The 57671-nt window shown below is 37.0% G+C and carries 42 protein-coding genes and 1 pseudogene (1 of these 43 running past the window's edge); 25 read left to right on the top strand and 18 right to left on the bottom strand.

Annotated elements, in window-relative coordinates; all coding sequences use genetic code 11:
* The 7 genes from ACRDEC_RS12535 to ACRDEC_RS12505 all read right to left on the bottom strand — a co-directional run.
* Nucleotides 1-140, bottom strand: partial view of an amino acid adenylation domain-containing protein gene (locus ACRDEC_RS12535; protein WP_431498698.1) — the beginning only. 6406 nt of this gene lie to the left of the window's left edge; the window shows 140 of its 6546 coding nt (coding positions 1-140); the start codon lies at nt 138-140; the stop codon falls past the left edge of the window.
* Between the two features lie 50 nt (nt 141-190).
* Nucleotides 191-1180 (bottom strand): TauD/TfdA family dioxygenase, encoded by a 990-nt coding sequence (locus tag ACRDEC_RS12530; RefSeq protein WP_431498697.1) that lies wholly within the window; start codon nt 1178-1180, stop codon nt 191-193.
* On the bottom strand, nt 1177-5844 hold the full coding sequence (locus ACRDEC_RS12525) for an amino acid adenylation domain-containing protein (protein ID WP_431498696.1): 4668 nt from the start codon (nt 5842-5844) through the stop codon (nt 1177-1179). Before ACRDEC_RS12525 ends, ACRDEC_RS12530 begins: the two co-directional genes overlap by 4 nt.
* Nucleotides 5845-5925: 81 nt before the next feature.
* Nucleotides 5926-14625, bottom strand: a complete 8700-nt coding sequence (locus tag ACRDEC_RS12520) for an amino acid adenylation domain-containing protein (RefSeq protein ID WP_431498695.1) — start codon at nt 14623-14625, stop codon at nt 5926-5928.
* A 15-nt stretch (nt 14626-14640) separates the two neighbouring features.
* The gene (locus ACRDEC_RS12515) at nt 14641-15162 is read right to left on the bottom strand and encodes a UpxY family transcription antiterminator (protein ID WP_431498694.1); all 522 of its coding nucleotides are present in this window, start codon (nt 15160-15162) and stop codon (nt 14641-14643) included.
* Between the two features lie 651 nt (nt 15163-15813).
* Nucleotides 15814-16617, bottom strand: a complete 804-nt coding sequence (locus ACRDEC_RS12510) for an alpha/beta hydrolase (RefSeq protein ID WP_431498693.1) — start codon at nt 16615-16617, stop codon at nt 15814-15816.
* Between the two features lie 33 nt (nt 16618-16650).
* Entirely contained in the window at nt 16651-17067 is a 417-nt protein-coding gene (locus ACRDEC_RS12505; RefSeq protein WP_431498692.1) for an OsmC family protein, read from the bottom strand.
* 139 nt (nt 17068-17206) lie between these two features.
* On the opposite strand from ACRDEC_RS12505, the gene ACRDEC_RS12500 reads away from it, so the two are divergent.
* The 4 genes from ACRDEC_RS12500 to ACRDEC_RS12485 all read left to right on the top strand — a co-directional run bounded on the left by ACRDEC_RS12500 (nt 17207) and on the right by ACRDEC_RS12485 (nt 20086).
* A complete protein-coding gene (locus ACRDEC_RS12500; RefSeq protein ID WP_431498691.1) occupies nt 17207-18175 on the top strand; it encodes a hydrogen peroxide-inducible genes activator in 969 nt (322 codons plus the stop codon).
* Nucleotides 18176-18430: 255 nt separating this feature from the next.
* Nucleotides 18431-18922: a nuclear transport factor 2 family protein gene (locus tag ACRDEC_RS12495; RefSeq protein WP_431498690.1), complete on the top strand. Its 492-nt coding sequence runs from the start codon at nt 18431-18433 to the stop codon at nt 18920-18922.
* 120 nt (nt 18923-19042) lie between these two features.
* Nucleotides 19043-19480, top strand: coding sequence for a hypothetical protein (locus tag ACRDEC_RS12490; protein WP_431498689.1), 438 nt, complete (start codon nt 19043-19045; stop codon nt 19478-19480).
* 21 nt (nt 19481-19501) lie between these two features.
* Complete coding sequence (locus ACRDEC_RS12485) at nt 19502-20086, top strand: hypothetical protein (protein WP_431498688.1); 585 nt, start codon at nt 19502-19504, stop codon at nt 20084-20086.
* A 123-nt stretch (nt 20087-20209) separates the two neighbouring features.
* Here the strand turns inward: ACRDEC_RS12485 and ACRDEC_RS12480 are convergent, their stop codons facing one another.
* From ACRDEC_RS12480 to ACRDEC_RS12465, 4 genes are all read right to left on the bottom strand, one after another.
* Complete coding sequence (locus ACRDEC_RS12480) at nt 20210-20674, bottom strand: hypothetical protein (protein WP_431498687.1); 465 nt, start codon at nt 20672-20674, stop codon at nt 20210-20212.
* A 732-nt stretch (nt 20675-21406) separates the two neighbouring features.
* Nucleotides 21407-23284, bottom strand: coding sequence for an OmpA family protein (locus ACRDEC_RS12475; protein ID WP_431498686.1), 1878 nt, complete (start codon nt 23282-23284; stop codon nt 21407-21409).
* Between the two features lie 16 nt (nt 23285-23300).
* Nucleotides 23301-24221 (bottom strand): PorP/SprF family type IX secretion system membrane protein, encoded by a 921-nt coding sequence (locus ACRDEC_RS12470; RefSeq protein ID WP_431498685.1) that lies wholly within the window; start codon nt 24219-24221, stop codon nt 23301-23303.
* Between the two features lie 68 nt (nt 24222-24289).
* Nucleotides 24290-30337 (bottom strand): fibronectin type III domain-containing protein, encoded by a 6048-nt coding sequence (locus ACRDEC_RS12465; protein WP_431498684.1) that lies wholly within the window; start codon nt 30335-30337, stop codon nt 24290-24292.
* A 173-nt stretch (nt 30338-30510) separates the two neighbouring features.
* Between ACRDEC_RS12465 and hflX the strand changes: the two genes are divergently transcribed.
* The 3 genes from hflX (at nt 30511) to ACRDEC_RS12450 (ending at nt 33154) form a co-directional block, all read left to right on the top strand.
* Nucleotides 30511-31740 (top strand): GTPase HflX, encoded by a 1230-nt coding sequence (gene hflX, locus ACRDEC_RS12460; protein ID WP_431498683.1) that lies wholly within the window; start codon nt 30511-30513, stop codon nt 31738-31740.
* A gap of 98 nt (nt 31741-31838) precedes the next feature.
* Nucleotides 31839-32528, top strand: a complete 690-nt coding sequence (locus ACRDEC_RS12455) for an HAD family hydrolase (protein WP_431498682.1) — start codon at nt 31839-31841, stop codon at nt 32526-32528.
* On the top strand, nt 32525-33154 hold the full coding sequence (locus ACRDEC_RS12450) for a CatA-like O-acetyltransferase (protein WP_431498681.1): 630 nt from the start codon (nt 32525-32527) through the stop codon (nt 33152-33154). The genes ACRDEC_RS12455 and ACRDEC_RS12450 overlap by 4 nt, the downstream gene beginning before the upstream one ends.
* Before the next feature lie 120 nt (nt 33155-33274).
* Here ACRDEC_RS12450 and ACRDEC_RS12445 read toward each other — a convergent pair.
* Nucleotides 33275-33427: pseudogene (locus ACRDEC_RS12445) on the bottom strand (hypothetical protein); the annotation flags it as partial.
* A 208-nt stretch (nt 33428-33635) separates the two neighbouring features.
* Here ACRDEC_RS12445 and ACRDEC_RS12440 point away from each other — a divergent pair.
* The 4 genes from ACRDEC_RS12440 (at nt 33636) to ACRDEC_RS12425 (ending at nt 36553) form a co-directional block, all read left to right on the top strand.
* Nucleotides 33636-34046, top strand: a complete 411-nt coding sequence (locus tag ACRDEC_RS12440) for a BrxA/BrxB family bacilliredoxin (protein ID WP_431498680.1) — start codon at nt 33636-33638, stop codon at nt 34044-34046.
* A gap of 84 nt (nt 34047-34130) precedes the next feature.
* Nucleotides 34131-34865, top strand: a complete 735-nt coding sequence (locus ACRDEC_RS12435; protein WP_431498679.1) for a lysophospholipid acyltransferase family protein — start codon at nt 34131-34133, stop codon at nt 34863-34865.
* A 4-nt stretch (nt 34866-34869) separates the two neighbouring features.
* The gene (locus ACRDEC_RS12430; RefSeq protein WP_431498678.1) at nt 34870-35859 is read left to right on the top strand and encodes an acyl-ACP desaturase; all 990 of its coding nucleotides are present in this window, start codon (nt 34870-34872) and stop codon (nt 35857-35859) included.
* A 49-nt stretch (nt 35860-35908) separates the two neighbouring features.
* Nucleotides 35909-36553 carry an HD domain-containing protein gene (locus ACRDEC_RS12425; RefSeq protein ID WP_431498677.1) on the top strand — a complete coding sequence of 215 codons (645 nt, stop codon included), beginning with the start codon at nt 35909-35911 and terminating at the stop codon, nt 36551-36553.
* Between the two features lie 34 nt (nt 36554-36587).
* Here the strand turns inward: ACRDEC_RS12425 and ACRDEC_RS12420 are convergent, their stop codons facing one another.
* From ACRDEC_RS12420 to ACRDEC_RS12400, 5 genes are read right to left on the bottom strand one after another with little or no spacing between them, the layout of a single operon-like run.
* A complete protein-coding gene (locus ACRDEC_RS12420; protein WP_431498676.1) occupies nt 36588-37370 on the bottom strand; it encodes an enoyl-CoA hydratase/isomerase family protein in 783 nt (260 codons plus the stop codon).
* A gap of 11 nt (nt 37371-37381) precedes the next feature.
* Entirely contained in the window at nt 37382-38857 is a 1476-nt protein-coding gene (locus ACRDEC_RS12415; RefSeq protein WP_431498675.1) for a sensor histidine kinase, read from the bottom strand.
* Complete coding sequence (locus ACRDEC_RS12410) at nt 38854-39411, bottom strand: CopD family protein (RefSeq protein ID WP_431498674.1); 558 nt, start codon at nt 39409-39411, stop codon at nt 38854-38856. The genes ACRDEC_RS12415 and ACRDEC_RS12410 overlap by 4 nt, the downstream gene beginning before the upstream one ends.
* Nucleotides 39412-39413: 2 nt before the next feature.
* Nucleotides 39414-40430 (bottom strand): ferrochelatase, encoded by a 1017-nt coding sequence (gene hemH, locus ACRDEC_RS12405; protein WP_431498673.1) that lies wholly within the window; start codon nt 40428-40430, stop codon nt 39414-39416.
* A 47-nt stretch (nt 40431-40477) separates the two neighbouring features.
* Complete coding sequence (locus ACRDEC_RS12400; RefSeq protein ID WP_431498672.1) at nt 40478-41350, bottom strand: helix-turn-helix domain-containing protein; 873 nt, start codon at nt 41348-41350, stop codon at nt 40478-40480.
* A 228-nt stretch (nt 41351-41578) separates the two neighbouring features.
* Here ACRDEC_RS12400 and hemA point away from each other — a divergent pair, with 228 nt between their 5' ends.
* The 11 genes from hemA (at nt 41579) to ACRDEC_RS12345 (ending at nt 50002) form a co-directional block, all read left to right on the top strand.
* Nucleotides 41579-42832 carry a glutamyl-tRNA reductase gene (gene hemA / locus ACRDEC_RS12395; RefSeq protein ID WP_431498671.1) on the top strand — a complete coding sequence of 418 codons (1254 nt, stop codon included), beginning with the start codon at nt 41579-41581 and terminating at the stop codon, nt 42830-42832.
* The gene (gene hemC, locus ACRDEC_RS12390) at nt 42832-43755 is read left to right on the top strand and encodes a hydroxymethylbilane synthase (RefSeq protein WP_431498670.1); all 924 of its coding nucleotides are present in this window, start codon (nt 42832-42834) and stop codon (nt 43753-43755) included. The genes hemA and hemC overlap by 1 nt, the downstream gene beginning before the upstream one ends.
* Nucleotides 43755-44423: a uroporphyrinogen-III synthase gene (locus tag ACRDEC_RS12385; RefSeq protein ID WP_431498669.1), complete on the top strand. Its 669-nt coding sequence runs from the start codon at nt 43755-43757 to the stop codon at nt 44421-44423. The genes hemC and ACRDEC_RS12385 overlap by 1 nt, the downstream gene beginning before the upstream one ends.
* Before the next feature lie 47 nt (nt 44424-44470).
* The gene (hemE, locus tag ACRDEC_RS12380) at nt 44471-45496 is read left to right on the top strand and encodes a uroporphyrinogen decarboxylase (RefSeq protein WP_431498668.1); all 1026 of its coding nucleotides are present in this window, start codon (nt 44471-44473) and stop codon (nt 45494-45496) included.
* Nucleotides 45497-45502: 6 nt separating this feature from the next.
* Nucleotides 45503-45847 (top strand): 5-carboxymethyl-2-hydroxymuconate Delta-isomerase, encoded by a 345-nt coding sequence (locus ACRDEC_RS12375; protein WP_431498667.1) that lies wholly within the window; start codon nt 45503-45505, stop codon nt 45845-45847.
* Nucleotides 45848-45871: 24 nt separating this feature from the next.
* A complete protein-coding gene (locus ACRDEC_RS12370; RefSeq protein ID WP_431498666.1) occupies nt 45872-46402 on the top strand; it encodes a GNAT family N-acetyltransferase in 531 nt (176 codons plus the stop codon).
* Nucleotides 46392-47294 carry an oxygen-dependent coproporphyrinogen oxidase gene (gene hemF, locus ACRDEC_RS12365; protein WP_431498665.1) on the top strand — a complete coding sequence of 301 codons (903 nt, stop codon included), beginning with the start codon at nt 46392-46394 and terminating at the stop codon, nt 47292-47294. The genes ACRDEC_RS12370 and hemF overlap by 11 nt, the downstream gene beginning before the upstream one ends.
* 20 nt (nt 47295-47314) lie before the next feature.
* Entirely contained in the window at nt 47315-48307 is a 993-nt protein-coding gene (hemB, locus tag ACRDEC_RS12360; RefSeq protein WP_431498664.1) for a porphobilinogen synthase, read from the top strand.
* Nucleotide 48308: 1 nt separating this feature from the next.
* Complete coding sequence (locus ACRDEC_RS12355) at nt 48309-48689, top strand: c-type cytochrome (protein ID WP_431498663.1); 381 nt, start codon at nt 48309-48311, stop codon at nt 48687-48689.
* A gap of 53 nt (nt 48690-48742) precedes the next feature.
* Complete coding sequence (locus tag ACRDEC_RS12350; protein ID WP_431498662.1) at nt 48743-49213, top strand: methylated-DNA--[protein]-cysteine S-methyltransferase; 471 nt, start codon at nt 48743-48745, stop codon at nt 49211-49213.
* Between the two features lie 75 nt (nt 49214-49288).
* Nucleotides 49289-50002, top strand: coding sequence for a 3'-5' exonuclease (locus ACRDEC_RS12345; protein WP_431498661.1), 714 nt, complete (start codon nt 49289-49291; stop codon nt 50000-50002).
* A gap of 53 nt (nt 50003-50055) precedes the next feature.
* On the opposite strand, the gene ACRDEC_RS12340 is transcribed toward ACRDEC_RS12345, so the two are convergent.
* Nucleotides 50056-53004, bottom strand: a complete 2949-nt coding sequence (locus ACRDEC_RS12340; RefSeq protein ID WP_431498660.1) for a S8 family serine peptidase — start codon at nt 53002-53004, stop codon at nt 50056-50058.
* Between the two features lie 299 nt (nt 53005-53303).
* On the opposite strand from ACRDEC_RS12340, the gene ACRDEC_RS12335 reads away from it, so the two are divergent.
* The 3 genes from ACRDEC_RS12335 to ACRDEC_RS12325 all read left to right on the top strand — a co-directional run bounded on the left by ACRDEC_RS12335 (nt 53304) and on the right by ACRDEC_RS12325 (nt 57518).
* Nucleotides 53304-54743: a nucleoside recognition domain-containing protein gene (locus ACRDEC_RS12335; RefSeq protein ID WP_431498659.1), complete on the top strand. Its 1440-nt coding sequence runs from the start codon at nt 53304-53306 to the stop codon at nt 54741-54743.
* A gap of 148 nt (nt 54744-54891) precedes the next feature.
* Entirely contained in the window at nt 54892-55824 is a 933-nt protein-coding gene (locus ACRDEC_RS12330) for a leucine-rich repeat domain-containing protein (RefSeq protein ID WP_431498658.1), read from the top strand.
* Nucleotides 55825-55916: 92 nt separating this feature from the next.
* Entirely contained in the window at nt 55917-57518 is a 1602-nt protein-coding gene (locus tag ACRDEC_RS12325; protein WP_431498657.1) for a fumarate hydratase, read from the top strand.
* Nucleotides 57519-57671: the final 153 nt, after the last annotated feature.

Genomic DNA, 57671 nt, shown 5'->3' with positions numbered 1-57671 from the left:
TGAAGCAGATTATCAACAGACAAATCCATTTTTACTTCCAATATCATTTGATTGTAATAGTGTTCGGCATTATTCTTACAGACACTCCACAAGTTCTTTTGATTTTCAGATAATTCGTAACCTTCGGTAGGGCTAATCATAACTACTGCTGTTTTATTTATTATTGTTTATTTTCCTGAAAAAGAATGGATCAGGAAATGGATACGATGATTTTTCTAGCTCCTTTATATGGATTTCTGCCGTGTGAAATCAGGTAATTATCTAAAAACAATACGTCTCCGCTTATCCACTCGAATTCGATTGTTGCTTTTTTATACGCCATTTTTAATTCTTCGATTTCTTCTTTTGCTATTTCCGAACCATCTCCAAAAAAGGTATTGTTAGGCAATTCATCTTCTGAGTTAATTGATTTTAGAAACGCTTCATCCAACATGTATTTATTAAAAAACACGCAATGGTTAAACCAAGTGAATTCTTTTGTCACGGGATGCGTCCAGATGGCATCTTTACGCCATGTTAAAACCAGTTCTTCTTCATTGACCCATTCGAAATCAATCCCATTCGAAAGGCATTCCTCTTCCACCTGATTCTTATCCGAAGTCTGGAAAACTTCCTGCCAGGCCAAACCTAAGATTCCGTTAAGATTCCTTCTGTACAGGACTCCTTTTTCTTCAAACTTTTTTCTTAAAGGCTCGCTTATGTGATTCAGCACCTGCCTGTTATCTGCGATTGGAGTTTCTCCGCGATATTCTGCAGCAGTGACACAGCAAAAAACAATACGGTGCGGCGGATTGGCAGCATACGAATTTTCACTATGCATATTAATCGTTTCATCCTCAGGATATGTAGTTGATACATACACGTTTTCACCCAATTCAAATCTTGGTGAAGACCTGAATTTATATTCTAAAAGTTCTTTTGGGAATATCGTCATCAGGTCCTGAAATTTTTCTACCGAATTGATATTAAAACCTCTAAAAAGCAAGGCACCGTATTTTGAAAGATCTGTTTCAAATTTCTCATTGTTTTCAACAAACCAATTTTTTAAACTGTATCCCGAATGGATAGGAGTTATAACTAAAGGGAAGTTTTTACCGTCAAAAAAAGAAGTTTTTACATCTTCTTCCAGATTGATCTTTTTAACAGATTGATTCTTTAACGTACTTATTCTATTCATCATGATGGCATTTTTAAAAAGTCAGACATTCTGTTTATATTTCTTTTTTTAATTTCGTTTCCTGATGCTATAAATTCTTTCAGGAGAATAGTAGGGTTTGCAAAGGCAGTATGCAGTATTTTTTCAAAATCTTTAAAAATCCTTTCTATTTCAAATGCTTCAAAAAGATCTGTGTTATATTCTATGGTTAATCCCAATCGTTCGTTTTCATTAAAAACAAAATTCAAATCAAACTGAGCTGCTTCCTTTCGGATTTCAAACCTTTCCATTTCAAATGGATGAAATCGACTGTAGTCAATAATTTTATTTTCTGTATTTAAACTCATCATGACATCAAACAAAGGAGATCGGCTTGCATCTCTTTCCGGATTCAACTGGTCAATCAAATCGATTAGAGGATAGTTCTGATGTTTGAAAGAATTCAGTAAATTATTTTTTTGATTTTCAAGTAAATTATTAAACGTACCGTTCGCCTCTATTTTTGTTCTTACCGGTATAATATTTAAGAATAAACCAATCAGGTTTTCCGTATCCGGATGATTCCTGCCTGACAATGGCGTCCCGATAATAATATCCTCCTGACGGGAGTAGGTATACAATAAAGTGTTGATCCCGGATATCAAAACCATAAACAAAGTAGCATCGTGGTTTTTAGCAAAAGCATTTGCTTCATTTGAAAATTCGAGTGAAAACTGATGTGTTTTTTTACTTCCGTTAAAGGATTTAGTTAACGGGCGGCTTTTAAGACTTGGAATACTTAATACAGGTAATTCTCCTTTAAACTGCTCCAGCCAGTATTGCTCTGATTTTATATAATCTTCTTTTTGACTGTTTCTCCAGAAAACAAAATCCTTGAATTGAATTTTTAACGCTTCATGATGTACTTCTTCATTTCGAACCAGCTTATTATAAAAATGCATTACATCGTTAATAATAATTTCTAATGACCAGCCATCACCTATAATATGATGCGTTGAAAAGAAAACCACATGCTCATTATGACCTGTTTTTATCAGACAAACTTTTATCAGGGGAGCATTTTGCAGATCGAATGGTTCTCCATTTTTAGCGTGGATATAATCTAAAATTTCTGACTCCTGGTTCTCACCCGGCAAAAAATAGACACTTTCCACACTGTAATGAATGTCTTCTCCATCGTGTATAAATTGTTCAATGTTTCCCTTATCATTCAATTTAAAATAGGTGCGTAATATTTCATGCCTTTGAATGAGCAGATGGAACGATTCTTTCAGTTTATCTGTATCTAAAACACCTTTGATTTTTATGGCAATGGAAATATTATAGGCTTCCGTCCCTCCTTCAAACTGGCTCAATATCCACAATTGTTTTTGGGTCGAAGAGATCATGTATGAAACAGATTCAGGTGCTTTTTCGATGCTCAGGTAATGGATGTCGGTTAATTTTTCGCTTATTCCTTCTATCGTTGGATTGGAAAAAAAATCTTTAAACGTGATGCTTTTGTTCAATTGCTTCTGAATCCTGTTGAAAATTTGTACGGCAATTAAACTGTGTCCGCCCAGTTCAAAGAAATTGTCGTTCACTCCCACCTCATCTAACGATAAGACTTCTTTCCAGATGGCCGTTAACTGCTCCTCTGTAGCGTTTCTTGGGGCCACATACTCTTTTCGTATTAAGTCTTCTTCAGATAACGCTGGCAATGCTTTACGGTCAATTTTTCCATTAGAAGTTAAGGGGATGCTTTCTAGCGCAACATAAAACCCGGGAACCATGTATTCGGGTAATTTCTCCTGTAAGTAAACACGGATGGAGGACTTCTCTATTTCTGTATCCGATACATAATAGCCCACTAAAACTTTTTCACCTTTCAGTTCTTTTACCTGTACTATTGCTTGTTTTATATGAGCAGAATAACTCAATAACGCTGTTTCTATTTCACCCAGCTCAATTCTGAAACCACGTATCTTAACCTGATCGTCTTTCCTTCCTAAAAATTCGATATTTCCGTCCGTCAGCCATCTTCCTAAATCACCTGTACGATACATTAATAAATCAGGGTTAAAAGGATTCTGAACAAATTTTTCCTTGGTTAATTCCGTCTGATTCAGGTAACCCGCAGACAATCCTTTTCCTGATATGCAAAGCTCCCCCTTAATTCCAACAGGAGCTAATTGGATTGAGTCCGGCTCCATAATGTATACTTGCCTGTTTGGAATAGGTTTTCCGATAGAAACGAAAGATTCTATCTTATTTATCTGATGGTACGTAGCACACACTGTGCTTTCCGTAGGTCCGTACGTGTTATAGACTGCAACCTTGTCCCATAAATTATCAACGTGATTCGGTTGTAAAATATCACCACCGCTAATCAGAACTCTCAAAGCAAGATGGTAGCCGTCGTACGCCTGATTTAAATAATGCAATGCGTACGGATTGGTACTTAAAATGGTTATCTTATACTCTTGACACAAACGGAATAAAGCTTCAAAATCGCTTTTTTCTTCATGAAATACCAGTGTACCTCCACTAATCAGAATAGGGAAAATTTCTTCAATAGAAGTATCAAAAGAAATACTGGCCTGTTGTACGACGCTGTCTTTTTGTGTTAAACCGAAGTAATTTTTAAAGGTGATAACATAGTCCGCAAAAGAAGCATGCGTAATCTGAACGCCTTTTGGATTTCCTGTAGATCCTGAAGTATATATTACATAAGCCAAATCTTCAGAGGTTATTTCTGATGTATATTCTTCAGCATAATGATGGGAAGTGCTTTTAAACTCTTCCAGTATTCCACTGGTAATAATCAGCTTGCATCCGCTATCTTGCTGGATATAGTTTTTTCTTGTTTCAGGATAAGAAGGGTCTATCGGCACATACACTGCTGCTGCTTTTAAAACAGCTAAAATGACGATGATAGTCCACGAATTTCTTTCCAATTCGATTCCAACAAAATCTCCTTTTTTGATATCACATCCGGATGCAAGATAATTAGCCAGTGCATCGCTTTGCTTATCCAAAAAAACATAACTTATTTTTTCTCCATGACTGATAAGGGCCGTCTCATCCGGATGCTCTTTGGCCATCAATTGGATACGATTTACGACATTTAAAGACGAATCGTAAGCCACTGAAGCCTGATTGAACTCATAAAGAATTTCATTTTTTTCAGCTGGTGTTATGATCCGGATAGCATCAAGGGAAAGATTAGGCTGTTGCAGACCTGCTTTTACCAATATCTCAAAATGATCCAAAAGACGAACAATAAAGTGTTCTTCATAAATATCCGTGTTGTATTCAACACTTAAAGACAATCCCTCTTCTTTCTCCACAAAGACAAAACTAATGTCCAGTTGACTTACGCCTCTTTCTATATCAGTATACTCGGCAGCTGTAATTCCTTCAATGCCTTTCTGATCATTAATTTCCAGTCCCTGATGATTTTGTAGCAGGACCATGATATCAAACAAGGCTGATCTGCTTTGGTTTTTTGGGAGTGTTAATTGATTTACAAGCGCAGTAAACGGATACTCTTTGTTTTCATACGCTTTTATAAGTGTCTGCTTTTGTTTTTGCATCAGCAGAAGAAAGCTGTCTTCTTTTTCAAATTGTGTCCGTACTGGCAATGCATTCGAGTATAAACCTATTTGGTTTTCAAGCGCAGCATGCTCTCTTCCCGCAACCGTAGTGCCAAGTGTAATATCGGTTTGGCCTGCATATCTTGAAAACAATCCGTTAAGACCTCCAAGCAGCACCATGAATAAGGTCATCTGCTGTTCTTTGGCGAATGCCTGCAAATCTTCCAGAAACGATTTTGAAAATTCACGATAGTACAAACACCCATTATACGTTTTTATATCAGGTCGCTTTCCGGGAGCTAAATCCAATGCTGGAGACAAGGTTTTAAATTGGTCTTTCCAATAGTCCAGTTTACCTGTATATTCCGGTTTTTCAAGCGTATCGTTTAGCCATTCACTATAATCTTTATATTGTAGTGGAAGCTCCGGTAGTTTGACCTCATCATCACTGGCTAAACTGTTGTACACCACCATGACTTCTCTGGTAAGTAATTGTAATGACCAGCCATCCCCTATAATATGGTGCAAAACAAATACCAGAATATGATCTTCCTCGCTGCTCTTGAATACTGCTGCGCTTAATAAAAGGCCTTTTTCCAAATCAAAAACCTTTAGGTATTCCTGTTTGATTTGTTCATGAAGTTGTTCCTGAGAATAGTCTTGCAGATCCAAATATTGAAGTTGAAACCTCTTTTCTGTTTCACTTAAGATGTACTGCTGTATTTCTTCTTTTTGGTTTTTTTTGAAAATAGTCCTGAGCGATTCATGACGTCCGATAACCCTCTGAAACGCTTTCTCCAGAAGCAAAAGATTCAGTTTCCCTTGCAGTTTTAATGTTGAAGTAATGTTATACGCTCTGTTTCCTCCAAGATATTCATGGCTAAACCACATAAAATATTGTGTTGGCGTCAGTGCATAACTTTCTTTTACCTCAGCTGTGGGAATGGATGTGTTCGAAGATAACAGTTGCATCAAATACGCTTTATGAGCTGAAATTTCTTCCAATAACTCTTTGGTCAAAACGCCTTTTGGAGCATTGACTTTAAGGTTACCGTCTATTATTTTCAGATGAACCCCTAATGAAAGGAGTCGGTGTATGATTTCGTTTTTCACAAAAAGAGTTTGTATCCGGTTATGCCGGAAGTGTATTTTTATTATTTCTTGAGGGATTAAAGTTTTCTTTTGAAAAGAGCTTTAAATGATGAATTCGTCCTGATCCAGTTCCTGATCTGCCAGTTCCAATTCCTGACTTTGAAGTAAAGAGAAATTCAATAATCCGGACAAATCTTTTATATTCAAGGTTTCGTATAAGTTGGCTATAGAAAATGCAGTATGGAATGTTTTATTTACCTTGTTCATCAACACAACACCTTGCAGACTGTTTCCGCCTAATTCAAAGAAATTGTCTTCCGTTCCCACAATCTCAAGATCAAGCTTCAGAACTTCGGCCCAAATAACGGCCAATTTGCTTTCTATCTCATTCTTAGGAGCAACATAAGGGACAGTTTTCAAGTCAGATGTTGTAGGATCAGGCAATGACTTTCGTTCTATTTTTCCGGTTCGGGTCAACGGAAATGCGGTAAGTCTGATATAAATTGCCGGAATCATGTACTTCGGTAATATCTTCCCTAACAGCATTTTTATGCTGGCGGTTTCTGTCGGTTCGGTTGTTCTTATGTAAGCGGTGATATAACTGTTGCCCTGCATTTCTTTAACCAGAACTACTGCTTCTTCAATCGCTTCAATCTGTTCCAGTTGGTATTCTATTTCCGAAAGCTCAATACGCAATCCGTTCAGTTTTACCTGTGAATCTTTTCGCTGAAGAAATTCAATTTCTCCTGAAGGCAGCATTACTCCGATATCACCGGATTTATATACCCTTCCTTTCCCTGTTATCGGATCAGTCAGAAAGACCTGTTCTGTCAATTCGGGCCTGTTGAGATAACCCAAAGAAAGATAATCACTTCTAAAAACGATTTCCCCTTCCTGATAAATCCCTTTTTGCCGGTTATTTTCATCCAATAATAAGATGTCTGTCTCCTGTACCGCTTTACCCAAAGGCATATTGTTTCTCGTTAATTGAGAGGCATGATTTAAGAACTTTTGAGCTACAATAGTAGATTCTGTAGGTCCGTAATCGTTTACCAAAAAAGCACCTTCCGAAAAGTGTTTTTTAAATAAATCCAAATCCGGTTTATGACATGACTCTCCTCCCAAATCGACTAATCTTACATGAGATAACACTTCACCTTCTTCCAATCCTTTTAAGAAATTCCTGTAAATGGTTGGTACCATGTGTATAATTGTGATGTTTTGGGTAAGCAGCCATTCGGAAAGTTTGTCAAGCCCGTTTTCTGTTATATCATAAATACTGACCGTAGCACCGTTTAGGATGGCACCGTAAATGTCTTTTACAGAGGCATCAAAGGTATACGTAGAAAAAACACTTAAATTATCCTGGATTGCAATATGGACATTGTTCGTATAAACTCTTATAAAATGAAGTACGTTTCTTTGATTTTGCAGTACTCCTTTCGGCATGCCCGTAGATCCTGAAGTGTATAAAACATAGGCTTCATCTGAAGGATTTTGGTTGTTTTCAGGATTTGGAATTTCAGGAAGAACATAATGTTCAGACAATTTGATAACAGACAATTGCGGCAATTCATTTTGCACCTGCAAAGCTTTCTCCATAGTAGCGTTACTGCAGATTAACTGATTGCATCCTGAATCTTCAATAATATACTGAATCCTGTTCAAAGGGCTATTAGCATCTATTGGCACGTAGGCATATCCGGCTTTAAGCACTCCAAGCATTCCTATAACAGCTGTTTCATTGTGATTGAGAAGTAAAGCTATCCGTTTTGTATCCTGATTGGCTTTTTCCTTGATTTGCAGCGCCACATGATTGGCACAATTATTCAGCATATGATAGGTAAGTTCCGTCTGATTTGCATATACTGCCGTATGGTTTGGGAACCGTTGTGCTTGTTTTTCAAATCGGTTGGAGATACTTTGCTCAATTTCATCTGCTTCAAAAAAGTCAAAATCATTAGTAGGTTTTGCGTCTTCTTCCTGATCAATATACTTTTCAAATATTTTTATCTCCTGCACTGGTATTCCATCGTTTTCAGTTACCTGATCAAGAACAGATAAATAGGCATTAATCCAATACGTTATGGTTTCTTTTTTAAAGAGTCCGTGGTCGTACACACAGTTGATGCTGTATCCGTTGGCAAAACTTTTTATATAACATTCCATGTCAAATTTTGCAACAGCTTCGATCGTTTCATGCTTCGGATTGAAATCAGCAATTACTTCCAGCGCTTTGGCATCAAAATCCACCATATTTAAAAATACCGGACTTAAAGGAAATCGGTTGTCTTTTTGAGGAACCTGAAGTAATTCCAATAACTGTTCAAAAGGATAATCCTGGTGGATTAAGGCGTTTACCAACGTTTCGTTAACCTGCAGCAACCAAGCATTAAAAGGAACGGTCCCGCTAATTTTATCACGCAGTATGATCGTATTTAGGAAGCAGCCTACTAAATCTTTTAATTGGTAATGATTTCTGTTGGCCGCTGGAATTCCAATAAGGATATCTTCTTCCGAAGTAAGTCTGAACAACACTATTTTAAGCGTTGCAACAAATACTGTAAAAGCACTAAAACCACTTTTCCTGTATAATTTTTCTATTTTTTGCTTCTTTTCCTCTGTAATGAAAACGGTATAAGAAGAGGAAAAACTGTCATTCGTTTTTAATTTAGCCGTATAATCGGACGGCAACGACAGATACGGTAATAACCCTGTTAATTTTTCTTTCCAATAGTTTTGCTGAGCGCTCGTTTCAGAGGCTTGCAATAGTTTATTTTGCCAGTGTGCATACTCTTTATATTGAATGGACAACTCCGGAAGTTCAGCCGTTTTACCTGCAACCTCAGCCATATAAAGAGCCATCAGATCTCTGGATATAATCCCCATAGACCAGCCATCACTTATACTGTGGTGGATGTTAAAAAACAATCTGTAATTTGGGCCTTCATTTAAAACAGCAACTTTAAACAGCGGAAATACTTCAAGGTCAAACTCCTGTTCAAATACTGCTTTTTTACTTTCTGATTCTGAAGTAAAGCACGGAATGGACAATGGTAAATGAGGTATTATTTTTTGCTTAGGAATTCCAGCCTCCTCTGCGAATACGCTTCTTAAAATCTCATGGCGTTCCAAAAGGGCGTTAAATGCCGTTTCGAATGCTGCAACATTTAAATTATTCGGTAATTCAAACGTACTGTAGATATTGAACTCTCTCGATTTCCCCTGAATTTTATACAACAGCCAATAACGCATCTGGGAAGAAGACACATCATAGTACTCCTGAGGAATTATTTTTTCAATTTCCCAGCCTTCTTCTGCCGGATTAGTTAAAAAAACAGCATGGCTTTTCAAACTGGTATTGGCATAAAGCATTTTAAGGTCAACCGAAATCTTAAATGTCTTTTGGTATTCGCTTAATAATTTCGTCAACAATAAGCTATGTCCTCCTAACTCAAAGAAATCGTCGGTAATTCCTATCGTCTGATGTCCTAAAAGTTCCTGCCAGATTACGGCAATTTTAGTCTCTGTTTCGGTCGTTGGAGCCACATATTCTTTTTTCAGAACATCGGCTTCGGAAATGGCCGGTAACTTTAGAATATCAACTTTACCGTTAGCATTCAAAGGTAATTTTTCGAGTGCAACATAATAGCTGGGCACCATATAATCCGCCAGCTGGGCTTTTAGATAATCCCTTAGCGCTTTTTTATCAATTACTGCAGCTGTAGTATAATAGGCTACAATTGCTTGTTCCCGGTTTACCTCTTTTGCAAGAACCAATACGTTGGATATTGAAGCATCATATTCTCGGAGGACCTGTTCAATTTCTGTCAATTCAACTCTATTCCCCCTAATTTTCACCTGATTGTCTTTTCTTCCTATGAATTCAAGATTTCCATCGGGCAGCCATCGGACTAAATCACCTGTTTTATATAGTTTTTCTCCTGCCGAAAAGGGGTTGGAAATAAATTTTTCTGCCGTAAGTTCCGGCTGGTGCAAATACCCTTTTGAAAGTCCGATTCCGGAAACACACAATTCTCCAATAACACCTATCGGCTGTAATTTCAGGTTTTCTGACAGAATATAAACGCGGGTATTGGCAATCGGTTTTCCAATAGACACTTTCTCTTTTAAAGATCCTTTACAATCAAAATAAGTTGTTACCACTGTATTTTCTGTCGGGCCGTAATTATTATAAATCTGTAAAGAAGTACCTGTCGCATAATTCAGGCTTTCCCCTCCTGTAAGGAATAGGGTCGGTAACGCTAAACTTTCTTCAGCCATGATAGCCTGACATATCTTGGAAGGCAGGTAAGCATGTGTTATTTCATTTTTTTTCAAAAAGGACGCTAACACCGGTATCTGAAGACGTATTTCTTCTTTTTGTATTGGATAAAGCGTGGCTCCGGATATCAGGTACGGGTAGATTTCCCATACTGAAGCATCGAAGGCCACACCGGAAAATAAAGTTCCCCGGCTGTTTTCAGTAACACCATATGTTTCTTTGTGCCAAAAACACAAATTAACCAGACTCTGATGTGTAATCATTACCCCTTTTGGTTTTCCTGTAGATCCGGAAGTGTAGATTACATAAGCAAGATCCGTACTTTCGATTTTTATCACCGGACGTACTGAAGCGTATTCTTCCTGACAGTAAAAATCATCCAAAAAAGCATCGTCTATAACTGTTTTTCCTGCAACATCTTCCAGGATATCTTTAATTCTGTTTTCAGGATAATTAGTATCTATAGGTACATAAGCGGCTCCCGTTTTTAGAATTCCCAGTAATGAAATTAATAAACGCTCTCCTCTTTCCAACTGAACAGCTACCAAATCATGACGGCCAATATGATAGTTTTGGATAAGATAATTGGCTAATCGGTTGGATAGTTCGTCCAGTCCTGCATAACTTAAAGTCTCGTCTTCTGCGGTGATTGCTATATTTTGCGGTGTCTTTTCAGCCTGCTCCAAAAACAAATCCAATATCGTTTTTTCTCTGTCAAAAGCAACATCGGTAGCATTGAATGTCTCAAGCAATGTTTCTTTTTCGGTTTCAGAAACCAGTTCTATGGATTCCAGCTGTATTTCAGGCGTTTTTACTACCTGATGAAATAACTGTTCCAAATGTATTGCTATCCCCTGAATAAATTCGGAAGTATACAAATCTGTATTGTAAAGAATTTCCAATTGAAGCGATGCTGATTCCGTAAAAGTAAATACGATATCAAACGGAGATACATTTCGATCAATTTCAAATTCTTCTAAAACAATATCCGAAGAAAATTTATTTTTAAAATTAGATACCTGATGCTGATTCTGCAAAACTACCATAACATCAAACAATGGTGATCTGGAAGTATCTCTTGAAATCTTTAACTGCTCTACCAAAGCATCAAACGGAAAACTTTGGTGCTCATAAGCTTCCAGGAGTTGCTTTCCTTCTCTTTGCAACAGGGTTGAAAATGCTTCTTTCTGATTTAGGGAAGTCCGTATGGCCAACGTATTAATATACAAACCGATCTGATATTCCAAATCTGGATGTTCTCTTCCGGCGATAGGAGTTCCGATGACAATGTCGTTTTGACTGCTGTATCTTGACAACAGTGTTTTTACTCCTGCCATTACAACCGTAAACAGCGTTACCCGGCCTTCTTTAGAAAGATTTTTTAACTCCGTAAGCAATGTCGCTGGAAAGCTGTGACGGTATTGGTTTCCATGATAGGTTTTTACTGTAGGGCGATTGGAATAGCCTGGCAATTGAAGTACAGGTGCTGCTTCTTCAAATTGGGTCATCCAAAATTCTTTAGCCGTTTGATACCGCTCTTTTTGCTGCTCTTCCTGCAACCAAACAGCATAATCTTTAAATTGGACAGCGTGTTTCGGTAAGACACCGGTATTTCCTGTCTGTAAGGCATCATAGCATTCTAAAACCTGAGCCGTTAATACTTCCAGCGACCATCCGTCACTTATCAAATGGTGAATGGACAGGTAAAATACATAACAATCAGTAGCTGTCTTTAGTAAAGAAGCTCTAAATAAAGGGGCTTCATCCAGGCAATAGCTCTGTTTATCTTTTTCTCCGATATAATTCTTAACCTGATTATACGGTAATTCTTCATTGGAAAAATCCCTGATTTCTACTGAAAAATGAAATTCATCATCAGGAATGCTGTATTGTTTTACAACTCCTTCTTCGTCCTTTTTAAAAATAGTTCTCAGTACTTCGTGGCGGGAAACAACCTGATGGAAAGCACTGGTAAAATTAACCGCGTCGACAGTCCCTTTTACAATTACTGCTCCCGAAATCTGATACGCTTCATTCCCTCCTTCCAACTGGCTTAACAGCCACAGTCGGTTTTGAGAATGTGTCAATGGGTACGATTTAGCCAAAGGAGCTGCAGGAATAGGTAAATATTCCTGAGTTTTTAATGCTTTTCTTAAATCGTTGATTGTAGGGTTAGTGTAAAATATCTTATACGGAACACTCTTATTTAAATTTTTATAAATCGCATTAATCATTTGTGAAATCATCAAACTATGGCCACCCAATTCGAAGAAATGATCGTTCATTCCTATTGGAGAAACTCCCAGTATTTGTTCCCAAATGGCAACCAATGCTTTTTCTACGACATCAGTAGGGGCTACATAGACTGTTTTATCAATTGTAATATCTGCTATTTCAGGAAGCGCTTCTTTATTTACCTTCCCATTTGGTGTCAGCGGAATTGTTTCCATTTTAACAAAATAGGCAGGAACCATGTAAGCAGGAAGCTGTTTTTCCAGATAAGCACGCAAAAACGTTTTGTCTATAGGTGTATTTTCAATATAATAAGCAACTAAAATAGCTTCTTTATTCTTTTTTACTGCAACAACCGCCTGTAGTATGTTTTCGGAAAAAGAAAGAATTGCATTTTCAATTTCCCCAAGTTCAATGCGATAGCCTCTGAGTTTTACCTGATGGTCTTTTCTTCCTAAAAAGGCAATGTTCCCATCCGGCAGCCATTTTGCCAAATCGCCCGTATCATACATTTTTACTTTTCTGTCGAAAGGATTCTCAACAAATTTTACCGATGTCAGTTCCGGTTGATTCAGATACCCTTTAGCAACTCCATCTCCCGAAAGATATAATTTCCCGATACTGCCTGCAGGCACTAATTGCAGCTCATTGTCCAGAATATAGGCTTCTGTATTTAGAAGTGGTTTACCAATCGGAATCGACTGATAAATTTTCTCCTGAGACAATTTGTAACAGGTACTATAAGTAGTGTCTTCGGACGGACCGTATAAATTCCTGATTTCTGCATTGGTCTGCAGCAGTTTTTTAGCAATATCCACAGGGAATGGTTCTCCTGCAAGATTAATCATGCTCACCTTTTCCAGAGGAAACCCTTCCTCTAAAATATTCCGAATACTGGAAGGAACCGTATTCAGTAAGATTTTATGCTCTTTAGCGGATACTAATGCTGCTCCAATCTCTAAAGCATTAGGTAGTATTCTTATTTTTTTTCCAACGGATAATGGATAGAACATTTCATAAACCGAAAGATCAAAGCAATGTGATGTCGTGGCATAGACAATGTCAAAATTTTCCGAATTGAATTCTTGATGCGCCCAGTGAATTAAGGCAACGGCATTTTGATGTGTTATCATTACACCCTTCGGATTGCCCGTTGTGCCGGAAGTATAAATGATATAAGCCAGATTGTCAGATTTTACGTTGGCTGTGGTGTTTTCTTTGGAATAGTTACCCTGAGTTTTCTGGAAATCAGCATACGCTTCAGCATCAATAACAAATTGACAATTGCTGTCTTTTTCAATGTAGGCAATTCTTTCTTCCGGATAATTAACATCTATAGGAACATACGTAGCTCCTGCTTTCAAAACAGCCAGTATAGATAGCAGCAATTTTTCGCTTCTTTCCATTTTAACCCCAACGAAACTTCCTTCTGTGATAGCCTGTTCCTGTATAAGATAATGGGAAAGCTGATTGGCCTGTTCATTTAACGATGCATAAGTAAGCGCTGTTTCCTGATAAACAACCGCAATGTTTTGAGGGGTTTCTTTTGCTTGCTTTTCAACAATTCCGCTTAGTGTAATCGTACTGTCATAGCTGCTTTTTTCAGGGTTAAAAGCATGCAATACCACTTCTTCTTCTTTAGAAACTAATGGAATCTTAGCAATTACAACAGCATTATTTTCTTCTAATGCAATTAGCCAATTTTTAAAATTCAATACAAAATGCAACGCCATTAGGCTTTCAACAAACTTTCCGGCATAATTAACTGAGATCCTCAAATCTTTATTTTCCAGTTTTTCAATATGAAGTGACAACCCACAACACAACACATGGGGTTCTTTATCAATTCCATAATTGAACTGGAAAGGAATATGATTTATGCCGGATATTTGTTCTTTAAAAGCTTCTTCGCAATAAGCAGCATATTTGTAAACTTCCTGTACTTCTTGTTTGGTTTCCTGTATAAATTCCTTTACTGTTTTTTGGGCAATAGCCTGAAAATCATAAAAAAGCAGTGTTTCTGCGGACGACAGCAATGACTTCGATGACAAAATAGTGCTGTCATCAAAATACCGCTGCAGCAGCATATTATAAAGTCCAATCAGTACTGTAAATTCGGCTACAGTGTTTTCTGAAGTCAGTTTATAAAAATAAGTAAGGTCGCCAGCATCAACTATGATAGAATGCATCATAGTATCTTCCTGGAAACTTCCCTTAGAATGAACAATCTTATTGGCTTTTTTTAACCAATAGTCTTTGGCGATTTTTTCGTTGATGTGGTGCATTTATAGTTGTAATACTTATGCTGTTAGTTTGTTGAAAAGATAGCTGGACGGAACAGTCGCTGTAATATTTTGCTGCAGAGACTCTATCTGTACAATGATTTTATGCTCATTGTTTACTTTGATAATCTTACAATTTAAGCCACTGAGCGGTCCGTAAGTAATCTCCATCAAATCGCCTATTTTAGGCAGCATGGTGCTCACCTCAATATTGGTGATGTATTTTTTACCCATTAAAAGATCGATCTTACTGATTTCCTGTTCAGAGATTTTGGCATACTCCATTCCAAAACGAATATACATACAGGCACCATTTACAGCCAGCGCTTTATAAAAGTCCAGTGAAGAGTTGATATTGACAAAAACATAAGATGGAAAAAGGGGTTTCTCAACCATCTTTTTCCTGTCACTCCATTTTCGCTCTTCCTTAACCATTGGCAAAAAAGACTCTATAGATAAACTTTGAAGTGCATCGTAAACTTTTCTCTCATACCGAGATTTTACATATAGCACATACCAACCGTTATGAGTTGCTTTCATAAATAATAAAAAACATAAATTTTAAGTAAAGCTTCGCTTCCCTTGGTTACAAGAGAGAGCTCTTTTTGAAAGAGAAATTATAAAGTTTAATCTTAAAAAGATTAATAAAATTGTAGGTATGAAGAAACTGAGTTTCTAATTTTATTAATCCTTTTCGCACTACAATAATAAAAATTAATTCTTACAAAAAAATGCTTTGGGGTTGAAAATTTTTGTAAGAATAAAAACATAACGTTCCACTAACATCGCTTTAACATAAATCCGGTTATACCTGTAAAATAAAGTTACATTACAACAACTCCACTTCATTATTTCTAACTGAAAATGAAGCAGATAAAACGAAAAGCAGCATAGTTTTACAACAAAATTTTTGATTATTATCATGGAAAATATGGCTTCGGAACACAGCTACGCTTTCCTTAGTCACATAAGGTTTTCTTTCCATTAAAGACAGAAATTTGAGGTGTAAAAATGATTTTTTTAGTCGGAAAAATATTACGGTTTTTCCTTGTTTATTGTTAAAAATTTAAAAGCCTCTTTTGTCCATTCCTAACCTGCTAAAAGGAATGATTAATCTCTTTAACAGCCCTCAATAAAAAACCCAGCTGTTTGGCTGGGTTTTTACTGTTGAAAATAGAATGAGCATGCGCATTAATTCTTTTTAGTATTGTTTTTTGAAGCTGTTTCAATCACTTTAAAAACTGCTTCGGGTTGTGACATGAATACTACATGGCTGCCTTTTACCTCAGTTGCTTTTGTTTTAGAGCGTTTGTACATGGCACGTTGTATCTCAGGATTGATACTTTTATCCTCAGTAGCGATGACTGCATAAGTTGGTTTGTCTCTCCAGGCTGCTTTTGTAATTGGACTTACAAAACATTTACCATTGAATGCCCCTTGTGAAGCATACATAAATTCAGCTTCTTCCTTAGAAATATCACCAGCAAATCCTGCATGAAATTTAGCCTTATCATAATATACAATTCCTTTATCGTTAGGAGGCAACACACCGTTTTCCGCCGCAGGAGGTGCGGTCTGAAACCATTGCAATGCAGTTTCTCCGTTATCCGGCTGGAATGCCGCTACATACACTAATCCGACAACCTTGGGATGATTTCCGGCTTCAGTTATCACTACACCTCCCCATGAATGACCAACAAGGATTGTTGGCCCATCCTGATTGTCAAGAACTAGATTTGTTGCCGCTACATCATCTTCTAATGAAGATAATGGGTTTTGTACAATCGTTACATGATAGCCTTTTTTGGTCAAAATCTCATACAAAGCCTTCCAACCCGAACCATCTGCAAAAGCACCGTGAACCAATACTACATTTTTTACCGTCGCAGCGGAAGTCTGCGCATAGGAAACTGATCCTGAAAATAATACGCTGAAAATAAATACAAGGGATGCGAAATAACGGTTCCATTGTTGTTTTAAAGTTGTTGTTTTCATTTTTTCTATTTTAATTGTTATTGAATATTATTATTAGATTAACTCGACAGACAAAGTAATGGTTGTATTCAGCAGTTTTGAAATTGGACAAATTTCTTTGGCTTTGTGTGCTGCCTTTTCAAATTCATCTGCTGAAATACCCGGAACGCTACCTTTCAGAATCAGTTGGATAAGAGTGATGGACCCATCTTCAAAGGTAACTTTGGCTTCTGTATTTAAATCTTCAGGTGTAAATCCTGCCTCGCTCAAAAGAAAACTCAACTGCATCGTAAAACAGCCAGAATGCGCTGCGGCAATTAACTCCTCAGGGTTTGTCCCTACTCCTTCATCAAAACGGGTTTTGAATGATAATTGGGCGTTGTCTAATGTTGTGCTTTGTGTACTGATGGTTCCTTTTCCTTCCATTCCTGTACCTTTCCAATTCGCGTTTGCTCTTCTTGTAAATTTCATGATCTTTAATTTTAATGATTAATTTATTTAGTTCTTCTTTTCCAAATCATTTGTTCTGATTTGATAGGACAAATTTATTGCAGGTATAATTATAAATCAAATTGATAATTTTTTATCTTTATAAATTAAATTTATAATCATGACTATACAACAGCTGAAATATATCGTTGCACTGGATGAAGAACGCCATTTTGCAAGAGCTGCCGAAGTTTGCATGGTAACGCAGCCCGGACTGACCATACAACTGAAAAATCTGGAGGAAGAAATTGGAATCAAGATTTTCGACCGGAACAAGGTCCCATTAACACCTACTGTTCTCGGAATAGAAATTATAAATCGGGCCAAGAAGATTCTGCGCGAAGCCGATGACATCCGTGATTTTGTCATCAATGAGAAAAACCTGCTCGAAGGAGAACTGAAGCTCGGTGTCATCAGCACGCTGTCTCCGTATCTCATCCCTTTGTTCATCAAAGCCATGAGGGAAGCGGCTCCCAAAGTCCATTTTATTATCAAGGAAGCCAATACCGGACAACTTATGAAAGACCTGGAAACCGGAGCGCTTGATGTTTCCATTATGGCCACGCCCACTGGCAACCCCAACCTAATCGAACACCCTATCTTTCAGGAACCTTTTGTAGCTTATCTGAATGCACAGCATCCTATGGCCAACGATTCTTTTTACGAAATCCAGCCGGGAGACAAAACCGAATTGCTGCTATTGCAAAACGAATTTTGCTACAACGCACAGCTCTTGGACATCTGTGGTATCAAAGATCCCGGAAAAATAAAGGAACAGTTTACCTATGACATCAGTTCTATTGAAACCTTAAAAAATCTGGTACGTGCCCAATTGGGTTTTGCCATCATTCCAGAACTTTCTATCCTGAATGAAAGAGAATCCCATCTCTTCAAACCTTTCAAAGATCCCAAGCCAATAAGAGAAATCAGTTTAGTAGTTTCGGATACATTCTCAAAAAAATTGTTATTGGAAAAAATGAATGAGGCCATCTGGAACTGCCTGCCCGAAACATTAAAGCAAAATTTTGCCTACCGCAAGATCCGATGGAATGATTCTCCTTATTTTGTGAAGTCGGTAAGTAAGTTATAGCCATACACCACCTTATAAAATGCAGAAGTAAAAGGCCTGTCCCCAGTAAGCCATCTCTTACTCTATTCCCTTACCGAAGAGACACAGTTACAATACCATTAAGTGTAGGATATAGTATGGATATAGCATGAATATAGCGTGACTAAGTGCTATCAAAGTGCCGTATCATTCTCCATTCCCTTTACCCTCCTTAAACGAAACTCTTTTTCCATTCCCGACAAAAAGTGTAACTTTACGAAAACCAACAAACTCCTTATGAAGAAACTAACGCTCTTTTTTACGCTACTCCTCTCAAGCCTTATTTTTGCTCAGAATAAAGAAACCGACAACATCAACAAAGTACTTGATACTTGGCACAAGGCTGCAGCCGAAGCACAATTCGACACATATTTTAATCTCATGTCCGATGAATCCATATTCATTGGCACTGATGCCACCGAGAATTGGAACAAAGCCGCCTTCATGGCTTTCGCCAAACCTTATTTCGATAAAGGAAAGGCCTGGAATTTTACAGCGCTCGAACGTCATATCTATTTTGACGCCACAGGAAAGACGGCTTGGTTTGATGAACTCTTAAACACTCAAATGAAGATTTGCAGAGGCTCTGGTGTGATGATTAAAGAAGGTACCCAATGGAAAATAAAGCACTATGTCCTTTCCATGACCATTCCAAACGACAACTCAGATGCTGTCATTAAAGTCAAAGCCCCTATTGAAGATCTCCTGATTCAGAAACTCAAAAAATAACAACCTCAAAAAACCTGTTCCCTCGAGCAGGTTTTTTTTTATTCTTTTTTTTATCTAATCTAAAACCATCTCTTCTTTTTTCTCGTACATAATAAATAATCAATTCAAAATCATTCTATTATGAAAATGAACAGAAAAACAAAAGGGTTTATAGGCGGCTTTCTTGGGGTAACTGTATTCCTTTTTATTGTATTGGTAATTCATATTGCCACAGCAACCAAAGTAGTATATGATAATGCCACATTACAAATTAGCCGTATTAATTTTTCCCCTCCTATAGATTCGCTCCAGGCGAAAGAGATTCACAGAAATCTCAAAGCCATTCCGGGTGTAAAAAACGACCGGTTCAACACCGAAACAGGCGTATTAGTCTATTTCCACGATAACCGTATCACTGATGCACAAAAAGTCTACAGCCAACTCATGGCAAAAGGGCACTACAAAGCCGAACCATATGTAATATCCCCTGAATTGGTTGCCAAACCCGTTTGTCCAGTCATGAATACCAATAGCTTTAGTTATAAATTTTCAAAAACCATACAGAATATCTTTAATTAATCAACATAAAAACTCATCCTTATGAAAAAACTAATTAAAATCACTTTGCTTGCACTGTTTATAGGAACAGCCGGAACATTCCTCTCCTGCAGTGACAATGATGACGAACCCACAATGACCGAACTGACCCTGTACCAAAAACTGGGAGGCACCTTAAAAGTTGCTGATCCCAATAATCCCGGTATGATGATTGAAAAAGGACGTTTAAGTTACCGTTCCGTCGTAGATTCTACCATTACTCTGATTGTTGCTGATATTGTAGCGGGATCCAGTGGAAATTTCGGAGCCCATTTTGCCCCATTAGTTGGTGAAGTTTCTGGCGGTAATACCACTAACGTTGCCGTATTAAGCAAAAACCTAACCGATTTCTTCTCTGCAAATACCGGTGGAAGCGCCACCAATACGTATTCCGGAGCCAGTATGATAAACGCACACAATCCGGCCATTAACAGCCGAATGGGCGTTAAGGCTACCAACGCTAATTTCGATAAGTTCATTGGTTATGTTGGTGCAGCTGCAGGACTTAACGGAGTAACCGATCCAGTAGTTATCAATCAGGTTGTTGCTGTTTTAGAATCCCTACGAACTCAAGTTGTTCAGCCCTAAAGTTTGTTTTGTTTTGTTGTTAATGTACATGCACTGTCTTTTCTGCCAGTGCTTGTACTATTTTATGCATTATCCAGTATATAGTGCCCTCAAATTGTATACACTTCTCTTTTTAGAATCACGTTAACAAGGCCATGGCAGGGCATTGCATGTATTTATGACAATGGCTGTCACTTCAAGTAATACCTTTAAAATATCTTTCAGCCATTTGGGAAATTCTTTTTCACTCAGTGCCGGGCTATCGCTTAAATCTCCAAATACATTCTTACCGCCGTTGCTGACATATTTCACTAACTGATTGGATTCCTTTCCTTCATAAGAATTCAGGATATCTTCCGTGGATACATTTTTTATATAAAACTCAAATGCTTTGTTTAAAAAAACCATCCCTTCTGCACTAACCTCCTTTTCTATTAAGATTTTTTGGAAATCATCCTTTGTAATTTTTGTTGGAGCTGTTCTTTGCAATAACTCTACACCAGTGACCATTATCGTTCTTCTTAAGGCAAGCGCGGTATTATTATCTTGGGCATATCCTCTAAAACCAAATAGGACAACAATTAGTACTGTATGGATTATTTCTTTCATATTTGTATTGTCTTTATAAAAAAGAGGGAATTGGAAATCGGAAGCGATTGAGGCAAAAGACGGGCTTTTGAAGTCCGGAGCTTTTGTCCCAATAACTACTTCCTCGCACATCAGGGGCTAAAAATTTATTTCTCTAACTGCTTCCATCGAAACAAATAACTTCTTTTTAGTTTTCGTCTTAATTGTATACTGTCTTTTCGTCTTTGATTTGAAGTCATAAACTATTTTGTTATATGATGTACACTTGAAAGAATTTATATTTTCAGTGCTATTACTATTGTATTAGCAATAACGTTCCTGATGATTGTATCTGTCAAATTTCCTGAGGTCTGTATAACACCTATAAAATAAATTGAATTGTTTCAGAGATAGCTAATTCCTTAAAAAACACAAACCGGTATCTGATTGTCCGACAAATGTATATGAGAAGTTTCTTACGCACAAATTGTCTATTTATCAATTCGGGAATTGATTACTATCAATTTAGAAATTGAAATAAAACACTTCTTTAAATCATTCATTCACAACATTTTGTAAATTCCTTCTGAAGAAACAAATTCTGTTAAAGAGTAATGGAATCATGCTGAAAGTATTGCTTTTCAAACCGAAGGCAACTCTTATCAGCAATGCATTGCCGGGTTTTTCCACTGAAGCTTTTATTAAATACAATCACAGCAAATAAAAAAGGTCCCGCTTATAACGGGACCTTTTAAATACTAGTGTAAAAATATGTTATTTCTTAATAATCATAAATTCAGAACGACGATTTTCAGCATGTTGTTCTTCAGTACAATCAGCGCCACAATTTACTTTAGGCTCAGATTCTCCAAATCCTTTTCCACTGATTCTTTCTTTAGCAATTCCTTTCGAAATCACGTATTGAACTGTCGATTTTGCTCTACGATCTGATAAAGACATATTGTATTTATCATCACCACGTGAATCTGTGTGTGATTTAGCAAAAATAACCATGTCAGGATATTGAACCATTACTGCAACTAACTTGTCCAACTCAGAAGCGCCTTGCTCAGTAATGTTACTTTTATTGTATTCAAAATTAATATCATTAAGAATAACTTCAGTTTCTGTTATAATAGCTTCAATAGGAGCCAGATCAGCGTTCACAGCAACTTCTCCACCTTTAGACTTGTCCATAGTAAATACATTGCTCGAGTAACCATTTCTGTCTACATTCACGAAGTATTGTTTATTACATTCTACTGGGAAATTTGCAGAGCCCATCTCGTTTGAGTTTCCTTTGGCAATTACATTTTTCTTTTCATCAACCACAGAAATCAATGCATCAGATAAAGTAGCACCTGTTTTCGCATCACGTACAGAAACAGTCAGGTTTACATTACAAACCGGAATTGCCAGGTAAATATCATCATCGCCAGCACCACCTTCACGGTTACTGGATAAGAAAGCAGTATTCTGATCTTGGTTGAATGTAAATCCGAAATCATCTTTTTCACTGTTTACCGGTTTTCCAAGGTTAATTGCATCTCCATTAGTGTTCAAATCATAAGCGTAAACATCTAATCCTCCTAAACCTTTTCTTCCGTTAGAAGCAAAATACAAGGTGTTATTGTCAGCAATAAATGCAGATAACTCATTTCCTTCAGTATTTACTTTAGCGCCTAAATTTTCAGGTGTCCCGAAAGTACCATCGCTGTTTACAGCCACTTTCCAAACATCGGTTTTACCCATACTTCCTGTCATATCAGAAATAAAATAAAGCGTTTTACCGTCTTTACTCAAAGAAGGGCTACTCGTGTTGAAATCCTTTCCGTTAAAAGAAACCGAAGTAACATTAGTCCATTTCTCACCGTCTTTAGTCGCTTTGAAAATGTTCATCTTACCCATATTCGCTTTCTTATCCTGTGTTTTAACGCCTTTTTTATCAAAGAAACTTTCACGAGAAAAGTAAACAGTGTTTCCGTCAGCGCTTATAGTAATAGGCCCTTCATGGTATTTAGTATTCAAATCTTCAACAGCAATAGCTAGATTCCCTGCTTGTCCGTCTTTAAAATCTGTTTTATAAATATCAAGATAAGGCTGGTCATTCCACTCGTACGTTTTGCGAGCTGTATTTCTGGCAGAAGCAAAATAAATCACATTGTCTTTCATGTAAGCACCAAAATCAGAATATTTGGAATTGAAACTTAGTGAAGAAACATCGAATAATTTTGATTTTCCTAATAACTTGGCAAGATAATTAGCATCGTCCTGAACGTTTTTAGCTCGATTGTCATTAGGAGCCAAAGCCGCGAATTTCTGCATCATTGCGTTAGCCTGATCGTACTTTTTGTTTGCTTTCAGCATTTGTGCATAACGGAAATAGGTTTCTGCATCCTGCTGAGTTGTAATCGCTTTTGCATACCATTTCTCAGATTCAACAGAATTGAATACGTTATAATAACAGTCACCTAATTGCTTGTAAACATAAGCGTCTGCCTTATTCTTATCAGTTAGTTTTAAGTATTCTTTAGCCGCGTCAACGTACTCGTATTGTCCGAAGAGCTTATCTCCAACTTTAGTGTCTTTGTTTTGAGCGTTACCTGCTGAAATGGCTAGAACAAAACTTAAAGCTATGTATATTTTTTTCATTTTGTTTTCTTTAATATTAGAAATAACGTGGGGAACTTGATACTTTTTTAGGGAAATTCAAGTCGAACAACAAGATAAATTCATGTGATGAAGGTGTAGCCACTTTCAAATCAGAAACGATATGATCGTAAGCATAACCAACACGAATACCATCCGAAACTTTATAGTTTACCATACCTCCAAAGGAATCATCAAATCTATAGGTAGCTCCAATTTCAAATTTCTCAAAAAACAAAAAGTTAGTTGATAAATCAAAGGAAGTAGGAGCATTAAATGCCGATTTAACCATGAAGAACGGTTTGAATTTCGTTGATGGAGATAAATTGAAAACGTATCCCCCAGTTAAGAAATAGTGTTGTACTTCTGAACCGTACTGGACACCATTATAATCTAAATGAGTTGATTCAAGCATATTCGGAATCGAAAAAGCCAAGTAATATTTATCTGTATAATAGAATAAACCGGCTCCGATATTCAAATCAGAGTTTGAAGTATCTTCGCTGAACGCTCCATCATTTGGAACTGGTAAAGTACTTGCAATCTGACTATTTAGCCCTATTTTCTGCAAAGAGACACCGGCTTTAATACCCATTGCCAATCTATGCTCACCGCCTAAATTAAGCGTATATGAGAAATCTCCGTAAATATTGGTTTCTTCAACCGGTCCGATTTTATCTGAAATAACAGAAAGCCCTAATCCTACATTCTTTCCAACCGGTGAATGTCCGGTAGCAGTAAATGTTGTTGGTGCATCTTCAATTTCAACCCATTGCTTACGGTATAAAAGCCCAAGCGATAAGTTTTCTTTAGATCCTGCATAAGCTGGATTGATAACATTCATATTATACATGTATTGTGTATAATGCGGATCTTGTTGAGCCTGAACATCAAAAATTGCCATCAAAGCAACAACTGTTGTGAAAAATAATTTTTTCATTTGTTAGTTTTTATTTGGTTAGTAAAGCAAGCCTGCCTATTACCGGCAGACTGCTTTCTAATTTTTAATTATCTATTAATATATACCCAACCTGATTTAGTTTCGCCACTTGTTTGCTCAATTACATAGTAATAAGTTCCGTCTGGCAATACATTTCCTTTATCCGATTGACCTTTCCATTCGTTAGTATAGTTAGCTAAGCCGTAGACTTTTGTACCATATCTATTAAAGATATTCAATTGTCTAACTCCTAAACCTCTTAAATCGAATTCGTCATTATCACCATCATTGTTAGGTGAAATACCTTTTTGAATAGTACAAAGAGGGCTTTCAACAATGAATGACTCGCTATCGGTACATCCTTCTGGACTTGTAGTTACCTTAACGGTAAATGTGACAGGGAATGAAGATATATTATTCGCATTAGCATATGAAGTCACATTGAAAGTAGACGCAATAGCATCTCCATCAACAATTGGAGTTGTCAAATCATTTGCATTATACCATACATAATTATATGTCCCTGTTCCTTGTGGAGTTGCAGTAATAATAAAATTACTTCCTTGACATTCACCTATCGTATTGATTGGAATATTCGTTGTGTCTAATGTAACTTCCATTTGATGCGTTGTTGTACATCCTTGGTTATTAACCGTAACTGCATAAGTACCATAAGCTGTACTGCTCACAGAATTTCCTGTTTCAGCTGGTAACACGTTACCATCCAATGTCCAAGTGTAAGTAACACCTGTTAAGTTTGAAGGCTGTACAGAAATAACTGCAGTTTCATTAGCACATTTTACCAAATTAGTTCCTGATAACGTGAATACTGGAAGTGCATTAACTGTAAATCCTAATGTTAACGTTATTGAACATCCACTCAAGGTAACTGTTACTCCATAAGTACCTGTAGCGGTTGGTGTAATTTGATTAGTAGTACCTGCGATTGGATTTCCGTTTAATGTCCATGCATAAGTAGCATCACCTACTACAAAGTTAACTGGAGAAACCGTAATCGTTGCTGTTTCGTTGCTACAGATAGTGTTATCCGCATCTGAAGAAGCAATTGTAGCAATTGGCAATGGATTAATTGTAAACACTAATGATTGTGTAGAAGTACATCCATTTAAAGTAATCACTACGTCATACGTTCCTGAAGCTGTTGGTGTAATTTGGTTTGTCACCTCAGCTGGAAGAACCGTTCCGCCTAATGACCAAACATAAGCAGCATCAGTTGCCACAAAGTTGGTAGGTGTAACAGTAATCGTTGCTGTTTCGTTACTACAAATTGTATTATCCGCATCTGAAGAAGCGATAGTAGCTAATGGCTGAGGATTAATTGTAAACGTTAATGACAACGTTGTAGTACATCCATTTAAAGTAATCACTACATCATACACTCCTGTAACAGTTGGTGTAATTTGTGGACCTACTTCAGCTGGAAGAAGCACTCCATTTAATGACCATACGTAAGTAGCATCAGCTGGAACAAAGTTAGTTGGTGTAACTGTTATTGTTGCTGTTTCGTTGCTACAGATTGTATTATCCGCATCAGAAGATGTAAGTGTCGCAATTGGTGTTGGCTTAACCACTAAGTTTTGAAGTACAATAGTATTACATACCGGGAATCCGTCTGCTGCAACTCTAATATAAATCGTTTGAGAACCACCTGTATAAGGTATTGCTGCGTTTATAGGGTTAAGGTTATTTAAAGCATCACTTTCATTATAGTGATAAGACACCGTGTAAGTGAAGTTTGTATCCAATCCTGCTAAAACGTTAGCTGTCAAAGTAGATAAATCGAATGTGGCTATTCCGTCGTTTGAGGCATCATCACAAAGTGCATAATCTGGTTGATCACCGATGATTACGTTTGGTCCTAAATTTAAAACCATTGTATCTTGAACATCATTTGGCGCACAAGTTCCAATAACAGTATATATTCCTGATTCTGTGGCAGTATAGGTTTGAGATGTTGCTCCCGGAATTATTATTCCTCCTTTTTTCCAAACAAATGTAGCTAATGGATTATTCAATTGAGAATCTAAAACTACAGATGTAACACCACAAAGGTTTTGATCTGGTCCTAAATCTACCTCACATACAATAGAACAATCTGTTAATCCAGATCCAGGTACACCAAAGTTAGTCTGGTCGAATCTGATAAATCCAGCCGCCCCGTTAAAGTTGGTAATTACAATTACATAAACCTGACCTGCAACAGCATTGTTGATTGTGAAGTTTTCAACCGGTGCAGCAGAATAACTACAATCCATAATATTACCAGGTACATACGGATAGAACGTAGGGTTGGTAGTATTGTTTGGACAAGCACCCGGTGTTGGACAACCATTTCCTAAATTACCGCAAGCTGCAGAATTTGAAGCAAAAGGCCCCCAAGCAACGAAGTCAACGTCAAGACCTGTACCTGTTGGGTTACCAGCAGCGTTAAAGGCAGTGTTTTGCGTTATCTGGAATGATAGGTTACCTGACTGTAAAATAGTCATGAAATAATAAGTCGGGTTTGGATTTGTAAACAAACACGCTTGTTGTCCTTCACTTGGAACACCTGTTGTATTTGGGAAAATAAACGGATCCGTTGGGTTTGAACATGTTGCTTCCGCAGTTTCACATGTAGATACTGTTCCAATACAGATATTGAAAGTTGTTGTTTGATTTGTTGTTGCTGTAGCGGTATATACTCTTACGTAATACACGTTACCAATAGTCAATCCTGAGATGATACTATTATTATTCAACTGACAAGCTCCTTGTTGAACTAAAGCTCCGCAAGTACCTGAATATACAACATGATTTAAATCTGTTGTTGAACCGGCAACATTAAATAAATTAATATAATGCTTCGTAGAAGTAGCTGTAAATTGGAACCAAACGTCATCATTTGCAGTTCCACCACAAGCTGTTGCAGGCAATGATCCTGTAGCTCCGATAACGGAACCACTACCAAATAATGCACATGAAGCATCATCATTCACAGGAACAACTATTGCGGTAGCACATTCGTTATTAGAAACCTGAGTTCCAAAAGCAAATGGTCCTGCCCAACCGCTTAATCCATCGACAGCTCCACAATCTGTTCTTACATAAAATTCATATAATGTCCCTGGCGCTAATCCAGATGTACCATAAGTAGGCGTCGGTCCTGGAACTAATGTTCCTGCACCCGTAGGCAATCCTAAAATTGCAGGTTGCACCACAATCTGCCATCCTCCAATAGGAGATCCTGGAGCTGCAGGCTGTACCCACGTTAAGTTTGCTGATGTTTGTGTTATAGTGTTCGCTCCTAAAGTGATTGGTTTAGCACATGTTGGAGGAGTACACTGAGCAATATCTGTATATAATAAAGAAGGTGCTGAACCTGTACCTGGAGCTTTTGTATAGATAACATCCAAGAATGGTTCAATAATTGCCACACCAACTTCTCCTGGGAAACTTCCAGGAACTGTCCAATGCAATTCAAATGGCATATCATCACATAATGGTACAAGAACGTTAATAGGTCCTGCCCCTGCTGTAAATGTTGCACCTAATGTCGCTACAACAATACCATTTTGTCTTACTTCCATTCTGGCACCGTTCCATCCATCACCGAATGAATCCGTTAATCTGAATGTATAATTACACTGATTTGCCGGTAAACAAATAGTCGTACAGAATCCTTTTGGTCCAGACCAAAGACTTGAATCTGTTGGAGAACATACTGCTCTCACATAGTAATCATAACAATGTCCTGAAAGCAACCCTGTAGCCGTAAAATTATTTGTAACGCCAGGGAATGTTGGTGTTGTTGCTGCATTCGGAGCTGTTGCTCCTGCATCAACCACATAAATATCCCAAGCTGTCGCTGTCTGAGCTTCAGTCCATGCAAAATCAGCAGTATTCATTGAAATATTAGAAACTAATAAAGCTGTCGGCTGAGGACATGTAGGCAATGTTGTAAAAGAAATTGGCCCTGCCCACACACTATCACTAGTTGGAGAACAAACTACTCTTACATAAAACTGGTATGTTGTAAGTGGTGCTAATAATGTAGCGACCTGAGAGTTTGTCGTTATGTCATTATAAGTAGGTATAGTTGCTGTAGTTGGAGCTGGTGATCCAGTCGTAACTACATAAACATCCCACATAGTTGCTCCTGCACCATTCCATGCTAAATTAGCAGTAGTTGTTGTCATACCTGTTGCAGTTAATGCAGTAGGTGGCAAACACGCTGGTGTAGAACAATTAAATGAAGCTGTATATAACAATGATGGTGCAGAACCTGTACCTGATGGTTTGTTATATAAAGTCTGACCAAAGTTATTGATTACTGAAACGCCAACTTCTCCAGGGAAACTTCCTCCAACTGTCCAATGCAATTCAAACGGGAAGTTTTGACACAAAGGAACTGTAATGTTGATTGGTCCGGCTCCTGCTGTAAATGTTGAACCGATAGTAGCAACTACTACCCCGTTTTGTCTTACTTCCATTCTTGCTCCATTCCAACCGTCTCCGAAAGAGTCTGTCATTCTGAAAACATAATCACATCTGTCAACTGCATCACAAATAGCAGTATTAAATGTATATGGTCCTGACCATGAACTGAAGACACCACTACCACAATCAGATCTTACCCAATATTGGTAAGCTGTAGCTGCAGTTAAAGGTCCAACAGTAAAGTTTGTATTTGTCCCTGCTGGCTGACCTGATCCAACTGGAATAGGTGATCCTGCTGGTTGTACAGCCACTTCCCAAGCTGTTGCTCCGGTAGGGTTTGTCCAAGACAAATCAGCACTAGTTGTATTTATATTTGTTGTAGGCAAACCAACTGGCGGCGTACAATTAAATTGCTGAATAACTAATGAGTATGGAATTCCAGCAGCTGGAGTTGTACTTGAAGATATAACTATAATATAAGTTTGTCCTGCTGTTACTGCTAGTGGTTGAATTATTCTAGGGTTTCCTGTAGCGTCAGCAACACCTGCTAAACAAGCCACACCCACATTTGCACAACCGTTATACACAAATATACTTGAACTGACACCAGTTGGCGTCATTGAAATTGTAACATTTCCTGTGAAAGTCGGTGTAAAAGAGTAAAATACCTCCGCACCCGCGAAATAATTTGTTGCACCACCGGCACACCCTGGTCCTTGAGGAGTATCTACCTCATCACCAAATAAATTTGTATTGCTGCTTTGACTAAAAGGTAATCCTCCAATTACTATCGGAGTACTACATATCGATCCGGCCGGAGTGGTCAAGAAAGTATAAGGACCAACCCATTGGCTATAATTATTAGCTCCACAAACAGCTCTTACCCAATATTGATAACTTGTTCCTGGTAATAAAGAGCCGTAAACCTGATTATTTGCTATTCCTGATGCTGTTGGGTTACCTGATTGAGGAGTACCAACGGTACTAACTTCTACGTCAAATACTGTTGCACCACCATTTGCTGTCCAAGCTAAAACTGCTGATGTTGGTGTTACAGCTCCAACTGCCTGACCTGTAGGATCCAAACATTGCTGCTGAACTATTACATCATCGACTATCCATCTGTCTCCTGTTGTAGCACCGGCTGTTTGAGTGTGAACCTTAACAAAAGCAATATACACTTGCTGACCAGCATAAGCATTTAAACTAACAAATTTTTCCTCATATACATTATATGTGGTATTAAGTGTTGTTTCTGTCCATGTTTGGACTGGCGTTGCATTAAATCCTGCAAGATTGCCCTGCACAGGATCTGTTGAGATTCTTATCTCATAAGTAGAACCATTATTACCAATCAATGTCTGTCTGGTAAAAAATCGTAACTGTCCGTTTGCAGGTACAGTTATACGTGGTGTTACAAGCCAATCTTGTGAGGTGTTACCTGCACCAATATTTTCACGATCCACAAATGCCGCCTTTGTACCTGTATGCACAAAAGCAGGATTAGTTGTCTCGGTCCAATTTAAGCTTGTCCCTACACCGTTATCGAAGACGGCCCAGTTCCCTGGCACTGCAGATGTAGGCGGGAAAGTGGCTCCCTCAAATCCCTCTGAGATCACCTGAGCAAAACTCAGGAAAGGTAAAAGGAACATGAAAAAACCAAAAGTAATTTTTTTCATAGTTGTAATATTTTCGGTTAACTAGTTTGATTAATCCCCAAATGTAAAAAAAATTAACAATTCTATAATATTTAAGACAAAAATGTTTGCTTTTTTTCGATGAAATGCTTATTACTTATAAAGAAAATGCAAAGTTTCGCCACAAATTAGTAGTTTTGTGCTTTATTCACACTATGTTAGAAAAAGAGAAAATAAATTTTGAAAAAACCGTTATTGTAGGAATAATCACCCAAAATCAAAGTGAGGAAAAGTTGAAAGAATATCTGGATGAACTAGAATTCTTAACATTTACAGCTGGTGGAGAGGTTATAAAGCGATTTTCACAAAAATTAGAGAGACCAAATCCTAAAACTTTCTTAGGAACAGGAAAGATGGAAGAGATAAGTTATTACATCAAAGACAATGGCATTTCAACCGTAATATTTGATGATGAACTATCCCCTTCACAGCAAAAAAACATTTCTAAAATTTTAGATTGTAAAGTTTTAGACAGGACTAACCTTATATTAGATATTTTTGCCCAAAGGGCAGAAACCTCCTATGCCAGGACACAAGTTGAGTTAGCTCAGTGCATTTATCTTTTGCCAAGACTATCAGGAATGTGGACACACCTTGAGCGTCAAAAAGGAGGAATTGGTATGCGTGGTCCCGGAGAAACCGAGATTGAAACCGACCGACGTATTGTTCGCGACAGGATTTCGCTTTTAAAAGACAAAATAAAAACAATCGACAGACAGCAATCTATCCAACGAAGCAATCGTGGCGCAATGGTTCGCGTGGCTTTAGTAGGTTATACTAATGTGGGTAAATCGACACTTATGAATGCTGTAGGCAAAAGTGATGTCTTTGTTGAAAATAAATTATTTGCTACACTGGATACGACGGTTCGAAAAGTGGTTATTAAGAATTTGCCCTTTTTACTTTCCGATACAGTTGGTTTTATTCGAAAACTGCCGACACAATTAGTGGATTCTTTCAAAAGTACGCTCGATGAAGTTCGTGAAGCCGATTTACTGCTTCATGTTGTAGATATTTCGCATCCTGATTTTGAAGACCATATAGAATCCGTAAATAAAATTTTACTGGATATCAAAAGTGCAGATAAACCAACCATCATGGTCTTTAATAAAATTGATGCTTACAAACATCTAACCATCGATGCGGATGATTTAATTACCGAGAAAACAACCAAACATTATACATTGGAGGAATGGAAAAACACCTGGATGAGTAATGTAGGCGCAGATAATGCTTTGTTTATATCGGCAACTGAAAAAGAAAATTTCGAAGAATTCCGTAAAAAGGTTTATGAATCCGTTAGGGAAATACATGTCACCCGATTCCCTTATAACAAATTCCTATATCCGGATTTCGAGGATGCCATTGAGAAAGAGGACGAGTAACCCTTCGGAAAAACGAAGCCAAAGCAATTAAATTTGCCAGGAATTGATTATTTTTGAATATAAATCTTTTCCTTTTTCAGATCAATTCAACAGAAAAAATGAATCTAAAAGTTATTGCTTTCGATGCTGACGATACCTTATTCGTCAACGAACCTTATTTCGAAGAAACCGAGAAAAAATTCTGCGGCCTGATGGAAGACTATCTATCCCATCAGGGATTATCACAGGAATTACTAAGGATTGAAATTCAAAATCTGCCCTTGTACGGTTACGGGATCAAAGGATATATCCTTTCCATGATTGAAGCGGCGATGAAAATATCAAACCAAACCATTTCAATCGAAATCATTGAAAAAATCATTGCATACGGGAAAGAATTACTCGAAAAACCCATTGAATTATTAGACGGGGTCGAAGAAACGCTCAAAACCTTACATGGGAAGTACAAGCTTGTTGTGGCTACAAAAGGTGATTTGAAAGACCAGCAAAGCAAATTGCACCGTTCCGGTTTGGGGCCTTATTTTCACCATATTGAAGTCATGTCTGACAAACAGGAAATCGATTATCAAAAATTAGTGCGCCGTTTGGACATTGAACCTGAGGAATTTTTTATGATTGGAAATTCGTTAAAATCTGATGTTCTGCCAGTTCTTGGAATTGGCGGTCATGCGGTTCATATTCCGTTTCACACCACTTGGGCGCATGAAAGAATTGACCATAAAGTGATTCATCCGAATTTTAGAACTTTAGAAAAGATTACAGACATTTTACCTTTATTACTATCTTGAGAACAAAATTAGACCTTGAAAAATGGAATCGGAAAGAACATTTTCTTTTTTTCAAACAAATGGAAGAACCTTTTTTTGGGATTACCACTGTCATCGATTGTACCAAAGCGTATGCAAAAGCCAAAGAATCGGAAATTTCTTTTTTTACTTATTATTTACATACAACATTAGCTGCGGCCAATGCCATTGAAAATTTCAGGTATCGGATTGTTGGTGAAGAAGTGTTTGTTTACGACCGGATTGATGCTTCGGCTACAATTATGAGAGAGGATAAAACTTTCGGGTTTTCATTAATCCCATTTTCTTCGGATATAACTGTTTTCGCGGAAAGTACTTCGACCGAAATTGAACGCATTCAAAACACGACCGGACTTATTACCAGAGATTTTGACATTAATTTAATTCATTTTTCATCATTGCCTTGGGTAAATTTCACCTCATTGTCACATGCCAGAAGCTTTACATTTTCTGACAGTTGTCCTAAAATTTCATTTGGAAAAATGATGGAAGAAAACGGCAAAAAAACAATGTCAATGTCTGTTCATGTGCATCATGGTTTGATGGACGGATATCATGTGGGTCAGTTTGTAACGTGTTTTCAGGAATTGATGGATCGCGAAAACTAATCGTATTCCCTTCCTTTATATTGAAGGAAATTTTTGAATGCTTCTTTTCTGTTTCATTCACAATCACACTGCTCGTTTTAACTTCTTTCAGTGCATTGATATTAATTTGGTACCATATACTTAATTAAAAGTACCAGTTACCAAGTCTTCGGTACCAGATATTAAATGATTAGTACCACATACTTTTTGAAAAGTACCACTTACCAAATCATCAGTACCAGCTATAAAATGATTAGTACCACTTACTAAGTCTTCGGTACCAGTTACTAAATGATTAGTACCACATGTTTTTTAAAAAGTACCACTTACTAAATCATTGGTACCATATATAAATAGGAAAGTACCGCTTGTTGCATCATTGGTACCATAAAAACAGGTTTATGACAGCTTTAAATGAGTACGTTAAAATACTATTAATACAAATACTAAACTTTAATCTATCTTTGTAACTTTGCATCACAAAACATTAGAAATTAAAATTATGTATCCAGAAGAAATGGTTAAACCAATGCGTGCTGAACTGTCAGATGCAGGTTTTCAAGATTTATATAGCGCTGAAGCAGTAGAAAGTGCCATCGCAAAAGAAGGAACAACATTAGTAGTGGTAAATTCAGTTTGCGGTTGTGCAGCAAGAAATGCACGCCCGGGAGCAAAAATGAGTTTAGATGGTTCTAAAAAACCTGATCACTTAGTGGCTGTTTTTGCCGGTGTTGATAAAGAAGCTGTTGATGCTGCGCGCCAGCACATGTTCCCTTTTCCTCCATCATCGCCAAGTATGGCTTTGTTCAAAAACGGAGAATTGGTACACATGTTAGAACGTCATCATATTGAAGGTCGTCCGGCAGAATTAATTGCGGAAAACCTTAAAGATGCTTTCAACGAATTTTGCTAATTTTAGAAAGTCCAAACAGAAGCCACGTTTTTTTGCGTGGTTTTTTTATTTAATGCCTTATCTTTGTATCAAATACCACTATAAATGCAAAAAATAATTTCATACCCAATATCGGTAGTTTACTATCTCGCATTTGGATTATGTTTGTTGATTTTTCATCCGATACAATGGGTTTGTTTGAATATATTCGGTTATCAGGCACACAAGAAAAGTGTGGATTATCTGAATTTTTTTCTTGGAAAGTGCACCAATATTTTAGGTACTACTTACCGTTTTGAAAATAGGGATTTGATTCCGAAAGACGTACCTGTTATTTTTGTGGCCAATCATCAGAGTTTGTATGATATTGTTGGTATTATTTGGTATTTAAGACGTTCTCACCCGAAGTTTGTCAGTAAAAAAGAACTTGGAGAAGGTATTCCGAGTGTTTCTTATAATTTGCGACATGGCGGATCTGTCCTTATAGACAGAAAAGATCCTAAGCAAGCTTTGCCGGCGATAAAAGGTTTGGGAGAATATATTGAAAAAAACAAACGTTCCGCGGTGATTTTTCCGGAAGGGACGCGAAGTAAAAACGGAGTTCCGAAACAGTTTTCGGAAAGCGGATTAAAAATTTTGTGCAAGTATGCCCCATCGGCTTATATTGTGCCTATTTCTATAAACAACTCTTGGAAAATGGTTCGTTTCGGACCATTCCCAATGGGTTTAGGTAATAAATTACGATTCACCATTCACGAACCGATAGCGGTGAAAAACTATTCATTCTCTGAAATAATGGAAAAGACTGAAAATGCAGTGGTTCAAGGAATAAAAAATTAAAATTATGTCAACACAAAACGTACGTCTGGAAGTGATGCAACTTTTGGAAAAAAACATTGATACTTTCGTGGAGAACTATCTGATTCCTGTGGAGAAAATCTGGCAGCCATCTGACTTGTTACCTGATTCCGAAAAAGATACTTTTTTTGAAGACGTAAAAGAATTGAGAGAAATAGCTAAAGAATTACCTTATGATTTTTGGGTAGTTTTAGTAGGCGATACTATTACGGAAGAAGCTTTGCCAACCTACGAATCCTGGTTAATGGATGTGGAAGGTGTTTCGCAAAAACCGGACAACGGATGGTCAAAATGGCTTCGTCACTGGACCGGTGAAGAAAACCGCCACGGTGACTTGTTAAACAAATACCTTTATTTATCAGGCCGCGTGAATATGCGTGAGGTGGAAATCACAACACAGTATTTAATCAACGACGGTTTTGATCCCGGAACCGATAGAGACCCTTACAAAAATTTTGTGTTCACCAGTTTTCAGGAATTAGCTACTTACATTTCACACAACCGTGTAGCGCAGTTGGCTAAAAAATTCGGAGATCATAAATTATCTAAAATATGCCGCTTAATTGCCGGAGACGAAATGCGTCACCATCATGCTTATTCTGAATTTGTAGATCGTATTTTTAAAGTAGATCCAAGCGAAATGATGTTGTCTTTTCAATACATGATGAAGCAAAAAATCACAATGCCTGCCCATTTGATCAGAGAATCCGGTGAAAGCATCGGACTGGCATTTGAGAAATTTTCAGAATCAGCACAACGAATTGGTGTTTATACTGCAATGGATTATGTTGAGATTTTGCAAAAATTGATTGAACGTTGGGAAATTGATAAGATTACAAGTCTTACTGACGAAGCTGAAAAAGCACGTGACTATCTGATGAAATTACCGTCAAGAATGTCTAGGGTTGCAGAACGCCTTATCGTTCCGAGTGAAGAAAAATTATTCAAATGGGTACAACCCGCTTTAGTAAAATAAAATACAAAATCCTTTCCCAACCGAAAGGATTTTTTTAACCTCAGCCACGATGACATTAATAGACAATTCCATATTTTTTGTAAAAAAACAATTAGAAAACGCCGAAGGAGGCCATGATTGGTTTCATATTGAACGTGTTTATAAAAATGCCCTTTTAATTGCAGAAGGGGAAGACTGTGATTTGACCGTTGTAAAATTAGGAGCTTTGCTTCATGATATCGCCGACAGTAAATTTCACAATGGAGATGAAACGGTTGGCCCGAAGACCGCCAGACTGTTTTTAGAAAGCCAGCAGGTAGAGGAAGCAATCATACAGCATGTGATTGCTATTATTGAAAATATTTCGTTTAAAGGCGGAAACTTCGAAAAGAAATTCAGTTCAAAAGAATTGGAAATCGTTCAGGATGCAGATAGATTGGATGCGATTGGGGCGATTGGAATTGCCCGGGCATTTAATTATGGCGGATTCAAAAACAGGGCATTATTTAATCCTGAAATCAAACCGAACAAGAACATGAGTAAGGAGGAGTATAAGAAAAATAATTCCCCTACTCTTAATCATTTCTACGAAAAGCTTTTGCTTCTAAAAGACAAAATGAATACGGAAACCGGAAAGAAAATTGCCTTGGAAAGACATCAGTACATGGAAGATTTTCTATCTCAGTTTTATGCCGAATGGGACGGTAAGAAATAAAAAAAGAGAGCAATTAAGCTCTCTTTTTTATGTTTTAATTTCCTGTAAATTCTGCTTTTCTCTTTTCTAAAAAAGCAGTTGTTCCTTCTTTAAAATCCTGGGTTGCGAAACATTCGCCAAAGGTCCTGATTTCGGTATGGTAACCGTCTACTCCTTCTTTAAATCCTGCATTTATTGCTTCAATTGCTTTAGAGATAGCCACAGGTGAATTTTTCATGATTTTGTTTGCCAGCTGGTTATACGTTGCATACAAATCAGCTTGTGGTACGATATGATTTACTAATCCGGTTCTGTGTGCTTCTTCAGCAGTAATCATTCCGGCTGTCATAATCATTTCCATTGCGCGTCCTTTTCCAACTAATTGAGCCAAACGCTGTGTTCCTCCATAACCTGGAATTACGCCTAAAGAAGTTTCCGGCAATCCCATTTTAGCGTTATCGGATGCAATTCTGAAGTGACAGGACATTGCCAATTCTAATCCGCCTCCAAGAGCAAATCCATTAATTGCTGCAATGACCGGAGTTTTCATGTTTTCGACAAAATCGAATAATAATTCCTGCCCTTTTGCGGCTAATAAAGCTCCTTCTTTTGCTGAAAAGTGAGCAAACTCCGAAATATCAGCTCCTGCCACAAATGCTTTTTCGCCGCTTCCGGTAATAATAATCACTTTTACTTCCGGATTGGCATCAATCATTTTTAACGTTTCGTGCAGTTCCTGAATCGTAGCTTTGTTTAAAGCGTTTAATTTTTCAGGACGGTTGATAAAAATGGTGGCAATCCCTTTTTCATGCTCTAAAATTATATTTTCTAATGCCATAGTCTGTTGTTTTATTTGTTTATTATTGGTAAAGAAACCTTAAAAATAGTTCCTTTTTTTATTTTAGATTCAAAAGTAATTGTTCCATTGTAATTTTCAATGATATTTTTGATAATCGCTAGTCCTAATCCCATACCGCTGGATTTTGTGGTGAATTTCGGTTCAAAAATCCTGTCAAAATCTTCTTTTGCTATTCCTTTTCCGTTGTCTTTAACCAAAATTATAGCATTATTTGCTTCTTTCTTAACAATGACTTTAATGTTTTTTTCCAGTTGTTCTTCCGGAATGGCCTGAATCGCATTTTTAACCAGATTCGTTATGATCCTAATGAGTTGAGTCCGGTCAATTTTGGTTATAATTTCATTTGTTTCCGAAGAAAAATGGATACATTCCTCATTGAAAATATCCAATGCCAACTGTACCACATCGACCACATTTAAGGTTTCATTTTGCTGAGCCGGCATCGAAGCAAAATTTGAAAATGCCGAAGCCACCGCACTCATGGTGTCTATTTGCTGAATAAGTGTTTTGGAATAATCGTTGAGTTTCTGATTGACACCAGGATCATTAGGATCAAATTTCCTCTGAAAACTCTGCACAGTCAATCGCATTGGAGTAAGTGGATTTTTAATCTCATGAGCTACTTGTTTTGCCATTTCCCGCCAGGCTTCTTCCCTTTCGCTTTGCGCTAATTTATTAGCACTTTCTTCCAACTCGTCAATCATATTATTGTAGGATTGCACTAGTCTGTCAATTTCGTAACTGTTGCTGACCAGTTCGATTTTTTTGTTCTTCTCTGTTAAACTTGTTTCTGTTAATCTGTTTGAAATGGTCTCCAGTGATTTTGTAATATACCTTGATAAGTAGTACGCCAGCAAGATTGAAATTCCAAACATTCCGAAATAAACAATCGCAAAAATGGATAAGAAGTTCTGTAATTCGTTTTTATAGAATGAATCATCTTCCGGGTAAGGTAAATTGATAATTCCGATGGGTTTCCCTTCAACATAATCCAAGAGATAACTATAGGAGGAACGGAATGTTTTTCCTTGGATTTCGGTAAGGCTTACAAATCTTTTTTCTTTGGAAAATTTAACCTTATCAATAATATCCATAGGTAAATTTGGCGAAATCTGGCCCTTCATAATAGGTGCTTTCGAATTGATTAATAATCTTCCGTTTAAATCATAAATACTGATTTCAAGATTATGAATATTTGCAATTTCAAATATTTTATACCTAAATATGGCTGGAATATTTTGTGTGATTAAGGGGTGCGGCGTGGTAGCCATGACATAATTAATATGCTCTTTTATCTGGTATTCTTTGTGATCCAGTCTTTCCTGGTGGTAAACCTGACTTTCATTTTTAAATTGTATAATAGACACCGAAGCAATCAGTATCGAGGCAATAAGCGTGATGAAAATCATCGATAGAAAGATTCTAACCCTGAGTGACCAATGTTTTATTGAAAAAATACTATTCATCTATTGCTTTTTTCACGGATTCTTTTGTAAAATTTATAGCCCAGCATAATCAAAACAGAGAATAAAATAATGCCAATCACACCGAAAATCCAATTGAAGGCATTTTTTAAAATCACCAGAAAAACAACTGCAAAAAGAATGATTGTCGCCCCTTCGTTCCAGAGTCTGAAAAACCCAGAGGTATGCTTCACTTCATCGCGCTGCAATTGCTTAAAAATCTGATGGCATTTTAAATGATACAAATACAGCACAAAAACAAAGCCAAGTTTTATATGCATCCACGGCATGTGCAGCCAAGAGTTTCCCAAGGTAGTTCCAAACAGCATTAAAAAAGCAAAGATACTTGCTAAAACGGCGCTTGGCCATGTAATGATATACCACAGACGATACGACATTAACTGATACTGCTTGATTAAAATACTTTGCTCCGGCTCTGGTTTTGCTTTAGCTTCAGCATGATAAACAAACAGCCTGACAATATAAAAAAGCCCGGCAAACCAAGTAATAACAAAAATTAAATGCAATGATTTCAGGTAATCGTAGTAGGCATCCATAATTATTTTTTAGACCAATCGTTAATCCAATTACTCATTGTCTGTACCCATTCGTCGCTGTCGTTTAAGCACGGAATAGCTAAGAAGTTTTCACCACCGTATTCTTTAAACTGATGGTTGGCTTCCATGGCAATTTCTTCTAATGTTTCCAAACAATCTGCCACAAATGCAGGTGTAACAACAGCCAGATTTTTAATCCCTTTTTCAGGCATTTTGTTAATTTCGATATCTGTATAAGGCTCCAGCCATTTATCCCCAGCCAATCTCGATTGGAAAGTCTGACTGTATTTTTCTTTTGGAATTCCTAAAATCTCCACCACCTGCTTTGTAGTTTCATAACACTGATGACGGTAACAGAACTCATGTGCCGGTGAAGGTGTATTACAACAGGAACCGTCAATTTTACAATGCGATTTAGTTACATCCGTTTTACGGACATGACGCTCCGGGATTCCATGGTATGAAAACAATAAGTGGTCGTATTCAAACCCATTCAAATGCTTTTTAATCGAATCTGCCAGATTTTGGATATAGTCTTTTTTGTTGTAAAATGCCGGTACAATCGTAAATTTCATTTCCGGAAAGTGCTTCTTGCGCAGTTCTTCGGCTAAAACTAAAATCGTTGTCGTAGATGCCATGGCATGTTGCGGGTACAACGGGAAAAGCAATACTTCAGTTACTCCTTTATCATGCAATTCACGTAATCCTGATAAAATAGTTGGTTCTCCGTAACGCATCGCCAGCGATACAGGAATGTTTGTCAGCTGCTGTACTTTCTGATGTGTTCTTTTAGATAAAACAATAAGTGGCGATCCTTCTTCCCACCATATTTTTTTATAGGCTGCCGCAGAATTTTCCGGTCTTTTTCTCAGAATAATACCCCGAACCAGCAAAGCTCTCAATAAAAACGGAACGTCTATCACGTATTTGTCCATTAAAAACTCATCTAAATAAGGCTTTACGTCTTTAGCGTCTGGGCTTTTTGGCGAACCTAAATTAACTAATAATACTCCTTTCATTATTGCTTGGTATTTTATAAAAGTAACAAATCTTTATTTTAATTTTTTTAAGTATTTGGATTGATTGACATCAAATATTTCTTCGGTGTTGTGGCAAATTTTTTCTTGAAAGCCGTAATAAAGTGACTTCCTGTGCTGTACCCTATTTTCAATCCCACTTCATTTACATTATACGATCCGCTGTCTAATAATTTTCGGGCATATTCCATTTTATGGTCAAACAAGAAACCGTAAACCGTATCTCCGTAAATTTGTTTGAAACCCATTTTAAGCTTTTTCAGATTCAATCCCACCTGATCTGCCAATTCCTGTAATCCGGGTGGTTCTGCCATGTTGGCGATAATGATTTCTTTGGCTTTTTTTATTTTTAATACATTTTCTTCATCTATTAAAAACGGGCATTGTTCTGCATTTGGGTCTTCAGAACGATTAAAAAACAAGCTCAGCAATTCGTAACCTTTCCCTTTATAGTATAAATTTTTGATTGATGGATTCAGATTGTAGTGAAACATCTGGTTTAAAACAATCGCCATTGACGGACTGATGTTTTCCTCACCATAATATTTTTTGTCGCGGTTAGCATCACTCAAAAAGGGCACATGCTCCACATCGGCAGAGAATAATCCGTGGAATTTTTTTATGGAAACCAAAATTGAGATTACCCAGGATTTTGGTTCCAGCTTAAGATTTAAAGGCAATTCCTTTTCCGGATTATAAAACAACAATGATTTTTCTTCTTTCAAATCCAAGGTATAATTTCCTTGATTGAAAATAAACTTCGCGTTTCCTTTTAATCCGAAATGAAATTGGATTAATCCAGTTTTTACCTGTCGTTCAACACTCAATATTTCGTCTGAATCATTTTGAAACCGTATCAAAATAAAATCTTCTTCAATTTTAATCTCTTCTTGAGAACCCATAGCGGTATTTTTTCGTATATACTTTTAAGTCACATGAAAAATATTATTTAGAATTATTCTAAACAAATGTTTACTAAAGCATTGATTTTAGTGCAAATTTAAAATAATTTACGTTGCAAAGCTGTTTTTGGTTTAAAATATCTCTGAGCGATATAAAAAGTCCCTCCAGCGTTATTTTTATACTGGCGTTAGTGATAATTTTGTCAAACTTCTTGAAAAGTAAACTACATGGAAAATAATAACTTATCAAAACATCAGACTTTTTACGCTATTGGATTAAGTTACAAAAAAGCTGATGCCGAAGTTAGGGGGAAATTCAGTTTAAGTGATGTTGCTAAAGCCAATCTTTTACTTCAGGCAAAAGAAGAAGCAATAGATAACCTAATTGTAACTTCCACTTGCAACAGGACCGAAATTTACGGTTTTGCTCAACATCCATTCCAATTGATCAAATTACTTTGCGAAAACAGTCAGGGAACTATTGAAGAGTTTCAGAAAGTAGCGCATATCTATAAAAATTACGAAGCGATTTCACACTTATTCAAAGTTGGAACTGGTCTTGACAGTCAAATTTTGGGCGATTTTGAAATCATCTCACAAATAAAAACCAGCTTTGCTCAATCAAAGTCATTAGGATTGGCCAATGCTTTTATGGAAAGATTGGTAAATGCTGTCATTCAGGCGAGCAAAAAAATAAAAACCGACACTGAAATTTCTTCTGGAGCCACTTCTGTTTCTTTTGCTTCTGTGCAATACATCATGAAAAATGTAGAAAACATTGGAGAAAAAAACATTCTGCTTTTCGGAACTGGAAAAATCGGAAGAAATACTTGTGAAAATTTAGTAAAACATTCTAAAAACGAGCACATAACCTTAATTAACAGAACCAAAGACAAGGCAGAAAAATTGGCCGGAAAATTGAATCTGATTGTTAAGGACTATGCAGATTTACAAACTGAAGTTCAAAAGGCCGATGTTTTAGTTGTTGCCACCGGAGCACAAAATCCTACAATTGACAAGGCAATTTTAAATTTAAAGAAACCTATTTTAATTTTGGATTTATCTATTCCGAAAAATGTGCATGAAAATGTACAAGAATTGGAAAACGTGACATTGGTTCATTTAGATGATTTATCGCAAATTACCGATGAAACTTTAGAAAACAGAAAACTGCACATTCCGGCAGCTGAAATTATTATTGAAGAAATAAAAGACGAATTTATTACTTGGATGAATGGCAGAAAATATGCGCCAACCATTCATGCACTAAAAGCGAAACTGAACAACATCAAAGAAACAGAACTTAATTTTCAACGAAAAAAATTATCCAATTTCGATGAAGAACAAGCAGAACTTATCAGTAATCGTATCATTCAAAAAATAACCAATCATTTTGCCAATCACCTCAAAGATGACAGCACAATGGTTGACGAAAGTATAGATTGGATTGAAAGAGTTTTTCAGATAGAACCCATCAAATAATGTCAAGAACAATCCGCATTGGAACCCGCGACAGCGAACTTGCCCTTTGGCAGGCACACACCGTTGAAAAGCAACTCAACGATTTAGGTTATAAAACCGAAATTATTGCTGTAAAATCAACAGGTGACATCATTCTAGACAAACCTTTATATGAGTTAGGAATTACTGGGATTTTTACCAAAACATTAGATGTCGCCATGATTTCAGGGCAAATAGACATTGCCGTTCACTCCATGAAAGATGTTCCAACAGCCTTACCAAAAGGTATTGTACAAGCGGCTGTTCTTAAAAGAGCAAATGTTCTGGATATTTTGGTTCACAAAGGCAACTTGGATTTTTTAAACAGCGAAGGGACTATTGCCACAGGAAGTTTACGCCGTCAGGCACAATGGCTAAATAAATACCCTAATCACAAAGTAGTCGATTTGCGCGGAAATGTAAATACCCGTATGCAAAAATTGAAAGACAATGATTGGAGCGGAGCTGTTTTTGCTGCCGCAGGTTTAGAACGAATCAATTTAAAACCAGCCACTTTTACTGACCTGGATTGGATGATTCCAGCACCGGCACAAGGAGCCATGATGGTAGTTTCCATGGAAAACGATGCGTTTTCCCAAGAAGCATTATACCATCTTAACGATATTGAAACTGAAGTCTGTACACACATTGAACGCCAGTTTTTAAGAACCCTTGAAGGTGGTTGCACAGCGCCAATAGGTGCTATTGCCAATCATAATGAACACGATGATACTATTTCATTCAAAGGAATTCTTTTATCCATTGACGGAAAAGAAAAAATTGAAATTGAAAAATCAGTTCCTTTAACCGAATGGAAAAAATTAGGTTATACTATGGCACAGGAAATCCTGACCAATGGCGGCTCCGAATTAATGACAAAAATTAAAAAAACACTGCAGAAATAATGCAAAATCAAATTCGCATATTATCAACAAAAAAACTTTTGAGCAATCAGAAGCAATATTTATTGAATGCGGATTTTAATGTCATTGAAGCTGATTTTATTAAAACCCATAATAAAAATTTCGAACTGAATCACATTAACGAAAGTCTGATTTTTACAAGCCAAAATGCTGTCTTAAGCGTTTTAGAACATGAGAAAGTCGATCAATTGAAATCAAAAAATGTGTTTTGCGTTGGTTTGAAAACCAAAGATTTACTAGAAAAAAACGGGTTCAATGTAATGGCTTATACCGGTTACGCACAAGATTTAGCAGAAATTATTGCTTTAGTGTATTCGGACGAAAGTTATACTTTTTTTAGTGGCAACTTACGCCGTGATGCGTTACCTGATGCGTTAAAACAAGCACATATCAAATTCAACGAAATTACGATTTACGAAACCATCTTAACGCCACAAAAAATAAATTCTAAAGTAGATGGAATCTTGTTTTTCAGCCCTTCTGCAGTAGAAAGTTTTTTGGAAGAAAATAAAATCAAAGACGAAATCTGCATTTGTATCGGTACAACCACCGCAGATACTTTGGAAATAAATAAAATTAAAAACATTGTGATTGCCAATCAGCCTACCGTTGAAAATACAATCATTCAATGTATCAACGAATTTAAATAAACTTTGCAACGCTGAAACTTCAGTCCTTTGCAACTATAAAAGAAAATATGATTAAAAACGACCTTTTTTTACGCGCCTTAAATAACGAAACAGTAGAACGTCCTCCAGTTTGGATGATGCGTCAAGCAGGTAGATATTTGCCAGAATTTAGAGCATTGCGTGATAAGTACGATTTCTTTACTCGTTGTGAAACACCAGAATTAGCAGCAGAAATTACGGTTCAACCGATTCGAATTGTAAAGCCAGATGCTGCAATTTTATTCTCAGATATTTTAGTAGTGCCGCGTGCAATGGGAATTCACGTGGAATTGAAAGACAATTTGGGTCCAATTATTCCAAACCCTATTCGTTCTATGGAAGATGTGAATAAAACATTCGTTCCAGATGTTCATGAAACGTTGGGTTATGTTTTTGACGCCATCAAATTGACCAAAGAAATGCTGAATGATGAAGTGCCGTTAATTGGTTTTGCTGGTTCACCATGGACTATCTTTTGTTATGCTGTAGAAGGAAAAGGTTCAAAAAGTTTTGATGTTGCAAAAGGATTTTGTTTTTCAAACCCTGTAGCAGCGCATACTTTATTGCAAAAAATCACCGATACTACTATTTTATATTTGAAAGAAAAAGTAAAAGCCGGGGTAAATGCTGTTCAGATTTTCGACTCTTGGGGAGGCATGTTATCTCCTGTTGATTATCAGGAATTCTCTTGGAAATACATCAACCAAATTGTAGAAGCTTTGGCAGAAGACACTAAAGTAATTGTTTTTGGAAAAGGATGTTGGTTTGCTTTGAATGATATGGCAAAATCAAAAGCTTCAGCATTAGGAGTAGATTGGACATGTTCTGCAAGAAACGCACGTTATTTAACAGGCGGAAAAATTACGCTACAAGGTAATTTCGATCCATCAAGATTATTATCACCAATTCCAACCATCAAAAAAATGGTTCATGAAATGATTGACGAATTCGGAAAAGACAATTATATCGTTAATTTAGGTCACGGAATTTTACCTAACATTCCTGTAGATCATGCGAAAGCATTTATTGAAGCCGTAAAAGAATATCAAAAATAAAAAAATATGCCACATTTCATCCTAGATTGTTCATCTGATATTCCTTTATTAAAACAACCCATAGAAATACTTCAAGAAATATATAATACTGCTGAAGAAACGGGCTTGTTTACAACAGGAGATGTTAAAGTTCGATTGAATCCTTTTACCGACTATATTGTAGGAGGTAAAAAGGATAGTTTTATTCATGTTTTTGCTTATATTATGGAAGGAAGAACCACGGAACAAAAGAATAACTTATCTAAAAAAATAGTTTCTAAATTAAAATCCATGTTTCCAGACATTCCTATTATCTCAATTAATATTAAAGATTTTGAAAAATCAACCTATTGTAATAAGACAATGGTGTAACAAGGTTTAAATTTCTTATCGTGCATGGAACAAGATTTTATCATTAGTCCTTTAATTGAACACGATGCAACTGATTTGCATCGGTTTGTTGTTGACAATAATGAAAGACTACGTTATTATTTCCCAAAGACGATTGCGAGTAATTCGTCATTGGAAAAATCAATCGAATACATTTCCATAAAAGAAAAAGAGATTCAGGAAAAGACCAATTTTACGTTTGCAATTCGTGAAAAAGAATCTCTAAAAATTGGTGGATTAATCATCATTAAAAAAATCGATTGGTTCAAAAAGCAAGGTGAATTTGCCTATTGTATTGGTTCGCAACACGAAGGAAAAGGACTGACCTCTTTTGCTGTAAAACAACTTTCAACCTTCGCTTTTGAAGAATTAGAATTAAAAACACTTCAAATTATATCTCATAAAGCGAATTTCGGAAGTGTAAAAGTAGCTGAAAATTGTGGTTTTGTTTGGAAAGCGACACTGCTAAATGAATTCACTCCTACCAATGAAGAACCATTAGACATGGAATTATACGAATTATCCAATGAAAAATAAATTCTATACCTACATACAAAACCTACAAGATCAAATCGTTGCAGGATTAGAAGCTATTGATGGTCAAGCGAAATTTCGAGAAGACATCTGGGAACGTCCTGAAGGTGGCGGAGGAAGAACCCGTGTTATTGAAAATGGTGCGGTTATCGAAAAAGGTGGTGTGAATATTTCTGCCGTGCACGGTAAATTACCGGAAGCCATGCAGACTTACTTTAACGTAGGTGATGTCGATTTTTTTGCCTGTGGACTGAGTTTGGTCATTCATCCTAAAAACCCAATGGTACCAACTGTGCATGCCAACTGGCGCTATTTTGAAATGTATGATAAACCAGGAAACACCATCAATTCCTGGTTTGGAGGAGGACAGGATTTAACTCCTTATTATTTATTTGAAGAAGATGCCAGACATTTTCATCAAACCTGTAAAAATGCCTGCGACAAACACAATCCGGAATTTTATCCGAAGTTTAAAAAACAATGTGACACTTATTTTTGGAATGCACATCGTTATGAAGCCAGAGGTATTGGCGGATTGTTTTTTGATCATTGCAAAGCAACCGAAGAGATGTCAATGGAAAACTGGTTCGATTTCGTTTCGGAAGTAGGCAATAGTTTTCTGGAAGCCTATGTTCCCATTGTAGAAAAAAGAAAAAATATACCTTATACTCCAGAGAATAGAACCTGGCAGGAAATTCGTCGGGGCCGCTATGTCGAATTCAATTTAGTTCATGACAAGGGTACTTTATTCGGATTGAAGACCAACGGAAGAATGGAGAGTATCCTGATGAGTTTGCCGCCTCATGTGCAATGGGTTTACGATCATCATCCGGAAAAAGACAGCGAAGAAGAAAGATTAGTTCATATTTTAATGAATCCGAAAGACTGGATTTAATTATCAAAAACAACAATATTATGTTCCCATTACACAGAGGTAGAAGATTAAGAACAAACGAATCCATTAGAAGTTTGGTTCGTGAAACAACACTAAGCCCATCTGACTTTATGTTTCCCATGTTTATCGCAGAAGGAGAAAATGTACAAGTGGAAATTTCTTCCATGCCTGGAATTTATCGACGCTCCATTGATTTAACGGTAAATGAAGTGAAAGAAATATATGCTTTAGGAATCCGGGCCGTCAATATTTATGTGAAAGTAAGCGAAAACCTAAAAGACAATACGGGCAAAGAAGCCTGGAATCCTAATGGATTGATGCAGCAAGCTATAAAAGCGATCAAAGCCGCTTGTCCGGAAATGATTGTAATGCCAGATGTCGCTTTGGATCCTTACTCTATTTATGGACATGACGGAATTATTGAAAATGGAGATATTGCTAATGATGCTACCAACGAGGCATTAGTAAAAATGGCTGTTTCCCACGCTCAGGCAGGTGCAGATTTTGTGGCGCCGAGTGATATGATGGACGGTCGTGTATTGCGATTGCGTCAAGGATTAGACGCTGCCGGTTTCCATAATGTGGGAATTATGAGTTATTCTGCTAAATATGCTTCTGCTTTTTACGGTCCTTTCCGTGATGCCTTAGACAGCGCACCTGTAGATGCTACTGAAATTCCTAAGGATAAAAAAACGTACCAAATGGATTATGCCAACCGCATCGAAGCTATTAAAGAGGCTTTATCAGATGTGGAAGAAGGCGCTGATATGGTGATGGTAAAACCGGGTATTGCCTATCTGGATATTGTTCGTGAAGTGAAAAATGCAGTACATGTTCCTGTGACGGTTTTTCATGTGTCTGGTGAATATGCAATGATTAAGGCCGCCGCCGAAAGAGGATGGTTAGACCATGATAAAATCATGATGGAACAGCTAATGTGTATTAAACGTGCCGGCGCAAGTCTTATCTCAACCTATTTTGCAAAAGAAGCCGCTATTTTAATGAACAAATAAAATGAAAAGAATTGCTATTGTTTTTTTCATATTGACACTGGTATCCTGTCAAAACGAAAAAAAAGAAAAAGAATCATTATATCCGGAAACCGAAACAATTCAAACACCTCAACAACTGGGACAGGAAATATTTGATGGAAAGGGAGTTTGCTATACCTGTCACAAACCGGAGACCAAAACAATTGGTCCAAGTTTGAAAGACATTGCCAAGATTTACAAAGCAAAAGGCGGAAACATTGTTGAGTTTCTACAAGGCGATGCAGAACCTCTGGTAGATCCCAGCCAGTTTGAAGTTATGAAAACGAACTTTGCCATAACCAAAAACCTTCCTCTGGAAGAGCAAAAAGCTTTGGAAGCTTATATTCTGAGTCATCTGAACTAAAATTAAGTCATCTCCGGATGGCTTTTTTTGTGTAAAATAATTACATTTATCCTATGAAAACAGTGTTTATAAACTCTCCCTTAGGAATCACAAAAATAGAAGGCGATGAAAATGGAATTTCAGTTATTTCGGTTTTATCGGAAGGAGAAGTGACTGCTAAAATTCCTTCGGAACTCAAAGAAGCTGTTACACAATTACAAGATTATTTCGACGGAAAAAGAACTGATTTTAATTTTAAACTCAATCCGAAAGGAACCGCTTTTCAGCAAAAAGTCTGGCAGGAATTACTCAAAATTCCCTTTGGAAAAACCATGTCGTATATGGATTTATCCAAAAAACTAGGTGACGTTAAAGCAATTCGGGCTGTGGCTTCCGCCAATGGAAAAAATCCTTTATGGATCGTTGTTCCCTGTCATCGCGTTATTGGATCTGACGGTTCGCTTACTGGTTATGCCGGTGGTTTATGGCGTAAAAAATGGCTGTTGGAACATGAAAATCCAACAACCCAGCAAAGTTTGTTTTAAAATAGTTTAAACCGGATTCCTTAGTTTCGTTTCAATTCTTTACATTCGTAGCTTAACCGCCAAAATGATTAGAAAATGATAGAAAAAATCCAACTGGAAAACATCCTGTTTTTAGATATAGAAACGGTTCCTGAACAAGAAAACTACACCCACCTAGATCAGGATTTACAGTATCTTTGGGAACAAAAAACCCAATACCAGCGCAAAGACGATTACACTCCTGAAGAATTTTATGACCGTGCCGGAATTTGGGCAGAATTTGGCAAAATTGTCTGCATTTCGGCAGGCTATTTCACCATCAAAAGAGATATCCGGAATTTTAGGGTTACCTCTTTTTTTGGCACAGAAGAGAAAATCCTAAAAGATTTCAGCAATCTGATTAACAATCACTTCAATCAGCCCCAACATATTTTATGCGGGCATAATGCCAAAGAATTCGACTTTCCGTTTATTGCCCGACGCATGATTATCAACAGCGTAGTAATCCCTCAAAAATTGAATTTGTTTGGGAAGAAGCCTTGGGAAATTCCTCATCTGGATACTATGGAATTATGGAAATTCGGTGATTATAAAACCTTCACTTCACTAAAACTATTAACCAAAGTGCTTGGCATTCCTTCACCAAAAGATGATATCGACGGCAGTCAGGTGGGATATACTTTTTATGTTGAAAAAGACATTGACAGGATCATAACCTATTGCGAAAAAGATGTTATTGCAGTAGCTCAGGTTTTGCTGCGTTTTAGAAGAGAGGGACTCTTAATTGATGATGAGATTATTCATATTTAGATAAAAAAAGGCACCGTAAATCGATGCCCTTTTTTTATTAATTCTTTTAAATATTATTTATTCAAAACAATTTTCTTTGTTGCTTTTTTACTTCCGTTTTCTACCGTAAGCAAATAAACTCCATTTTGTAAATGATCAATGTTTACATTTCCTGTTGTAAAACTAACTTTTTTAGTAAAAATCTGTCTTCCTTGAATATCATGGAAAGAAAGTGTTGTTACGCTTTCCTCAAGATTTTCCCCTAAATCAATACTTATTGTTCCTTTTGTTGGATTCGGGTAAACTTTCAATCCTACAATTTCATTTTCGTTTACACCAAGTGATGGAGATACTTTACAAATACTCAATCCGAAACCATTCACAACTCCACCGTCACCATTGTACGGATCTTCAACGTGTAAAGTCCAGATACCATCAGCCACTAATCCGTTAAGATTACCTAAAGGCTCGTTAGGTATTACGTTTCCTGAAACTGAAGGATTTCCTGAACATGCAGGAGCCAATCCTGAATCATCAACAACACAATTAATATTGTCATTGTCTCCGCAAGCTTCCCTGAAAAGATACACAATAGGACTTCCAATAGAAGCCGGCCCTTGAAGGAATATTGTCATATCCTGAATATACGTATGCGTAATATTTAGATTTACGTTTAAATCCCCAACTGTTAATCCTCCTGTAACAGTTACTGGAACTGTTGCTGATGCATCAGCTGTTGTGGCAATTGTTGCGTTACTGAAATCCGTTGCTGTAAAGTTGAACCCGCAAGTTAAAACTCCTGTCTGGAAATTTCTCACCGTGGCTGCTGCAGGAAGTCCGTTTCCACATCTGTTTGAAGGAGTTACTCTCCAATAATAATAGGCTGATTGATTTAAGCCTGATAACTGAAATGAGTTTTCAGTTTGAGTAGCATTTGCAATTATATTTGTAAAATTAGAGTCTGTTGCAACCTGAACATTAAAAGTTTCTGCATTAGCATTATTAGCCCATTTTAATATAACTGATGTTGAAACTCCAGTTTGCCCATTAGCAGGTGTATTCAAAACAGTAGGTTGGAAAGTACTGTTATAAACTTTTAATACTCTGTATCTGGTTTCTGTTTCTGTCCCATTGTTTCCTAAAATACCAACGTTATATTCTCCAGGAACGATACCTGACAATCCTGAGATGGTCATCGAAACATTTCCGTTTGCATTTAAAGAAGTTGGGCTAAATACTGCATTTGCTCCAGCTGGTAATCCAACAGCACTAAAGTTTGTTGTTCCTACTCCAGTTTGTTTGTATGCAAATGTATACACAGCATTTTGTGTCGAACAAACTGTCAAATCTGAAGATGTAGAGTTTAATGAAAAAGAAGATGTTATTCCCGTAACTACTAATGAGTAATTCTGCTTCGTTCCGCCTTGAAGAATTCCTTTATGAGTGATGGTAATTGTATAATCACCAGCAACTGGAGCATCAATTTTAACCTGTTCAACATTATCTACATTATTGTCTCCCGTTCTGATAGCTTCTGCCGTAACATCTGCATCTAATTTCCATGGAAAATAAGTTGTTGCATTTCTCGTTACTCTGATATCTAAATCATTGACTAAAGCAGGAGTTGCATCATTTATTGGTCTTTCACCAGCGTTTACTACACCCGGTACATCAGTCCATGTAATTGATGCCATTAAAGGATTAACTCCATCTGACTTAACATTCATAGTATATGTTTGTCCTTGGTTTAAGACTTCTTCCGAAACCCAGCTCGTTAAACCATTACCCGTTAATGTTTGAGCTGCTTTTTTTGCATTTAGCAATCCCCATCCAAAAACAGCATCCGGACCAACATTTCCAGCTTCATCAGCAGTATGGCAAGCCAATCCTTTTAAGGTAGCCGCTTTCATAAAATTGTTCGTCAAATTTTTATAATGCTGTTGAAGCAATAATATAGTTCCGGCAACATTAGGACTCGCCATAGAAGTCCCGGTCATTGTAGTTGTTGCAGTGTTACTAGTACTATTACATGATAAAACCGCTGTTCCGTTACCTGTAATATCCGGTTTGATTCTTCTATCATCAGCCGGTCCTTGGCTACTTGATGAGTTAATTTCAACAGGAGCTGTTAAGTTTCCATTAACATCTACTGAAGCATCTTCAGCATTTGCAACAACAAGATTGTTTTTAGAAACTTTATTTCCTGTTAATTTATCAAAACCAAAAGCAGCTGGATCAGTATTATCGTCTAAACCATTATTCCCTGCAGATACAACCATTAAATAGTACGGCGACAAATAAGCCACATCGTCCCATTCGTACGATTCCGCAGAATATGTTCCAATATACCATGGTGAAAGCGGAACGCCAGTTCCACTGATAATTGGCACTCCGTAAGAATGGTTTGAAATTAACATTCCTCCCTGCACTTCATCCAATGCCTCAGCAGAGTCATTTGTCCAGTTAAACGTTCTAGCATCAGCCTGCCATGCCATCCCTTTGGTAGCAGAAGCTGTATTTGTAGCCATAATAGTTCCGGTAACGTGGGTAGCGTGAGCCACATAAGTTGTCCCGGCAACATCGTCAACTGTAGTTACACGATTCGTAAATAAGTTATGAGTTCGCCTAACAGTTCCTCCATCCCATACTCTGGCAACCAGTCCTTGTCCGTTTAAAGTCAAGCCAAGACTTCCTCCGGTATTTAAATGATTTGCTCTGGTTGATTTTGCCGCATTAGCGTTGTCTGTAGAATAATACAATGGGAAACCGTCTGGGGTCAGTTTCATCAACTCCATAAAACCACCGTTTTTACTTTTAACAGTTAAAGGCCAGTTGTTGATTTTAGCCTTTTCAATGGCATTTTTCTTTTCTATTTCACCTTTTTTAAGATAAAATTCTTTTTGTGCTTTAATTTTTTTTAGATCATAATTCTCTGTGATTCTCTTCGCTTCTTCCTTAGTTTGAGCGAAAACAGACAGTGATGATGCCAAAAAAACAACACTTAAAAAATAAAATTTTTTCATTCTCAAGTCATTATGTTAGTTAAGTGCGCCAAATATACATTTTTATGACCTTATTAATTGTTAAGACGCAAATTAATTTACTAATATGTATCTGTTTTTTAATGGTTTACTTAACATTTTATGATTATAATGTGTTTTTTATACGGTAATTCAGTAATATTCTGTTTTTTAGCTGGTTTCAAATTTCTTTTGTTAAATTATTTTATTGGAATGAATTTAAGGAAAAACAGGAAAAGAGCTGTAAAAAATTATTTCATTGCAAATGCTATAAATGTTACATTTACGAAAAAAACAGATTTATGGTATTAAGTAGATTTTGGCTGGCTATTTTTATTTCTTCAATTGTATTTGTTATAATCAGCTTGTTCGTAGGCAATACTTATACTATTGATTTTATATTAAATGGAAAAAAGGACGATCCTGTTTTAATTTCCGAAAAATACATGAATCAACTGCCTGTTTTTATTAAAGACAGCATTGATAAAGCCCCTGAAAAAACCTTTATCCTAAATACCGATCTTTCAAACCCTGATACCACTTACGTTTTCAGTAACAAAACAGTAAAAATATACAGCGGTATACAAAAATCTGACGGCCTTTTGCCCACCTGTAAAAACAGTCTTCTTGATTTGATTATTCCATTGATTGCCTATCTGGCGTTTTTCTGTGGCATCATGCAATTATTAATCGACTCCGGTGCTTCGGAAAAATTAGCAAAAAAATTGAGCCCGATGTTTTTGAAAATTTTCCCAACAGTACCTAAAAACCATGAATCCATTTCTTATATGACATTGAATTTTGCGGCTAACTTTCTGGGTTTAGATTCTGCTGCCACTCCTTTTGGATTGAAAGCAATGCAAAGTTTACAGGAATTGAATCCGGATAAAGACAAAGCCAGTGACGCCCAAATTATGTTTATGTGCCTGCATGCTGCCGGATTAACACTAATACCGACTTCTATCATTGGTTATCGCGCTGCCCAAAATGCCAGCAACCCTGCAGATGTTATGTTGCCATGCATCATCACTTCTTTTGTAGGTACTATTGCCGCTTTTTTAATCGTCGGGATCAAACAGAAGGTCAATTTTAAAAGTGCTTCCCTTGTGGTTGCTTTAATTACTCTGGTTGCAGCTATTGTAGGCTTGCTGTTTTATATTAATCATTTGGATCTGATTGGCAAAAACTTTTTCACTTCTAACCTTTCCGGTTTGATGCTGGTAGCTATCATTGCCTTTACCTTACTGTTTTCTTTCTTTCAGGAGAAAAAATTCACAGAAAAGAACACCACTATTTTTGATGCTTTTGTTACAGGAGCCAACAATGGTTTAAAAACAGGAGTTACCATTTTCCCTTATGTTATGGGTATGTTAGTGGCTATTTCCTTTTTCCGAAATAGTGGCTTATTTGAAATTATCAGCAATGGAATTTCCTTCCTTTTTTCAAATATCGGAGTGAGTAAACAAATCACCGATTCTTTACCAGTTGCCATGCTCAGACCATTCAGTTCCGGTGGTTCACGTGGTTTTATGATAGATGCCATGCGTAATTTCGGACCGGATTCATTTACGGGAAGGTTGAGTTGTATTTTCCAATGCAGCGCTGAAACTACCTTTTATGTTATTGCGGTTTACTTTGGATCCATCAATGTTAAAAACACCCGTTATACACTTACCACGATGCTTTTGGTAGATTTAATATGTGTGATTACTGCTATTTTTATAGCAAGCTGGTTTTTTTAAAATTTAAAGAGGACGCAGGCAAAGGGAATTATTTGCCTTGCCTCTCCAATTAATTTTACATAAATTTAAAAGTCATTTGAATAGTTTTTGAAATATGATTTCTTTATTTGTGAAAGATTGTTATTTTTATCGCCCCAAATAATTACCTATGATTAGCCTACAAAAAACACTTGCAATTGTACTCGTAAGTTGTGCGTTCTTATCAGCAAATGCACAAGAAGCGGAAAGCCGTACAATGAACGACATTATGAATTGTTCAAATCCTGAAAAATACAAGGAACTTAATTTGAACAACAGAAGTCTTACCAAACTGCCGGTAGAAATCGGACGTTTTGTAAATCTTGAGAAGCTTTGGTTAAACTACAATGACCTTCAGTCTTTGCCGATTGAAATAAGTAAGTTGACCAAGCTGAAAGAATTGTACCTGAACAATAATTTATTTCTGCGTTTTCCATTGGAAATCACCAAAATCACCAGTTTGGAAAAAATTGAAATCCAGAAGAATAAAATTGAAGCTGTTACGATCTCTCTTGGAAAACTTGGCAAGCTGAGAAAACTGAATTTAAGTTATAATAAAATCGATGTTCTTCCTGTTGAAATTGGCAATTTGGTTAACCTGACCGATCTGATTTTATTTGACAACAAGATCAAAGAAATACCAACTGAAATAGGGCAACTAAGCAAAATAAAGGTTTTAAATCTGGAGAAAAATGCCATTGGTGCATTGCCTGTTGAAATTGGTAACCTAACCAATCTGACCGATTTGAATCTTAAAAACAACATGCTTCAAGCCATCCCTTCGGAAGTTATGACCCTTACGAGCCTGAACAGTCTGGTTCTTGATAAAAACCAGCTGAGAAAACTTTCGGCAGATATTGGCAAACTGACCAATCTTACCGTATTGGATCTGGATGAAAACCAATTCCGGACATTGCCGCAGGAAATTGTTAATTTAGTTAACCTTAAAGAATTATATCTGGGCGCCAACCCTTGGACGAATTTCCCGGAAACAGCATTGCCTTTCATTGAAAAACTGGAATTCGGGCAGTCTGAAGTGGTAAAAAAATTAATTAAAAAATAGCGCAACCTGATTTGTTTCAATAATGTAAAAGCCTTTCAAACAGGCTTTTCTTATTATTTACTATCTTTGCCAACCAAAATTATTACACTCTGATGGATTTTATATACCAAGACCCGTATCCTATTTTAAAAGACGATACACAATACCGAAAAATTACTTCCGATTTCGTAAAAATGGAAAAACTGGGAGATCGTGAAATTCTGACTGTAGATCCAAAAGCATTGGAATTAATGTCTCAGGAAGCCATGAAAGATGTTTCTTTTATGTTACGGACTTCGCATCTGAAGAAACTAAAAGCTATTTTAGACGATCCAGAAGCCACAGACAATGATCGGTTTGTAGCCTACAATCTTTTGCAAAATGCGGTCGTAGCCGTGGAAGGCGAATTACCTTCCTGCCAAGATACCGGAACAGCTATCGTAATGGCAAAAAAGGGAGAAGGCATATACACCGGAGCCGATGATGCCGAATGGTTATCCAAAGGGATTTTCAATACCTATCAGGAAAGAAATTTGCGTTATTCACAAATTGTTCCGATTTCGATGTTTGAAGAGAAAAATTCGGGATCTAACCTTCCGGCGCAGATTGATATTTATGCCAAAAAAGGAAATTCTTATGAGTTTTTATTTTTAGCCAAAGGAGGAGGTTCTGCTAACAAAACTTTTTTATACCAAAAAACAAAATCGTTATTAAACGACAAATCAATGGACGAATTCGTCCGTGAAAAAATAAAAGATTTAGGAACTTCGGCTTGCCCACCGTACCATTTGGCTTTAGTCATTGGAGGAACTTCTGCGGAAGCGAACTTAGCTGCCGTAAAAAAAGCATCAGCAGGTTATTTTGATCATTTACCAACTTCAGGAAATATGGGAGGCCAGGCTTTCCGTGATTTAGAGTGGGAAAAACGAGTTCAGGAAATTTGTCAGGAAAGTGCTATCGGAGCGCAATTTGGCGGAAAATATTTTACCCACGACGTCCGTGTTATTCGTTTGCCGCGCCATGCTGCTTCCTGTCCAGTCGGATTAGGAGTATCCTGTTCGGCAGATAGAAATATTAAAGGGAAAATCACCAAAGACGGTGTTTTCGTAGAACAATTGGAGCAAAATCCTAAGCAATTCTTACCGGAAACCGCACCTCATTTGGAAGATCCTATTGAAATCAATCTGAACAGACCAATGAAAGAAGTATTGGCTGAGTTATCCAAATACCCGATTAAGACCCGATTGAAACTGAACGGCACACTAATTGTAGCACGTGATATTGCCCATGCCAAAATAAAAGAATTGCTGGATGCCGGAAAACCGATGCCGGAGTATTTTAAAAACCATCCTGTTTATTACGCCGGACCGGCAAAAACACCAGAAGGAATGCCTTCAGGAAGTTTTGGACCAACAACAGCCGGACGTATGGACGTGTATGTTGACGAATTCCAGGCGGCTGGCGGAAGTATGATTATGCTGGCCAAAGGAAACCGTTCGGCAGATGTAAAAAATGCCTGTAACAAATACGGCGGATTCTATTTAGGATCTGTTGGCGGACCAGCAGCGATTTTAGCCAAAGAAAATATTCTTTCTGTTGAAGTAGTTGATTTTGAAGAACTCGGAATGGAAGCTGTTCGGAAAATTACCATCAAGGATTTCCCTGCTTTTATCATTACCGATGATAAAGGGAATGATTTTTTTGAGAATCTATAATGATTATATTATAATCAAAAAGCCCTGCAAATGCACTGCCCCCAAAAAGTTAGACACTATTTGGGGGTATTTTTATGGAAAGAAAAGTCAAGTATAATTTTGCATTAAAGCTTGAATGTGTAAAATTAGTTGTTGAACAACATCATTCATGCG

Source organism: Flavobacterium sp., from assembly GCF_050696275.1.
GTDB lineage: Bacteria > Bacteroidota > Bacteroidia > Flavobacteriales > Flavobacteriaceae > Flavobacterium.
The sequence above is the reverse complement of the archived record's forward strand: the minus strand, read 5'-3'. Positions and strand labels throughout refer to the sequence as shown.

Excerpts from the sequence above, each read along its gene's own strand:
- ACRDEC_RS12530 (WP_431498697.1), bottom strand. The coding sequence starts at position 1,180 with ATGATGAATAGAATAAGTACGTTAAAGAATCAATCTGTTAAAAAGATC.
- ACRDEC_RS12520 (WP_431498695.1), bottom strand. The coding sequence starts at position 14,625 with ATGCACCACATCAACGAAAAAATCGCCAAAGACTATTGGTTAAAAAAA.
- ACRDEC_RS12515 (WP_431498694.1), bottom strand. The coding sequence starts at position 15,162 with ATGAAAGCAACTCATAACGGTTGGTATGTGCTATATGTAAAATCTCGG.
- ACRDEC_RS12510 (WP_431498693.1), bottom strand. The coding sequence starts at position 16,617 with ATGAAAACAACAACTTTAAAACAACAATGGAACCGTTATTTCGCATCC.
- ACRDEC_RS12505 (WP_431498692.1), bottom strand. The coding sequence starts at position 17,067 with ATGAAATTTACAAGAAGAGCAAACGCGAATTGGAAAGGTACAGGAATG.
- ACRDEC_RS12500 (WP_431498691.1), top strand. The coding sequence starts at position 17,207 with ATGACTATACAACAGCTGAAATATATCGTTGCACTGGATGAAGAACGC.
- ACRDEC_RS12495 (WP_431498690.1), top strand. The coding sequence starts at position 18,431 with ATGAAGAAACTAACGCTCTTTTTTACGCTACTCCTCTCAAGCCTTATT.
- ACRDEC_RS12490 (WP_431498689.1), top strand. The coding sequence starts at position 19,043 with ATGAAAATGAACAGAAAAACAAAAGGGTTTATAGGCGGCTTTCTTGGG.
- ACRDEC_RS12485 (WP_431498688.1), top strand. The coding sequence starts at position 19,502 with ATGAAAAAACTAATTAAAATCACTTTGCTTGCACTGTTTATAGGAACA.
- ACRDEC_RS12480 (WP_431498687.1), bottom strand. The coding sequence starts at position 20,674 with ATGAAAGAAATAATCCATACAGTACTAATTGTTGTCCTATTTGGTTTT.
- ACRDEC_RS12475 (WP_431498686.1), bottom strand. The coding sequence starts at position 23,284 with ATGAAAAAAATATACATAGCTTTAAGTTTTGTTCTAGCCATTTCAGCA.
- ACRDEC_RS12470 (WP_431498685.1), bottom strand. The coding sequence starts at position 24,221 with ATGAAAAAATTATTTTTCACAACAGTTGTTGCTTTGATGGCAATTTTT.
- ACRDEC_RS12465 (WP_431498684.1), bottom strand. The coding sequence starts at position 30,337 with ATGAAAAAAATTACTTTTGGTTTTTTCATGTTCCTTTTACCTTTCCTG.
- hflX (WP_431498683.1), top strand. The coding sequence starts at position 30,511 with ATGTTAGAAAAAGAGAAAATAAATTTTGAAAAAACCGTTATTGTAGGA.
- ACRDEC_RS12455 (WP_431498682.1), top strand. The coding sequence starts at position 31,839 with ATGAATCTAAAAGTTATTGCTTTCGATGCTGACGATACCTTATTCGTC.
- ACRDEC_RS12440 (WP_431498680.1), top strand. The coding sequence starts at position 33,636 with ATGTATCCAGAAGAAATGGTTAAACCAATGCGTGCTGAACTGTCAGAT.
- ACRDEC_RS12435 (WP_431498679.1), top strand. The coding sequence starts at position 34,131 with ATGCAAAAAATAATTTCATACCCAATATCGGTAGTTTACTATCTCGCA.
- ACRDEC_RS12430 (WP_431498678.1), top strand. The coding sequence starts at position 34,870 with ATGTCAACACAAAACGTACGTCTGGAAGTGATGCAACTTTTGGAAAAA.
- ACRDEC_RS12425 (WP_431498677.1), top strand. The coding sequence starts at position 35,909 with ATGACATTAATAGACAATTCCATATTTTTTGTAAAAAAACAATTAGAA.
- ACRDEC_RS12420 (WP_431498676.1), bottom strand. The coding sequence starts at position 37,370 with ATGGCATTAGAAAATATAATTTTAGAGCATGAAAAAGGGATTGCCACC.
- ACRDEC_RS12415 (WP_431498675.1), bottom strand. The coding sequence starts at position 38,857 with ATGAATAGTATTTTTTCAATAAAACATTGGTCACTCAGGGTTAGAATC.
- ACRDEC_RS12410 (WP_431498674.1), bottom strand. The coding sequence starts at position 39,411 with ATGGATGCCTACTACGATTACCTGAAATCATTGCATTTAATTTTTGTT.
- hemH (WP_431498673.1), bottom strand. The coding sequence starts at position 40,430 with ATGAAAGGAGTATTATTAGTTAATTTAGGTTCGCCAAAAAGCCCAGAC.
- ACRDEC_RS12400 (WP_431498672.1), bottom strand. The coding sequence starts at position 41,350 with ATGGGTTCTCAAGAAGAGATTAAAATTGAAGAAGATTTTATTTTGATA.
- hemA (WP_431498671.1), top strand. The coding sequence starts at position 41,579 with ATGGAAAATAATAACTTATCAAAACATCAGACTTTTTACGCTATTGGA.
- hemC (WP_431498670.1), top strand. The coding sequence starts at position 42,832 with ATGTCAAGAACAATCCGCATTGGAACCCGCGACAGCGAACTTGCCCTT.
- ACRDEC_RS12385 (WP_431498669.1), top strand. The coding sequence starts at position 43,755 with ATGCAAAATCAAATTCGCATATTATCAACAAAAAAACTTTTGAGCAAT.
- hemE (WP_431498668.1), top strand. The coding sequence starts at position 44,471 with ATGATTAAAAACGACCTTTTTTTACGCGCCTTAAATAACGAAACAGTA.
- ACRDEC_RS12375 (WP_431498667.1), top strand. The coding sequence starts at position 45,503 with ATGCCACATTTCATCCTAGATTGTTCATCTGATATTCCTTTATTAAAA.
- ACRDEC_RS12370 (WP_431498666.1), top strand. The coding sequence starts at position 45,872 with ATGGAACAAGATTTTATCATTAGTCCTTTAATTGAACACGATGCAACT.
- hemF (WP_431498665.1), top strand. The coding sequence starts at position 46,392 with ATGAAAAATAAATTCTATACCTACATACAAAACCTACAAGATCAAATC.
- hemB (WP_431498664.1), top strand. The coding sequence starts at position 47,315 with ATGTTCCCATTACACAGAGGTAGAAGATTAAGAACAAACGAATCCATT.
- ACRDEC_RS12355 (WP_431498663.1), top strand. The coding sequence starts at position 48,309 with ATGAAAAGAATTGCTATTGTTTTTTTCATATTGACACTGGTATCCTGT.
- ACRDEC_RS12350 (WP_431498662.1), top strand. The coding sequence starts at position 48,743 with ATGAAAACAGTGTTTATAAACTCTCCCTTAGGAATCACAAAAATAGAA.
- ACRDEC_RS12345 (WP_431498661.1), top strand. The coding sequence starts at position 49,289 with ATGATAGAAAAAATCCAACTGGAAAACATCCTGTTTTTAGATATAGAA.
- ACRDEC_RS12340 (WP_431498660.1), bottom strand. The coding sequence starts at position 53,004 with ATGAAAAAATTTTATTTTTTAAGTGTTGTTTTTTTGGCATCATCACTG.
- ACRDEC_RS12335 (WP_431498659.1), top strand. The coding sequence starts at position 53,304 with ATGGTATTAAGTAGATTTTGGCTGGCTATTTTTATTTCTTCAATTGTA.
- ACRDEC_RS12330 (WP_431498658.1), top strand. The coding sequence starts at position 54,892 with ATGATTAGCCTACAAAAAACACTTGCAATTGTACTCGTAAGTTGTGCG.
- ACRDEC_RS12325 (WP_431498657.1), top strand. The coding sequence starts at position 55,917 with ATGGATTTTATATACCAAGACCCGTATCCTATTTTAAAAGACGATACA.